Source organism: Paenibacillus sp. UNC451MF (assembly GCF_000686845.1).
Taxonomy (GTDB): domain Bacteria; phylum Bacillota; class Bacilli; order Paenibacillales; family NBRC-103111; genus Paenibacillus_S.
On record NZ_JMLS01000013.1, the window covers coordinates 57,672 to 115,342 of the forward strand.

The following is a 57,671-nucleotide window of genomic DNA, read 5'->3' on the forward strand; positions in this document are numbered from 1 at the left end:
ACGCTTTGTGCTGGCTTGGATCGGTGAACCCCAACATCATCCAAGGCACACGCACCTCGATGACCGACCCGGATACAAACCAGTCCGCCAAATTGTTGAAATCCGGGCTTGCCGGATCCGTCGTACCTTGATGAAGCTGTCCGATTTCCACATCCTCGAAGGGGATCTTTTCCTTCGTTTGCGGTAGGACAAAGCCTTTGTTGACAGGCAGCTTCCACGGTAAAAAGATGCCGTTCTCCGCATGAGCCCAGCTCTCCTGCCATGGCATGAGCTTCTTCTGGGATCCGTACAGCCAACTATGGTAATCGTAGGCACTGCCTACATACAGGGATGAATTATTGGATCCCTGCAGCTTCATGACAAATTCTTGACCACTGCTGAAACCGACACCCGGCGCTTGATCCGCTGTAGTACTTCCTCCATTCAATGTGTCAAAGCCAAGGAATAAGGAGTTGTCCCCGAGCTTCCAATCGCCCTGGGTGTTTTTTAACATCAGATACAAGTACGCTTCATCGTGGGAAACGGATAGACTGTAGCCCGGATATTGCTTGGTCTCCACAGGCTTTCGACGATCCCAATCTTCCGTCTTGCCGTCCAGCACAATCGTATCCTCCGGCGATTTTCCCGGTTCAACGGCCAGCACACCAAAATGCTCTTCATTGGTAAGCATATTTCGCCAATACGGTCGCCTTGCTATAGGCGTATCCAGCTCAAGCGTGTTCCAGGTGATTTTGAACCATTCGTCCTGCCACGAGAACAATACGGCGCCATCGTAATTTTCATTATATATACTTTTGTACAGAGCGGCATCGATCTCACCCTGCTCCTGCTCGGTATGCAGGCCTTGGTTGCGGTTCAGCGGACCGTAATGGGCGAGTCCTCTCGAGCTCGGGATCCCATATTCCGCCACGATCAGCGGAATGCCTTTATGATGCTCTCTTAAATCATGCAAATAGCCCGCATAGGGATTGATTTCTCCAGTACTGTCCTTATAATTCTGGTACTTGTCCTCGTAGCGCAGCAGATCGGGATAATACGGATAAATATGATAGGAAGCAAAATAGCCTGCTTTCCACGTTTCCCGTGGACTAATATGCATCGGATCGACAGATACCATATCTTCGTTCTCCGCCGGTTCATTAGGGTGCGTAAGCGGGTCGGTTGTCACCCAGTTGGTAAATGAAACGGGATGCTGCCAGCCGTATTTCATTTCCTCCTGCGCTACCGTATCAAGCATTTGCGTGAGCCAGCTCTCGAATGGATTAGCCTCTGGGTTCGCCTGAAAATACGTCCCTTGAAACGGCTTCAAACCGGGATGAGCGTCATTGGTTGCCTTTACTACGTAAGGATCCCACTCTGTGCCTACAACCCAACCTAATATATAAGGAGAAATGTCGGCGTCGTATTTGCCAGATGCATGTCCGGGCGTGGCCTTCCGGTTGAGATTGCCGTGAACGGCATGAACGGCGTCTTGAATTTCTTTCTTAAATACAGCTACGGTGTCTTCCTGATAGGCATCCCTCCCTTCTCCGCCGCTCCCGGTCAATTGGTCCTCCGGCGCCCAGATGCCGTGAAGCACGTAGAGCGGGTCTTGGCGTCCGCCATTGAATTCCGCTAACGCTTCGTAGAAATGGGGCGGCAAAATCGTATATACGCGGATGACGTCGGCATGCATCTCTTTGATTTGCCCGAACCATCGCAAATAATCTTCCTTGGTCGGACTCAGCTCTCCGGGCGCATGCCCGGGAGTGGTTGCTCCCAAGTTGACACCAGACCAAAATTGCGGTGTCCAGCCGTTGCCATTGTACACTTCCAGATGGCCTTCCTTCACCGAAGCGGTCTGTTTAATGCCTTGTTCTTCAAATACCGGCATCACTGATTGCGGAGCGGTCTTACCCGAGCCTGCGAACCAGCTTCGTGTCCCATGTGTTAAGGACAGTGCAAGCGCTGCAGCAGCAAGCAGAGCTATGACCGATAGGCCCATAAGGGTGGTGCGTTTGTTAACCCAATTCACTTGCATGATATCCTCCTTTGTAAAAGCTCTGTCCCCTTGTTTTTACCACATAGGAAAAAATCAGTTTGTTAGGGATTAACGTAGACTTTCCTATTGGCGATAAAACCAACCATAGAGCGGGGGCGCTCATCTTTGAAAGGCTTCGATGGAGGTTTTCTCTATTTCAAGCATAAGGAGGTGCCCGACTTCGCGAGCGTCACTTTGTCGGTGCTGCAGCTGAGCTCCCGTTCTTCCTTCACTTCGATTCCGAGAGCTTTCAGACGTTCTTGATTGGACCAGCTGTAGGTAAATTCAGCCGGAATCGGCTGAGTTGCATCACGCAGTTCAGCGAGTTGACCCTTCAGCTCTTGATTCCAGGCGAGCTGTTCCTTCGTATACATGCCGGTGACTATCAGCGCATTGGCTGCAATCAAAACCGCCAAGGTCCAGCCGGTGACTTTGACTATCCTATGGCCGCCTTGCAGACTCAATGCCAGCCAGACGCAGATCAGCGGTACGAACCATAACTGCGGTACATAGCGGGCCCACCATGCCGCCGGATTAACAAATGCCGAGGCGGCCAAAAGCAGGATGACGCCAATGGCCGCTAACGTCAAGCCGGTGCGCTTACGAAAAGCGAGCAGCAGCACCAATAGCGAAATAATTAGCGTCCCGCTGAACAGCGGGCCGAAGCCAGACACGGCTACATCAGGCTCTCCATATACCTGAAGCTCACGGTCTGTGAAGGTGAATGGCCATTTGAATTGGGTTGGCCGTTTCTCCGTGCTGTTGCCTACAGTCGTTGCAAAATAGGATGAAGCAGCTTGCTCGAAACGGTTCATCATTTCGAGGTTGCGCGGAATGAAATTCTTGACGACATCGACCGCTTCTTCACCGGCTAACGGATAAAACGGATGCCCGTCCCGCACCGTATTCGTCACATACGGGTTATAGCCGACCAGCAGGACGCCCGCGAGTCCACCGATGGCGCCGATGCGGAATACCCGCTTCAACAGCCCGAACTGCTCGCTCATATACAAGACGATGAGGAGCCCGACAGTCATCAGGCCTGCATAAGCTATCGCCGTGAATTTGATATTCATGATCAGGATCATGGTCAGCGTATAGCTGATTAGTAAAACCCGGTTCGCCTTCGCATAGATTAGTGCGCCGAGCGCAACCAAGCACAGCAGCAGTGACGCCAGCAAGCCGTCGACATAGTAGCTGAACGCTTGATAGATGCTGACAGGATTCAGAGCAAGCAGCACAGCAACGACCCAAGCTTGAACTCGCTGGTTTGGCCGCAAATGGAGCAGTGCGGACAAGCTCAGCAGTGCTGAGGCAGCGATCGTAAGCAAATTGATGGCTTTGCCGCCTTCCAGCAAGCCCGTCGCTTTATAAATGGTTGCGGCTGCAAGCTCCGCACCCTTGGCATAATGGTTGACCCAAACACTATTCCCTGTCGGCATGGACACAGGCTCATCATAGACCGGATTCCACCCGTTCGAGAGTAAAATAATCGCTTCTTGGTGATACGCTTGTCCGTCGTAGGATAAATCGTAAAAATAGTTGCTGATCAGAAGGCTGCCTGCAAAAAGCAGCGCTGCACACCCGATGGATGCCCCGAACAGCCATCGTGGCAATTCATCGCCTGAAGCTTGGAACACGAGCCAAGCCGTTCCGATCGCCGCTGCTGCAGCTAACCAAAAATGCAGCGGCAGCAGCGGCACCTTGGCCAAGAACAAAAGTGACGGAATGACGAAGCCGGCTATAACAAGCATCAATAATGCCATCCCGGTCATCAAACTAAAGGAAGCAAGTCGGTTCTTCATTGTGTCACTCCTCAATCTATCATCGCTAATTCTAGTAAACTGATTTCTATATACAATGGTTTATCATAGACATCACCCATGTCGAACCCCTTAATTCCGAGAATAACCAGTCACAAACTGGCATATTCCGGTCTTATCCTAAGAGAGCCATTGGGAAGCTGCCCAACCAAGCAGAGTGCCTACAGCAAGTCCGCCGAGCAGCTCCGGGCGGGTATGCCCTTGCCTTTCCCGCAAGCCGGCTTCTACCGTTGCGGCATTTTCACGGGTAAGTCTATTGATCCATTTGGCATTTTCCCCAACGGCGCGCCGAATCCCTACCGCATCAATCATCACAATGTAGGTTAATGCGACGCCTAGCCCAAACATCGGTGTGCCAAAGCCCTGATCGAAACCGATCAGCATCGTGACAGAGGAGACGACGGACGTATGCGTGCTCGGAAACCCTCCGTTCCCGATGAGCCGACGCGCCTCCTGCCCATGCCGGATGCGGTTAACCGCATATTTCAATGTTCCGGATACGAGCCATGCTATAAATGGCAGCGCGGGGTATAAGATGCGGGCGCTAATTTCCATGTACTGACCACCTCAATTCTCTCTGCCGATCTCTTTCATTGCCATGAAACGAAGGGGGACCCTTCGAGATTACATCCGCCTTGGAAACTTATGAAATAATCTGTAAAAGCCCGGTGAGTAAGTAGCGGAGGGGGGAGAGGCATAAGCTTTTGCCTCGCATTCTTTCTGTAAAAAAGAAACTTCAAAAGCTTTCTCTCGCTTATCCCGCCCGAGCAATCACTAATACCCCGGCGGAAATCAAGACGGCGCCGCACCATTTTTGAATGGAAAGTGTCTCTTGAAATAAAAAGAAGCTGAGCACCATGACCAGGATATAGCTCAGACTGACCATCGGATAAGCTGTACTGAGCGGGAATCGCTTCAAAGCAAGCAGCCAGAAGATGGAGCTAAGCCCGTAACTCCCGATACCGGCCACTACAGGCCAATAGGTCTTGAAGCCTGTCCACGTCCATAATGCAGATCCCGCAGGCAGGACAGCGCTGACGCCCCATTTCATTAAAACCTGCCCTGCGGCGCCCAAGAGGACGGAGGCGATTAACCATATGTATTTGATCACACGCTTGGTTCACCCCCTTTTATTTGTTGAAAAACAGCAGGATGCAGCCGACGGAGAAGCCATACAACACGACCGTTAGCAGAATATGCTTGTCCTCGAGCAGCAGCTTCTCCGGGCGTCCACCCTTGTCTTCCATATGAATCAGGTACAAATAACGAAACATCCCGTACAGCACGAAAATCAGTGTCCACATCAGATGGATAGTACGTCCCGATGTAAAAGTAAACAGCGCATAGCTCATGATGGTTGATGTCGTGGCGATAGCCGACATTTGATTCAGCATTTCCATCGAATACGATTCCAGCACTTTGCGGTGCGCTCCTTTGCCGCCTTCGAGCAGCGCCAGCTCGTGACGCCTTTTTCCAATAGCGAGGAACAAAGCCAGCAGCATGGTGCAGATCAGAAACCAAGGCGTGAGAGACACGCCGATCACCAGACCGCCGCCAACCGCCCGCAGAACAAAGCCTGAGGCAATGATCAGCAGATCGAGAATGACGACATGCTTTAGCTTTAAGGAGTAGAGCACATTCAAGAAAAAATACGCGGAAAGGACAAACCCGAACAAAGGCTGAAAACGAAACGCCACCAGAACGCAGCATAACAGCAAAACAAATCCGAACACCAATGCCATCTGCGGCTGAATGGCGCCGGAGGCCAGCGGCCGAAGTTTTTTCTCCGGATGCATCCGGTCTCTTTCCCGATCTACATAATCGTTCAAAATGTACACACAGCTGGAAACGAGACAGAACAAGACAAAGCCGGTCATAGCCCGAATCAGCATATTCAAGTCTGCCTGTTGGATAGAAAAAATAAGTGCGGCGAACACCAGCAAGTTTTTGGTCCATTGTCGCGGGCGCATCAACAGCAAATATTGCATGGGCAGCGCACGGTGTTCGCCTCGCTTTAGCTTGACTTGAGCTTTCGTTTGGTCCATACCCCATTCTCCTTTTCGTTATATTTTTGATACGTGTAGGGCAGATGGGTGTCTGGGAGTCCTTCTGTTCCGACATTCATTATATCGAATTCGTCATTCGATAAAAAGAACGAAACTATGCCGTTTTTTGGAGAATTCTAGAGGAATTTCGACGATATCGTTCTCTAAATCGAAATTTTTCGCGATTTTCGATTTTTATTTTGCTCAAATATGCGATATACTCCAAGGTATCGTTCTGTATATGGAACGATTCATCTGTTCTCCAAATAGAACAATTTTCGGAAGATGCTCGATTGGGCATCAATTACAACAAAGGATCGATGGCACATGTTGGGAAAGCGAGTGAGGAAGCTGCGCTTGGAGAGAGGACTTTCCTTATCTGAGCTGTCACAAGCCTCAGGTGTAGCCAAATCGTACCTGAGCACCCTTGAGCGTAACATTCAGTCGAACCCGTCCATTCAATTGCTGGATAAAATTGCGTCCGCACTGGACATTTCTTTGGAACAACTGGTCCAACCGGAAGCGAAGGAACAAACACATTTATCGATGCAAGCCTGGTATGAGCTATTCGAAGAGGCGACGAATGCCGGCATCAGCCGGGAGGAGCTCAAGCGGTTGATTGAACTGCAAAAACATTAAATCTATCAAAACAACCATAAGGAGGAGTAAATAATGTGCGGTATTGTTGGTTATATCGGCAGCAGAGATTCGCAGCCGATTCTTTTGGAAGGATTGAAAAAACTGGAGTATCGTGGGTATGACTCGGCCGGAGTGGCTATTTATACCGACGCAGGTTTGAAACTGAACAAAGCGAAGGGAAGAATTACCGAACTGGAGAATAGGCTGCAATTCGAGCCTCTGGAAGGCTCCGCAGGCATAGGTCATACACGATGGGCGACGCATGGCAAGCCATCGGACGAAAATTCTCATCCCCATACAGACAAGGATCGAACCATCTCTGTCGTACATAACGGCATTATTGAAAATCATATGCAGCTGAAGGATGAGCTTGAGCAGCTCGGCTATACCTTCGTGTCCGAAACGGATACGGAAGTGCTCTCCCATCTGATAGCTCATTATTATGAAGGCAGCTTGATACAGGCCGTTCGCCAAGCGACTTCGCGAATCCGGGGCGCCTACGCTATTGCCGTATTATCGTCCTATGAACCTGACAAGCTGGTCGCGGTACGGAATGCAAGTCCACTTATTATAGGAGTCGGTCATGGCGAGAATTTCATCGGATCGGATATTCCTGCCATATTGGAATACACGAGGGATGTTTACATCTTGAATGACGGTGAAATGGCCGTATTGACCCGTGAGGGGGTCGATCTGATGACTTTGGAAGGCAATTTTATTGCAACACAGCTGTTTCACATTGACTGGGACCTGTTGATGGCCGAGAAGAACGGCTTCGATACGTTTATGCTGAAGGAAATTCACGAACAGCCGAGGGCTTACCGGGATACGATGCGCGGTAGGATCGATCAGGACCTTCAGAAGGTGGTACTGCCGGGGATACAGCTCTCAGAGGAGCAGGTCCGCTCTGTAAAGCAAATTCATATCGTCGCCTGCGGAACCGCCTATCATGCGGCTTTGGTCGGCAAAACGGTCATCGAACGACTGACCCGCCTTCCCGTGGAAGTCGATCTGGCTTCGGAGTATCGGTACCGGATGCCTGTCATTCCGGAATCTACGCTGGTCATTGCCGTCAGCCAGTCCGGCGAAACCGCCGATACGCTCGCCGCAATGCGCGAAGCTAAGGCGAATGGGGCTCGCATTCTGGCCATCACCAATGTGGTCGGCAGCTCTGTTGCGCGTGAAGCCGACGATGTCCTGTTCACGCTGGCAGGGCCGGAAATTGCTGTCGCCTCGACCAAGGCTTATACGACTCAACTGATTGGTTTTTATTTGCTGGGACTGTACATGGCGGAGGCGCGAGATGCGATCGATAAGGTCACATTGATCGAGATGCTGGCCATGCTCGAACGGCTGCCTGTACAGGTGGAGGATATTTTTCAGCACCTGGAGCCTGTTGAACAGCTCGCCCATCTGATTACCCGCCATGAGCATCTGTTCTTTATCGGTCGGGGACTGGATTACTGCGTCGCGATGGAAGCTTCCCTCAAGCTGAAAGAAATTTCGTACATTCATTCGGAAGCTTATGCTGCAGGAGAGCTGAAGCATGGATCGCTGGCCTTGATCGAAGACGGAACCCCCGTCATTGCCCTGGCCACCGATGACCGGCTGATGGAGAAAACCATCAGCAATATCAAAGAAGTCAAAGCGCGGGGAGCATACGTTATCGGCATTGCGTTGGAAGGCAACATGGAGATTGCCAAGACAGCGGATCACGTCATCTATGTGCCGCGTACCCACTCCCTGCTGACGCCTGCCGTTAGCGTGATCCCGCTGCAGCTATTGTCTTACTACACGGCTTCGATCAGAGGCAACGATGTGGACAAGCCGCGAAATTTAGCCAAAAGCGTTACGGTAGAATAAAAGTACAGCATGCTGCTGGAGGAGAGAAACGTATGGAGATGGAGCCATTACAAGAAACGGCTTCCGTATTGTACGTACTGGGAGCCGTAATAGCCGGCGGCTTCGGCGTCTTGGGGCTGCTGCGATTCCGCAATCAAAGGAACGCAAGGCAACTAAGCCAAAGTCTTGCCAAACATCAGGACTATTTTGCCTATTTGAGCGTCCAGATTGACGAGGCCGAGGCTCTATTGCCTCCACCTGGGTCCTTATCCCAGGTGGAGCTTCGAGCAGTACAATCCAAGCTGCTGGAATGGATCGAAACGATTCACGGCCGACACCGTGACAAGCTAACAGCCCTATGTCGTGATATGGGACTGATCGAAATGGAGCGTCGGCGATTGGACAGTCCTTGGCACTTAGTTCGTGTCGAGGCAGCTTACCACTTAGGCGTAATGCGCGCCGGTGAATGCACCGAAGCGCTGCTGGAGCTGCTGGAGCGCGAGACAACGGAGTCGACCGCGTTCGTGATCGCACGTGCGGCCGCCAAATGCGCGCAGAAGCCGGACGAGCTGCATCGGCTCATGTCGCTGCTCATGAAGCAACATCCTCATGCTCTGCAGCTAACAGCGGATATCCTCTCCGCATCGTCGATGGATCCGGCGCCCCTATACGCTGGGATACTGGACAACGAAACGGACGAAGCCATGCTAAGGCTAGCTTTGGTCGGCTTGTCCGGCGGGAACCGTCCGTACAGCTTAGCGGCATTGGACCGCCTGCTGCTGTCGGATGCCGCGGATGTGCGGATCAGCGCAGCTAAGCTGCTGCTAAAATATCCGCAGCTTCTGCCGCCAGGCCGCGTTGGCGAGCTGCTCGGCCATCCCGATGGGGAGATCCGGGCCGCCGCCGCGCAAGCGGCTGGTGAGCATCAGCTGCTGTTTTATATCGAACCGCTGAAGGCGTCACTCACCGATCCTTATTGGGAGGTACGCTATTTCAGCGCCCAAAGCTTGAGTCGTTTCGGTCTCGAGGGCTTCGAGGCCTTGTGCGAAACGGCACGCGATATGAAAGCGGGGCCGGCTCAGGATACGGTGTGGAACGCCATTCATGAGGCGATGGACCGGTCGGCTGCGGCCGCTGCGCAAGAGGTGCAGCAAATTCCTCAGAATAACGAGTTGTCCCGCTTGTATCGAACGATTTTTCAACAAAACTACACGAGCCTTCCCATCACGGCAGAGTCCCATCGGTTCGTAGAAAGAGGAACCGGATGAGATCATTCTTACTGGATTATGGCATTGCAGCCACTTACTTAATTATCGGGTCCAGCCTGTTATACATGTTCATCCTGGCTGTATCCCATCAGAAAATGCTATCGCTGGTCAAAAGCACCATGTACTCCCGATACAGGGAGCTCGCAGGCTCTGAGCACGTGCCGCCCGTATCGATTCTGGTCCCTTCTCATAATGAGGAGCTGACGATTATCGAGAGTGTACGCTCGTTGATGCTGCTGGAGTTTCCGATCTACGAAGTCATCGTCATCAATGACGGGTCCAGGGATCGTACCCTGCAGGTATTAATTGAGGAGTTCGACTTGAAGCCGAGCCGATTGACTCACTATCAAACTCTCGTCGAATCCAAGCCGATTCGGGGCATGTATCACAACCCCCTGTATCCGAAGCTGATTGTCATTGATAAAGAGAACGGCGGCAAAGCGGACGCATTGAACGCCGGCATCAATGTCGCACAGCATTCTCTTGTTGCGACCATCGACGCCGACAGTTTATTGGAAAAAGATGCGCTCATCCGCTTGGTCAAGGTTTACATGGAAAATCCGGAGGAGCATATTGCTATCGGCGGCAATGTGCGTATCGCCAACGGAAGCACGGTAGAAGACGGTCGAGTTACTTCCATTCGCTTGCCGAACAAATGGCTTCCCGCCCTGCAATATGTGGAATACATGAAGGCTTTCCTCGGCGGGCGGATCGGCTGGAGCTCTGTGAACGGGCTCTTGATCGTATCCGGCGCCTTTGGACTGTTCCGCAAGGACTGCTTGATTGAAGTCGGCGGCTACGAAGAGGATTGTCCCGGCGAGGACATGAATATCGTCATGAAGCTGCACCAGAATAGGCTTGCGCGGAATTTGCCATATAAAATCATTTTCTGCCCCGATGCCGTTTGCTGGACACAGGCGCCCGACACGCTCGGCATCCTGGGTTCGCAGCGCCGCCGCTGGATCCGAGGTACGTTGTGGAACGTGATCCGATTCCGTTCCATGCTTTTTATCCCGAAATATAAGGTCATTGGTTGGCTATCGCTGCCTTATACCATCTTGTACGAAACGATTAGTCCTTATATTCGACTATCGGGACTGGCAGCGCTAGTCGGTTATGTGTTAATGGACATGACGGAGCTTCCGGTACTGCTAGTTTTCCTGCTTGCGAACCTTCTGATTGGGCTCGTCTTCACTCTAGGCTCCCTCATTATCGAGGAAATTGCCATGGGGCGCAGGGTTAGTGGTCCGAGTCTGCTTCGCATTCTAGGCTTGTCTGTCATCATTTCTATTTATTACGACCCAATGAACGCATGGTGGAAATTGCACGGCCATTGGGATTATATGCGGCGAAACAAAGGTTGGGGGAATATGGTCCGTCGCAGCTGGACGGGAGACACGGCGAAGTCAGGTGTTTCCGCTCCTGAGTCCAACGCTTCGAAGGCACAAGCCATCTGATCGCTTGCTTACTACTTATCATCTCAATCAACTCTCGAAACGAAATGGAGTGAACCTATATGAAAACCTCAGTGTTATCTCAATCCGTAGGGTCAGATCGACTTTATCATCAAATCAACCAAGTACTGAAATCCTCAGCAGGATGGAACAGCTGTGGGGTCATTACCGCCCATTCTCGCCTCCTGCGATCCATAGAGCTGCAGGATCTGGAGACACGCTTGAAGATGGAGGATTTGAACTTGACGGTGCTGTCCGCATATGAAGCAGATGAAGAGCTTCTCACCTTACTGCTTCCGGGACAATCACTTTCCTTCACCCATTATTTGGCTATAACGGTAAAAGCATTCCTTCAAGACGCTGGATTTCTGTCCGGCAGTCTTGCGGTTGCAAGCTTCCCTGAGAGCTCTCAGCTTACGCCGGAGGCGCTTGGTGATTTCAAAGCCTTGTTAGGAGAGGCGGACCGTAGCAATCTTGAAATCGCCATCTATTCAGGACAGCCTATAGGGGCTGCAGCCCCTAGCATCGTCATGGTAGAACCGAATGGCGATCTGCAGGATTTTCTCCATATGCGCCTCGGCCACCAAGGGTACGATGTTCATCCTGCGCAGGATGGTCTGGAAGGACTGCGGCTCATTGAGGCCGTAAAGCCTAAGCTGGTTCTTACGGAGCTGATGCTTCCCGCGCTCGACGGATACCAGCTCATTCACCGCGTATCGCAATCGGAGCAAGCTCCAGATTGCCAAGTCGTTGTAATGACCGATCTGGGCGTGGAGCAGGATGTATACAAATGCTTCGAGCTCGGCGTGGCAGACATTATCCGTAAGCCGTTCTCGCCGGTGGAGCTGGAGGCTCGACTGCGAAGATTGCTTGCTTGATCGAAAAGAATAGGGAGTAGATAAGGAGTTCAAAGCCATGAAGGGTACACGCTTCCCCGTCACCTGGCTGCTGCGCCTGATTGCGGTTGTTCTCGTCGGCACCCTCATCTGGCATTACTGGCCTGCAAAGAAGGTCGAGAGCATGAAGAGCGCCGACGGATCGCACATCAAGTTTCGCACCCAGGATGACCACATCGAAATGTACGATAAACAGCAATGGACTCCTTTTTTCGCAAAAGGAGTCAACGTAGGCGCAGCGCTGCCGGGGCATGACCCAGGGGAGCTGCCTATATCCAAGGAAACCTATTTGAAATGGTTCCAGCAAATTAAACAGCTTGGCTCGAACACCATTAGGGTATATACCATTTTATCTCCGGCCTTCTATGAGGCCTTGGTAGAGTACAATCAGAAGCATGCGGACAATCCGCTTTACTTTATCCAGGGAATCTGGACGCCCGAGGAAGAATTAATCGAGAAAAAAGATGCTTTCTTGGACGACATCTACCAGCAATTTGAAAATGAAATTACACTGGCCGTCGGTGCTGTCTATGGGACCGTCGAAATTCCGGAGCGCTTTGGCAAAGCCAGCGGAGCGTATCGCTCTAACGCCGGCCCTTATCTGCTTGCCTGGCATTTGGGCACAGAATGGGAACCGAATATGGTGAAGAACACCAACGATAAGCATAAGGACAAAACCGGATATCAAGGCACCTTTATATCCGCCAAGCCTGAAGCGAGTCCGTTCGAAAATTGGCTGGCGCGACTGCTGGACCATCTGGCTGTACAGGAAGAGCAAAATGGCTGGAAGCATCCGCTCACGTTTACGAACTGGGTGACTACCGATCCATTAAAGCACCCTGGAGAAATTCTGATACAGGAAGACATGTCCAGTGTGGATGCGACACATCTTGATGCCACAGGCTGGCAGGGCGGTTACTTCGCATCGTTTCACGTCTATCCGTATTATCCGGACTTCTTCCGGTTGGATACGACTTTGCAGGATGTCAAGAATTCGGATGGCACCTTCAACACCTATCGAAGCTATCTGCATCAACTAAAAGCATACCATAAGGGGCTTCCCGTCATGATCACGGAGTTTGGTGTTCCATCCTCCCTCGGTATCGGACATCTGGCTAACATGGACCGCAATCAGGGTGGGCATGACGAAGCCGAACAAGGACGGATTAACGCAACGCTGCTGCAGGATATTCATGCCGAAGGAATGGCCGGAGGCATCGTATTTTCATGGCAGGACGAATGGTTCAAACGGACGTGGAACACGATGGAATTCGAAATCCCGCAGGCACGTCGTAAATATTGGCACAATGTGCTTACGAATGAGCAGTATTTTGGTCTTGTTGCGGAAGCGACCGGCAAGGAGGGAGTACTTAACATCGATGGCGACAGCAGCGATTGGAACAAGCTCAAGGCCGAGGACAAGCAAGTGCTTCAAGGGTCCTATCCGGGCTATAAATCGATAACTATGACGCATGATGAAGCCTACGTCTATATCCTGGCGGAGCTCGCCAAGCCGTTCGATCCCGAGCATGAGCTGTTGAATCTGGGAGTGGATACGGTTCCCGGCGGCAACAAGCATGCGCAGGAGCTTGGGGGACGTCAATTAGACGAAGGTCTTGAGACGCTCATCACGTTAGGCAAGGATAACGAAAGCGAAGTGAAAATCGCATCCAATTATGATTTTCACACCCGTTTATATGGTAAGCTGTATGGCATGCTCCAGGTGAAGCCGGAGGAAATGAAGGATGATTCCGGTTTGTTTCACCCGTGGAAGCTGGCGGTCGGAATGGAGATGATCCCTCCCGACTCAACCAAATACAATCCGTTCGAGGATGTGTCTGCAGGCCGCTTAATTAGAGGGACAACAAACCGCACTTCACCGGATTTTAATTCTCTCGCGATGTGGCAGGCCAAAGGAAGCACGGTCGAACTGCGTATCCCTTGGATGCTGTTAGGCTTTACCGATCCGAGCTCCTTGCAGGTAATGAGCTACGAAGAGAAGGACGGAAAGCTGACAGCGACAACGACCCAAGGCATTCGTCTCCTTCCATGGATTGAGCAGCGAAGCGAACAAAACGCTCCGCCTGCGGCTGGGGGAGCAGCTGCCGAAACCGTCTCTGTATCCAAGCTGCCGCTCTACCGCTGGCCTGTCTGGAATAAGGTCGAATATCACGAAACATTGAAGCAAAGCTATGATCTCATGAAAGCTGCGTTCGAACAGATAAAAAGCCCTTCCTGAGGCAGAAAGGACTTTCAGCAATGCCCCTGCTTCAGGGGCTACTCTTGTTTGTTACGCGAATTGCGCCATTTGTTGAATTCCAAAAATTCCGCAAACTGATCCTTGCTGACGCCGGAAGCCTTAGCTTCCCGTAACAGCTCCAACCACTCCTCATCGAGCTGTCCTTGAGGGGTGGTTTCATTATGCAGCAAGGTTTCCACTGAAACCCCCAGTACCTGACTGATTTTTTCCAGAAAATGAACCGAAGGATTCGATCTCAGATCTCTCTCTATTGAACTCAAATACGATTTGGCTACACCGGCCTTCTCGGCCAGCTCAGAGAGAGAAAGCCCTTGCGCCAAACGCAATTCCTTGACTTTTTTGCCAAACATGGTCGTGACCCCTTTATTCTCTTTCGTCAATTATATAATATCATTATATTTAACAAAGAATAAGCCATCTGTGGTTTATTTTATTGTAATCGCTTTCATATCGATTTAAAAAAGAAGAATCCGCGGATTCTATAAAAAAAGAGCTTATTCTTCTTCTTGGTTACGAGCGTTTTTCATCTTTATGTTTGTTTTTTTACATTCATTGAAAAATTGCCGGACTTCCTCAGTAGAAAGTCCCGAATCACGGGCGGCGATCATCAGGTGAAACCAATTCATATCCTGACTTTTTGTATGTAGCGTCGAGGACAATGTCATAATCCAATCCCTCCTGGTTTCGGAAATTTGGCACATTATACTGTTCGGCCACTGTTCCCGATTTTAGTCGTCAGAGCGTAGCCTTTGGGACATTTTTCCTCAAATAGCGACACGAGGATGGACCTTCTGAGGCCCAAGGGAGCGCATATTCAGTGCGAATTATAAACACTTGTGAAGAACAGTCCTCAGCTAGAATTAAAATAAAATAATCAGAATTTTGAAAATGTTCACGTTAACATAGATAAAAATGCTTCATCCTGTTATAATTTTATTAGCAAAACCGAAGTCTAAAAATAAGCTGGAGGTTCAATGATGAAACTTTCCGTATTTACTGTTGTTACACCGGACCTGTCACCCGAAGAATTAGCTGCTGCCGCCAAAGAAGCAGGAATTGAAGGCATCGAATGGCGTTTTAAAGAAGTTCCCGACGAGTTTAAAGAAGAGAAGCCGTCCTTTTGGCGCAACAATCTGTGCTCGATTGATCCTTCTGCATCGGATGAAGAAATTGAACGCTTTGCACGTGTAGCCCGTGAGTATGGTCTGCAAACGATTAGTGTTACACCTTACTTAAAGGCTGGAGATATTGAAGCTACGGAGCGCGTGCTGCAGGTTGCTCAAAAGCTCGGTGCAAAAGTGATCCGTGTTGGCGTACCTAACTATGACCGTTCGACTCATTATAACGAGCTGTTTGATCTTGAAGTTCGTTATTTAGAAGCTGTTGAGCCTTTGGCTAAAAAATACGGCGTGAAATGCCTTGTGGAGACTCACCACAATACGATCATTGCCAGCGCATCCGCGGCACTTCGTTTGGTAAGTCGCTTCGATCCAAATCACATCGGCGTATTGTTTGATCCGGGTAACATGGTTCATGAAGGATACGAAAACTTCCGTATGGGTATGGAGCTGTTAGGACCTTACCTGGCACATGTTCATATTAAAAATACAGGCTGGAAAAAAACGGACGTTCGCGAAGACGGCTCGCAGGGCTGGACTTCCTACTGGGAACCGAACCTGGAGGGTGTCGTGAACTGGAAGCAAGTACTGAGCGACCTGAAAGCAATTGGCTACGACGGTTACCTGGGCGTAGAAGATTTCAGCGGCAAGTACAGCTCCAAGGAATTACTGAAGCAGTACGGCGAAGAAGTTCGCGGTATTTTGGCTTCCATTTAATAAGTTTGCAGCATAGCCCGCAGTCGGTTTATTCCGTCAGCGGGTTTTTGGTTTATTTGGGCAAACGGTGATAATATAGAAACAATATATCGAAAAAAGGAGTCTGGCGAGTGCGATGAATCCTGTTGCCAAAATGCTCATTATCGGTGGTATCGTTATGATCGCTGCAGGCCTGCTATGGACGGTCGGAAGCAAGTATTTGCAAATAGGCAGATTGCCCGGCGACATCGTGGTGGAGAAGGAGAACTTCAAGTTTTATTTCCCGGTCGTAACTTGTATCGTTATTAGTGTCGTATTGTCGCTCGTTATGTATGTGATTCGATGGTTTACGAAGTGAGCTAGCACCGCTTGTGTTAGGATGAGATGGGATGGACGTACCAAGTAGAAGGCCGGGCCCGTTGAGGGTCTCGGCCTTTTTTTGCTGGGGTTCACCGAAAGCGTTATTCTGCTTGGCTGACTTCACACTATTTTTAAACGTGGTGTGGTTTCATCGGTCCGGTTCCCGTTGCGGTTGGCTTGTGACCGTCGTGATGCATTTTGCGGAGCAGGTAGGGAAGGACGTAACGGTCTAGTCCATAACGACCGGCATTAGCTCCAGCGGCAAGCACGAATACCGTAAGCAGAACCATTTGAACGTTCGTGCTGGTCGAGCCCGAGAACAAGAAGGCGAAGTTCATGACAGCTCCCATTAGGGCGGCGAAAGTAGTAAAGAGGCCGAGCAAGAGGGCTATCCCCACTAATATTTCTCCCCACATGACGAGAAAATTAAATAGCTCAACATGAGGCAGCGCTACCTTGTTCAAGAATGCTGCCCACCAAGGCTGAACGACAGGGTGATCGCCGACGGCCTTTTTCACCGCTCCTGCAAGAAAACCTTGAGCATCGAACGGCTTGTCGCCACTTAGCTTTTCAATCCCGGCCGTAAGCCACGACCACCCAAGATAAAGCCGAAATACGAGCCAAAGCACCGAAGAGATTTTATTTTCTCTAAACCATGTCATGAACATGTAGATCATCTCCTTCATTTATTTGTCTTTATCATACTCTTCTTTTATTGGGTTTCATGTGAAAATAATCACAAACTTTAAGAAAATTTTGGATGGCTTGTGAATGGGCTTTTATTTGGGGGAGGGATGGGCATAGCAAATATATCTTCTACTTTTGTGGTTAATAGAATATATAGATTAGTAGATAACGGACAAGTAGAGGTGAAAAGCATAATGATTCGCACACGATGCAATGACGCTGCGAGCAGGCGGCTCCGCACCGGCCTGCTGCTCGCGCTCGCGGCCAGTCTGCTGACGGCATCAGCAGGCTGCGCCGCCAACAAGCACGACGCCGCAAGGCCCGGCGTCGATGCTGGCTCCGCCGCTGCCGTGACACAGCCTCCCGGCAGCGGCGAGCAGAACCAGCCGACTGCGGCGCAGCAGTCGGTGGGGTACCGCTTCCCGCTGACGGGGCTCGTCAGCGGAAAGCCTATCCATGACCGACCGGTGGTGGTCATGGTGGAAAATGCGCCGCAGGCCCGGCCGCAAAGCGGACTCGATCAGGCCGATCTCGTCTACGAGATATTGGCCGAGGGCGAGATCACGCGCTTTGTGGCCGTGTACCAGGCTCAGGCGCCGAAGGTCATTGGGCCGGTGCGCAGCATCCGGCCGTATTTCGTCAAGCTGGGCGAAGCGCTTGACGGCGTCATCGTCCATGCGGGCTGGAGTCAGGATGCAATGGACCTGATCGCCGAGCATAAGCTCGAGCATCTCGACGAGGTGTATGGCGACAGCGCGTATTACTGGCGGTCAAGCGAACGGAAAATGCCGCACAATTTGTACACCAGCATGGAAAAGATACGTCAGGGGACAGCTAACAAAAAATTCCGTATGGAATGGAGCCTTCAGGGAGCCTCATACGCTTTTGCATTGGAAAAATCGCAACTCTCATCGGGCAAGCCGGTTGCGAAGGCGACGATTAACTATATTCGCGGCTATAACGTCTCGTACGAATACGATGCCGAGAGCGGCTTGTACAAAAGGTTCATGGAAGGAAAGCCGCATAACGATAAGGAAACCGGCAAGCAGCTGACCGCAGCCAACATTCTGGTTTGTGAGAGTAAGCATCAAATTCTCGATAATGAGGGGCGTCGCGATGTCGATGTGACTGGGCCGGGCAAAGGCTATTTACTGCAGGGCGGGCTGATGCAGGAAGTTACGTGGGAACAGAAGAATGGGATGATCCGTGCCTTCTCGGACGGTCGTGAGCTGTCGATGCAACCGGGCCAAACTTGGGTACAAGTGATCCCGGAGGGTTGGGGAATCGGCACCCATTGATATGACCGAAAATTTCAGAAATAATGATTGAATCCATCATAAATCTGCGTTATGATTTCCTCGGGAAGATGTTATCCAACGTTGATCAAAGGAGAGGATTCGGTTGGCTAAAGGAGTGTCAGAACCGCTATCCGCGGTTTTAATAGGGGCGGGACAACGATGTATGATCTATGCTTCTTATGCAGAGAAGCATCCTGAAGAGCTTCGCATATTGGGTGTCGTGGAGCCGGACTTAGAACGCAGAAAGCTTGCCGCAGCACGTTTTGGTATTGAGGTTGATCGCTGCTTTGACACCGTGGATCAATTGACAGCGCTTCCTCGATTCGCGGATGCCGCCATTAACGGAACGATGGACGAGCTGCATGTGCAAACTACGATTCCATTGCTTGAAGCCGGTTATGACGTACTGCTGGAAAAACCGATCGGAGTGACCGAAGAAGAAGTGCTGGAGCTGAAGCGTACCGCGGACGCAAAAGGGCGCACCGTGATGATTTGTCATGTGCTTCGCTACGCTCCTTTTTACACGGCCATCCGTGAAAGGATTGCAGCAGGGGAGATTGGTGAAGTCGTAAACATCCAGACCTCCGAGCATGTAAGCTATCATCATATGGCGGTTTCGTTCATTCGCGGTAAATGGGGCTCGCAGGAAAAGTGCAAATCGTCGATGCTGATGGCCAAATGCTGTCATGATCTTGATTTGATCACTTGGCTGAACGGAGATGCCCGTCCGATCAAGGTCAGCAGCTTCGGAAGTCTTTCGCATTTTCGCCCTGATAAAGCGCCGGAAGGAGCAGGAACTCGCTGCTTGACTGATTGCAGTATTGAAGAATCCTGTCCATATTCGGCCAAGAAAAACTATATCGAGCAGGGCCGCTGGGGCTTCTATGTGTGGAACAATCATCATTTGGGGGCTAAGCTGAGCACCGAAGAGAAGCTGGAATCGTTACGCACCGATAATCCGTACGGACGCTGCGTATGGCACTGCGACAATGATGTCGTGGATAGGCAATCCGTCATTATTGAGTTTGATAATGGCAGCACCGCATCTCATAATATGATCGGAGCCACTCCGAAAGCTTGCCGTATCCTCCATATTATTGGAACGAAGGGCGAAATCGAAGGGGTTATGGAGGACGGGCATTTCGTAGTCCGCCATCCGGATCCGAGACAGGGGCATAACTACACGGAAGAGCATGTGAAACTGAGCATTACGGATGACGGTCACGGTGGTGGAGATTTAAGGCTTGTTGAGGATTTTGTCAAAATGCTTCGCGGCGATCAGTCCTCCGTCATGTCTACGACACTGGATCAATCCATTTCCGGTCATCGGATCGGATTTGCCGCTGAACGCTCACGGCTAGAAGGGCAAGTCATCTTATTGTAGCCTTTTGTAATGAAAATGAAATCTATTTTTCATCTTAGATTAATGTTGCAAGCCTATAATAATAAGTGACCCCCCTTTTCATATAAATACATTGGATGAAGATCCGCAGCCCCGTTGGCTTGCGGGTCTCTTTTTGTTCATGGCGTTATTCACCCGGCTGAACCTAGCTACAATAATTTCCATTTTCCAAGTATAATAAGCTCATATAGATGGAAACCGTTGAGGTATCGGGCGGAGTAGCCGCCTAAGCCTAGAAAGGGAGAATTGAATGAAGAGACTAGACGACATACATCTTCGCGATCCTTTTATTTTACCGGTGGAGAGCGAACGCAAATATTATTTATACGGAACCTCGGGTGAAACCGCTTGGACGGGGAAGCCGCAAGGGTTCGACGTTTACATAAGCGATGACTTGGTGAACTGGGAGGGTCCCCACCGGGCTTTTCGTCCGGACGCTTCATTCTGGGCGGACCGCCATTATTGGGCTCCAGAGGTTCATGAGTGGAAGGGCAGCTATTATATGTTCGCCAGCTTTAAATCGGAGGATCGCTGCCGTGCAACGCAAATTCTTGTAGCAGATCGCCCGGAAGGCCCTTTTAAGCCGCATGGTAACGGCCCTGTAACACCTGCTGATTGGGAATGTCTGGACGGCACTTTGTATGTGGATCGCTCAGGAGAGCCTTGGATTGTATTTTGCCACGAATGGCTGCAGGTCAAGGATGGCGAAGTATGTGCATTGCGCTTATCCTCAGATTTGACAGAGACGCAGGGCGATGTGATTACTTTGTTCAAAGCTTCGGATGCGCCATGGGTGAGGCCGGTTCGGGAAGGGGACACGTTCGTGACGGACGGGCCTTTCTTCTACAGCTCCAAAACAGGAGAGCTGCTGCTCCTATGGTCCAGCTTCGGAGAGCAGGGCTACGCAATGGGGATCGCCCGTTCTTTGAACGGAGATATTAGCGGTCCCTGGATTCACGAAGCGGAGCCGGTGTACCGCAAGGATGGAGGCCACGGGATGCTGTTCCATGGGCTATTGGGCGGTTTGATGCTGACGATTCATTTGCCGAACAAGAATCCTAACGAGCGTCCGCATATTTTTCCGGTTGAGGATTGCGGAGGCACCTTAAGTGTTGGGGCACCGATAGTTTAACCGTCCCCCCAACAAAACACAGCCCCCTAATGGCGGGGGCTGTGTTTTGTTGCTGCTTTTCACAAGCTTACTTTTTCTCCTTCAACATGCCCGAATGCAGTAATTGGAGCTGGACATCAATTTGTTCCAATGATTCTTTATCCAAATCAAGCTGCTCTTCGGACAGGTTTTTCCAGTCCTTGTAATGCTGAAGATACAGGGCATATTTTAGCTGTAGTACGTCAGCATGAAGGGGGAGCCCTTTTTCATAAGTGGCTCTGACTTCATTCTGAATTATTTTCTCTGCCGCTGCCAGAAGCTGTTTTTCCGGCGTGTTTGCAAACAACTCGACGACATTGCCTTGTAAGGAAATTTGCAAATCGTATTTGGGATGGCTGGAGGGATTTTTCACATCGATATGGACTAAAGGGTCTTCGAGTGATACGACCCCCAGTAATTTACCATCCTCCTCCACCTTTAGCGGGGATCGGAGCGTTTGGCCGGTTACCCACCGCAGTCCTTTCAAATCCTCTTGGTTTAAAGACCCTTTCATTTTTTTGCCGCTCAAAATAAAAGCGCCGTCCCATTCCAGTTTCTGTTCCGGCTTTCCATTTTTCTCCCACTGATTAGGATTGGTCGATAAAATAGGCAGGAGGACCGTTCTTGCCGGCTCATAATAATCTCCCAGAAATGTCATGTATTGAAGCGGGAGAATCCAAGAATGCTGCTTATAGTTGGCAGCAGGCGAATGCGCTATCGTCTCGCGGGGAGACAGATTGAAGAAAGCAGGCGCATTCATAATTTCCGTAATGGGTTTCTTGGTGGCAAATACCCACGGAGTAAAACGGATTTCCCGGAATCGTGTTATAGCGTCGACATATCCGCCCGGCCATTGCTTCAATGCTCTTTCTCCTATGATGATGGTTGTCACGTGACTCCAAATGATTCTTTTCTGTGCCGTGTTGTAAAGATCGTTCATGGCCAGATTCAGCGATTCGCCTTTTCCTTTGCCTATCCAGGTAGCTGCCTTATTTCTGCCTTGAGGACTTTCCTGTTTGGCTATCGTTGAAAATTCCATCAATTGAGCATAGACGATATAATTCGGTTTTTCATAATCAAGGCCGATGGAGGTGATGTAGTTGATTTTTTCAACGTTCTGAGCATCCCAGCAGCCGCTAATTGACCACATGGCAACAAATAGGCTTACAAGTATTCCTATACGCTTCATTCTGGATCGGTTCTTTCTCTAGTGGAATCGATCGGATCCAGCATCCCTGGTCGATGCTTTTCAGAGCCCCAGGGCATCGCCAACAGAGCGGGGATCAAGCTCCTGAACGTCACTGGGGACAGCGGTGCGAGATAAGGGAGGCCAAAGGAGCGCAGCCCGGACAAATACACGACTATGAAGAACAACGATATGAAAAAACCAAACAAACCTACAACAGAGGAGCATACCAGAACGAAAAGCCTCAAAACACTCACGGTGCCGCTTAATGACTGGTTGACCAAAGTAAATGTGGCGACAGCGGTTACGGAGGATGCAATCAGCATGGTAGGAGAAGCCAATCCGGCGCGAATCGCTGCATCCCCAATAATGAGTCCTCCCACGACAGCGATGGTTTGTCCAACGGCCTTCGGAAGCCGTATGCCGGCTTCTCTGAAGATTTCAAACAAAAACAGCATTAGCAGCGCTTCGAGCGGTGCCGATGTTGGGAGACCTGTACGAGATGTAACGATGGTTGCCAGCAGCGGAAAAGGAAGCTGCTCCATATTGAAAGTGCTTAAGGCAACCCAAAAGCCTGGCGTGAATATGGCTACGAACAATCCGATCAGCCGCAATAATCGTTCAAAGCTGACAAAGTAAAAGGTAAGATGCAGATCCTCCGGCGATTTGAGCTGTTCTGTCAAGTTGGAAGGGGCAATAAGTGCCATGGGTGAACCGTCCACGATAACGGCAAAGCGCCCGCGAAGCAAGCACTCGGCTATAAAATCAGGTCTCCCGATATAATCGATCAGGGGAAATAAAGAAACGGAACGGTCGGACAGCCCTTCTTCCAGCTGAGCGCTGCTCAGTAAGGCATCTACATGGATTCCTCGGAGCCGTTTACGCGCTTCTTGAATCGTGTTGGGGTTGGCGATGTCCCGAATGTACATAAGAGATACCTTGGTCTGGCTTCTTGTCCCTATTTCGAAAGGTTCATTGCATAAGGATGGCGTACGCAGTCGTTTGCGGACCAAGGCAATATTGGTTGAAAGTTCTTCTGTGAAGGCGTCCCGGGGACCCTTAAGCGAAATCTCCGTTGCCGATTCCTCCGGCGTCCTCTGCGGAATTTGCGGTATACAGACTGTGTAGACCAGTGATAAAGCCTCAAAAACGATGATGAGATGACCGCTGAATAAGCATGTAAACATGCTATCGTCGTCTCGAATCGATTCAAGCTGGAGCAAATCAGTCAAATTTTCCGTAATGGACTTCCAATCGGAGTGTTCGTTGATGCTTATAGTTAAGTTAGGAATAACCCACTCCAGCATTTGCTTGGAATCGATCATACCTTCGCAATAAACGAAAACTACTTTGGGACATGCCTCATTGGTATAGTTGTGGCTAACGACACTTACGTCTGCCGAATGAGCGAAATAAGAGCGAAGCATCGCTTCGTTCCATTGAGTCAGTGTTTTGGAAGGCTGACTTCTAGCCAAAGGTGCGGTTGTACGTTCATTATCCAGCGTTTTACGGATCCAATGAAGAAGGTTCATAAGCTTCGTCCTTTCTTCTTGCTTTTTACAACTACGAGTGTAATGAGGATCAGCGAAACAGCAAGTGCTGCATAGAAGGTTATCGCGTAATAGTCGTGAATATAGGCAACGTAAGTCATATCACTGATCGGCAGCAAGCAGAGAAGGAACAGACATATGCTGATCAGATTGATGATGAGTTGACGTCTGCGGGGTTGTCGAATCTGGAACAAATCGATGATCAGAAAGATCGACAAGGAAACTCGGATGAAGCTCCCGGACAGCCATTGATAGATGGAGAAAAAATCGACGTGAGCTACGTAATCTCCAATCGTTACGAGCCTCCATTGTTCATAAGCAGGATAACGCAGAATAGCGGCCTCTTCCGGGCCGAAGGCAGCAATAGATCCCATGAGAGGACCTAGAGTCAATCCACACATCACGGAGAGGAGCGCAAATAAGTGGACCCATTTGACCGGACGGCTCAGTAAATGCTGCATTAGCACGACGATAATCAGCTCAATAAACCCTCCTCCTATGTAAATCATACATTGAGCAATGGAAGAAAGGTCGCTTGTGATCATCGGAAATAGCAGATTATACCGCTTGTATTGGAAATTGGCTCCCATAACGAAATACCCGAGAATCATGACGAAGGGTAGAAGTACCCCTGCGGTAATTGCAATTGATTGGATGCCTTTGCTTGCTGTGTAGCAGCAAAGCATCATTAGGCTGGCAACGATGACAAGAAGCGGAGTTTGGGGTAAATAGGACACCTTGGTCCAAGTTGCGGTTTCTTTCAGCGCGATGAAAGCAATGGAAAACAAATATACGGCGGCGGCACATTGCATCAGTCTCGCAAACCAGACTCCGACATGGCTCTTAAGCCAATCGACGAGATTGGCCTGGTTTGTTTTTCTTGCTATTGCAAATGGAATCCATATCCAGGCAATGAAAAATACAAAGGCAGCCAGGACACTGATCCAGGCATCCCTCTTGGCTGTTTGCAGCAGCAGAGGAATAACGGTGACGTGATTAGCCAGCCCTATGGTCATTGTAAGAAGAATGCACAATTGGAGCACGGAAATTTTATTGGATGAGTTCATGTTCGTCAGGTCAGCTCCCTTATCTCACTCTAGCAGTCATATCCATAAAGGGTGCGTTTTAGACTTGGATTTTGTCGAATGAGGTCAAATTAAAGACCGCCTCGACGTTCAGGCGGCCTTACAAGGTGCTGCTCATTTTAGCGGGAATTATCGGCGCATTCTGCGGATGGTTCCGGCAATCAAAATAACGGCTTGTTCAATATATTCTTCCTTCACATTGGAAATATTTAGCTTGATTAAGCTTTTCTTGGGGAAATCGGACAAATAATGAGCATCGGCTGAATCCAGCTTTACGTGCTGTCTCAACAAACGCTCCTTTAACGCAGGGGTGGAGAAGGGCTTGCCAACTGCGATGTGAGTATGAGCCCCCTTGTACAGACGGGCAAAATCGATGTCGCCCTCACGTTCTAGAGCATTTGTCAAAAGCTCCATACGCCGCATGTAGGCCGCTTGAATTTTTTGCTTATGCCTCTCGAACATGCCGCTTTGGATATAAATTTCAAGAGCAGCCTGGGAGAGCATAGAGCTGTCGATATCCTGCAGCTTCTTATACTTGTTAAAGGTGTCTGCAAGCAGATGCGGAACTACAGCGGCACCGACACGCAATCCCGGAAACAATATTTTCGAATAGCTTTTTAAATAGATGAGATGAGAGGATTGGTCGTAGGCATAGACGGGATCCGACTTGGAATCGTCCTCCAGATCAGCTAAGTAATCATCCTCTACAATATAGACGTCATATTTCCCTGCCAGCTCGGCAAGGGCTTTTTTCTCGCGGGTGGAATAAGAGGTTCCTAGCGGATTGTGGAACCGGGGCATGGTGTAGAACAGCTTGATATTCCCGGTGCGAAACAGCTTCTCCAGCTCATCGAAATCGATCCCCTGCGAGGTCCGTTCAATGCCTATGACTGGAATGCCGTGAGTTTCCAGCAGCTGAATCAATAAATGGTAGCTCGGCTGCTCAATAAGCACGGTCTCCTTTTGATTCGGAAAAGGCATGGTAGTTAAAATAGCCAACGCTTGCTGTACACCGGAGGTAATGCAAATTTGGTGCGGCTCCGCAAACACTTGGTAATTAGCAAGATGCTTCTGAAGCACGCGGATGAGAGAGGGAAGTCCGCTCGGTGTACCGTACTCGAATAAATCGTTCTGGTACATATCGATCGCTTTATTGATACAGTGCTGAAAATCGATATAAGGGAACACGCTCGAGTCCGGTGCCGCGGAGGCCAGATCTATCATCGTCGGCTGCTCCTGCTGCTCGGATCTGTTGTCACGTTTGACTACGTAGTAGCCGCTTTTAGGAATCGAATAAATAAGGTGTCGACGCTCCAGCTCGTTGTAGGCGCTGATAACCGTACTTTTGCTGCAGGCATACTGCTCGGAGAGCATCCGAATAGGAGGGAGCTTGTGTCCGTCTTTGAAGTCTCCGCGCTCAATGCGGGCCTCCATGTCTTGGATAAGCTGAACATACTTTAGCACTGAACGCTCCTTTCTGCATTCTGTATCGGTACAGATGGCGGTTATTTAGGTTGTATGAGGTTTGCTGCTAACTTATAGTAAAGGTGCCGGCCGGCAATATGAGATGAATGGCAGGAGTGATCGTGATGTTCAGAAGTACGCAAGTAAAAGCTTATCTGGCTGCAGCCTTGTACGCCATCATTATAAGTTTGTCGTTTCTATTTGTAAAATTGGCGCTCACCGTATCGGACCCTATGGATGCTATGGCGCATAGATTCACCATTTCCTGGTTGGCTATAAGCATTCCCGTTCTTTTTGGATGGGTTCGACTCCACATAAGCTGGAAAGACATTCTGCGGATCTTGCCTTTGTCTTTGTTGTATCCGGCGATGTTTTTCAGCCTTCAGGTATATGGATTAAGCTACAGCTCCTCATCTGAGGGGGGCATTATTCAGGCCACGGTGCCGATATTTACGATGATACTCGCTGCGATTTTTTTGAAAGAAAGGACGACTTTATGGCAGAAGCTATCCGTTATGGTGTCCGTAGCCGGGGTCGTTTTTATTTTCATCATGCAGGGAGCTGAGCTTGCGGCAGATCATCTGATGGGCATATCCTTGCTGGTGCTGTCCTGCCTGTCGTTTGCCGGATATAACGTGTTGGCGCGGCCTTTAAGTCAAAAGTTCAAAGCGATGGAAATATCCTTTATTATGCTGACCATCGGCTTCGTATGCTTCAATGGAATGGCTCTTGTCAAGCATGGCTTGGATGGCAGTATTCAGACTTTTCTCCAACCGTTAACTTCTCCCACGTTTGTGCTGTCTACGTTGTATCTTGGAGTTCTGTCTTCGTTAGTCACCACCTTGCTGTTGACGTATGCGATTTCACGGCTGGAAGCATCCAAGCTAAGTGTGTTCAGTAACTTGTCCACGTTGATTTCCATGGGAGCTGGGGTCGTGTTCTTAGGTGAAAAGCTGGAATATTATCATGTGATCGGTGCCGTTATGATTGTGGCGGGGGTACTCGGAACGAATTTTTTGGATAAAGTAAGATTGGGTTCGAGGATAGGCTTGAGGGCAAAGAAGCAGTCCATGTAAAAGGTTGTGTTAAGACTTATTTGGGAAAATTTGTTGACTTAAAAGTTAACTTGTGTTAACTTATTTATATAAGTTAACTTTTGTTGTGAAGGGATTTTACTAAAATTGAAGGAAAATGCAATAGCTTTGCGGGAGCTGAAAAAGGCCCGAGCCAAGTTGGCTCTATACGAAGCAAGCTTGGAGCTGATCGGCGAACGATCGTTTAGGGAAGTGTATTTGGAGGATATTTGCCGCAAGGCAGAAGTGTCTAAGGTGACGTTCTTTAAGTTTTTTCGGCAAAAGGAAGATGTACTCGTTTATTACATGCGTGTCTGGCTGACGGATCGGATGATTGAGCTAGAGAAGGAGCCTAAACGGGGGCTTGCCGCACTGCGGCATATTTTCCACGATGTGGCCGAACGTGCTAAGAAATGGCCCGGCTTGATGTTAAGCTTAATCAGCTTTTTGTGTGAAATGAAGATGCACCCGTGCATGCCTGAGCTGAGTGAGGCGGAGGTATATCTGCTGTTCCCCGATCATATGGAGCTGGGGCGACAGGACCCGAATCTGTTTGAGCTGTATCGGCAGTTCATGGAGGAAGCTCATGCCGATGGTGAGCTGAGGGAAGGAATAACGGCTGCGACTGCTGTACAAATGGCCTTCACGATCTTTTACGGCGCCTTTCTCACGGCCCATTTATATCGCTCGGAAGATGTCATGAAGGTGTATGACGAACATTTGAAGCTGTTAATTCGCAGTTAGCAATCTATATACCTATAGAAGGGCGTGAATTGCATAATGTCTAAGGTTATCCCAGGAAGATATACGGCGCAGATGGATGGCTCGTTCGTTGTTTTCATCATCGGGATGCGGATTAACAAGCTGTGGGCGGTACATAAGTGGGTGCCTGTAATGAAGGCAATGCCCAAAATGCTCAAGGAGCTGTATCAAAATCGTGACCTTGGATTTTTGTCAGCCAGCTATTTCCTCACTTGGCGTGGTATTACCGTAGTTCAATATTGGAGAAGCTTCGAGCAGCTGGAGCATTATGCAAGACACGGAGCCATTCATTTGAAAGCATGGCGTGAGTTCAACCAAAAGGTAGGGAAAAGCGGAACCGTAGGTATCTTCCATGAGTCTTATTTAATTGATGAGGGAAAGCATGAATGCTTTTATAGTAACATGCCCGTGTTCGGCTTGGCCCAGGCAGGCTCACACATTCCCGTGACGAATAGAAGGGAAAGTGCTCGTGAACGGCTGGATGCCAGCAGGCACGGCGCAGGCACAGGAGAACATACGGAAGCGTCCGGGTAAGGACGTACGGTGCATAAAAAGGAGCTGTACCCCAATCGCGTTGGGAAACAGCTCCTTTTAACCCTATATACTATCCTAAGCAGGTTTATCGCTTATCAGGCTGAAGGTCTTCGACCCATGATTAACGTGATGACAAACAAGATTAGGAATATGACGAACAATATTTTGGCAATACCGGCTGCTGCGGAAGCAATCCCGAGAAATCCGAAGACTCCGGCAATGATCGCAATGACTAGAAATAAAAGTGCCCAGCTTAACATATGCCTCACCTCCTGAAATTGGCTCAATGAGCGGTTATTATCGGTTATCTAGCAGTTGATCTGCTATCGCAGCGTCCCGTCCGGTCCCATAGTGTCGGATAGATAAAGCCCTGCGGGCGGAACAACCGGCTCCTCACGTTGCAGATTCCGGCGGCGCGCATCCTCGAGGTCATGACGATCGATATCGTCGTACCATACCATAACAAGGATCTTACCTTTGTCCAACTCTGCTTCAAAATGATCGGCTTCATCCTTGGTTAGGCCAAGCGAATGCATTTTAGAACGCAGCTGGTCTCCTCTGGAACGGAACAAGTTTGCGAAGGTATTTGCAATCCCTTCTTCGTATAAACCAACCTTGTTCGTATCCATCAGGTCAGTTAGGCCTTCGGTCGTTTTGTCATCGTGGGCCAGCACGTAGATTTCTTCGAGTGCATAGCCTTCCCTTCGGAAAGAACGAATGGCTTCAATTGCTTGCTCTTCTGTCATGACCAGCTTCACTTTGTTGTCCATGGTAATCCCTCCTTAGAGTTTTCAAGATAGCTTCTGAGTTTTTGAAGAAAACTTGCAGCTTTTCTTACCCAGTCTCTATCGAGTATTTGTGCTTTCTTGAGGTTAACCCAGCTGCCTTGACTGGCATGCCTTTACTTAACCGCTTGTATGCAGAGTGAAACAAAACTTCAATGGTGATTCAATATCGCGCGGAATGGTTACATAATTATAGAGCAATATTTATAATAAGAAGCAAGAAATAGCGTAACGATAGGGGATTGTAACGGATGAATATCGTGATCGTGGACGACAATCCCATCAATTTGATGGTGATTGAGAAAATATTAAGTAATAAGGGATACTCGCATTTTATAAAAATGTCCTCTGCCCTGGAGCTGTTGGACTTATTGAATGTCGGTACGGGAGAAGGGCCTAAAGAACCGGTAGATTTAATCCTGCTTGATATGATGATGCCCGAGATGGATGGGCTTGAGGCCTGTAGACGCATTCAACAGTGCGAAGAGCTTAAGGATATTCCAATTATCATCGTAACAGCGCTCGGTGATTCAAATCTGTTGGCAGAAGTGCTGGAGGCTGGAGCCTCCGATTATGTGGTGAAGCCGATCAACAAAGTGGAGCTGATAGCCCGCATAGGGGTAGCCCTTCGATTGAAGCATGAGAAGGACTGGCATAAGGAAAATGACGCCCGCATTAAGAGTGAGCTGGAGCTGGCCAAGCAGGTTCAAAGCAGCGTATTGAGTCAACCTATCCATACCGACGTACTCGATATTAGCGCTTCGTACCATCCTTCCTACGAGCTTGCAGGGGATTTATATTCTTGGTATCGCATAGATGAGCACCGTTATGGAGTTATTTTGCTAGATATGATGGGACATGGCATTTCATCATCGCTCGTATGCATGTTCATTTCCTCGGTCATGCAGGACACTATTACCCGCTATGTATCGCCGGATCTAGTCATTGCCGAGCTCAACCGTTATATGAATCAATTGAACAAACGTAAAAACGATAGCTTCAGCTACTACTTTACAGCGATCTATTTATTAATTGATACGAAAGCCAAGACCATAGAATATGTGAATGCCGGGCATCCGCCGGGAATGCTGTTCGAAAAAGGACAACCTGTCCGTTTGTTGGATGAGGGAGGCTGTGCTGTCGGCTTCTTCGAACAGATGAACATTCAAAAAAGGGTATTTGAATATGAGCAGCCGATCCAACTTTATTTATATACGGACGGCCTATCAGAGGCCATAGAAGAGGAAGGACAGGATGTAACGGACAAGCTGGTCCGAGAGCTTGCTTCATGCAGCGGTGAGCAAGAGCTGACTTGTATTATAGATCGTCTCATTCCTCCGGAAATCAGAGAGGAGCAGGAGGACGATATTTGCATGGTCATGATTCGAGCGAAGTAACATGTCTGGATTCGGCTAGAAGGAGAAAAAGTATGAAAATTAAATCAAAGCTGTTTCTCGGCTTCGGCACCTTGATGATCCTCATGTTCATGCTAGCAGGAATTGGTATTAACCGATTGACCACCATTGATGAGAGCATGACTGAAATATATAATAATCGCTACATGAAGGTACAGCTTACGGCAGAGCTTCGTAACGCAACGACGGAGCTTGCTAAAGTGATGGCCAATCTTTTGTTGAATGCGGATCTGTCCAAGTCAACTCAAAATATTGAAGCCATTCGTATGGATAGCTCCCTCGTGTCCAAAGCACTCAATCAAATGGACTCGGAGTTCAAAGGGACCATGGAGCAGTCATTAGCGGCTGACATCTTGACGAACGGAAAAAAGTTTTTGCAATACAAAGATGATGTCATTCAGCTGTACAGAGCTGGAAAGCAGGTAGAAGCGAACCAGCTGCGTTCGGCGGTAGGGATTGGCTATCAGGACGACTTTGTCGGCAGCATCAGCGCCATGACGGATTATCAGGAAGAAGCCATGAAGCAGGCTTTGACGACTGCGGAGGACGCCAATAGCCGTGCCTACCTATACACCTTATTACTAACTATTGTAAGTCTGCTGCTTGGAATAGCCATCATGTTCTGGATTGTTCTTAGTGTGACTAGAGGTCTAGGCATGCTTTCAGGCATTATAACTAATTTTGGCGCAGAAAGAGATCAAGGCAAGTGGATGGGATCTTATCGTATCGAGATCAAAACGACGGATGAATTTGCCGATATTGCTCATATTTTTAACGAGATAGCGGAGGATTTGGAGGAAACGACGGCGAATGAGCGCCAATTAAGCCAATTGAATGCCGATCAGGCATGGCTCGAATCCCACATTTCATTCGTCTCTACGGAGCTGCAGGGAGCCCAGCGTTTTGATGAGATGGCGCGGACGTTCATCGGAGAGCTTTGCCGTATTATCGGAGCGCAGAGCGGGGCGATCTATGTTGCAGAGAAGGAAGCTGACGGTAAGTACAGTTCCAATCAGCGCTTTTTGCTGCAAGGGACTTATGCCCGGGCTGATGAGATGGAGCCGATGAGCGAGATTGCTCCTGGACAAGGACTTATAGGCCAATGCGCATTGGATGGAAAGCCTATTGATCTGTCGGAGGTTCCTGCCGATTATGTGAAGATTAGCTCCTCCTTCGGGGAAGTTAGCGCGGTGTCTCTCGCTATTCGTTCGGCCGTTGCATTAGATGAAGTTGTAGCGGTTTTCGAGGTACTTACCCTTCAGCCGCTAACTGAACTGGAGCTCAGGCTGCTGGATCGTCTTAGTGAGATTGCCGCTGTGACGGTACAGCGTATTCGCGGGCAGCTGCGGGTCGAGGAGCTGCTGCGTGTTTCACAAATGTTAACCGATGAATTGCAGAGCCAATCGGAAGAACTGCTGAGCCAGCAGGATGAGCTGAAGTCATCTAATGAGAAGCTGGAAGAACAGACCAAAGCGTTGCAAGTTTCCGAAGAGCTGCTGCAGCGTCAGCAGGAGGAGCTTGAGCAGAGCAATACCGACTTACTGCGCAAAACGAAGCAGCTTGAAGAACAAATTTATGAATCTGAGGAAATGAACCGTCAGATCGAGCATGCTAACGACGCTCTGGAGAAACAGGCAATGGAACTGGCTTTCGCCTCCAAATATAAGTCGGAATTTCTCGCTAACATGTCTCATGAGCTGCGCACGCCTCTTAATAGTCTGCTGATTCTATCTCAATTATTGAAAGAGAATAAAGAAGGGAATTTAAGCGGCAAGCAGGTCGAATATGCAGAGACGATCCATTCTTCAGGCACTGACTTATTGAAGCTGATCGATGATGTGCTTGATTTGGCCAAAGTGGAATCCGGCAGGATGGAGCTGCATACCGAGCATGTCCTTATAAAAGATGTTGCGGATTCCCTATTCAAGGCATTCGCGCCGCTGGCTAGGAAGAAAAAGCTATCGTTCAACATTGCTATCGAAGAAGGGACGCCTAAGGAAATAGTGACGGATACCCTTCGCCTGCAGCAGGTGATGAAAAATTTACTTTCCAATGCGTTTAAATTTACATCCAAAGGAAGCGTCACAATTCAGATTGGTACGTATGCTGAAGACCCGTCTATGGTCCGCTTTACGATTGTGGATACCGGAATAGGTATTCCCGAGGAGAAGCAGAGGATGATATTCGAGGCATTCCAGCAGGCTGATGGCACGACCAGCCGCAATTATGGCGGTACAGGGCTGGGCCTCTCGATCAGTCGTCAGATGGCGGGTCTTCTAGGGGGATGTATTGAATTGGAGAGCGTGGAAGGTGAAGGAAGCCAATTCACGTTGTATATACCTCAAAATCATGAATCCTTGTATTATGACAGCATACAAGAAGCCGCTGCAGCATCAGATACCGGGCAGGAAGTGGCGGTACCGCTTCTAAAGCTTCAGGAAAGCTATAGCTCGGCTTTACCCGCTGAGAAGCCTCAAACCAGTGAGATCCCCATACTGTCTGATGATCGCAGCTCCTTGGAGCAAGGTGACCGGGTGCTGCTGATCGTAGAGGATGATGTGCATTTTGCGCAAATTTGTATTGATACTGCACGTGAACGCGGTTTTAAGACCATTGCGGCACTCCAAGGAGACACCGGACTGCAGCTGGCTAAGGAATACAAGCCTGATGCCATACTGCTTGATATTCAGCTTCCTGTTATCGATGGCTGGTCCATACTGGTCCACTTGAAAAATGATCCAAGCACGAGGCATATTCCGGTGCACATTGTATCTGTCGTGGATGAAATTCAACAAGGCTTGGCCATGGGAGCCATGGCTTACTTGCAGAAACCGTCCAGTAAGGAAAGTCTGGAGCAGGCGTTCGTTCAAATTGAGGCTTTTTTAGACAGCGGTATGAGAAGGCTTCTGCTTGTAGGAAACGATGAGGACCAGCGCAACAGCTTGTCTGAGCTCATTGAGCACGACGATGTGAACATTGTCAGTGTGCCCGGTGGTTCGGAGGCATGGAAGGAGCTGCAAAGTCGATCGTTCGATTGCATGGTCATCGATATGGGCCCAACCGATTTGGCGGAATTCGAGCTGCTGGACCGGATCAAATCGGAAGAAAGCTTGCGCCGTCTGCCTATCGTTATATACACGGAGCATAAATGGGATAGCAAGGAGCGGCTGCGGCTCAAGAAATATGCCGAGTCCATCATTATTAAGGATGTTAAATCACCGGAGAGACTCCTGGACGAAACCGCTATGTTCCTTCATCGGGTAGAGGAGAATCTGCCTGAATCGAAACGTCACATACTTCAGAAGCTTCACAGTAAAGAAGAGGTATTCTCTGGGAAAAAAGTGCTGCTTGTGGACGATGACATTCGCAATGTGTTTGCCCTCTCGAATCTATTGGAGGGCTATGATATGAAAACTTCCTTCGCGGAAACAGGCAAGCAAGCGCTGGAACGTCTGGCGGAAAACCCGGACTTCGATCTGGTTCTTATGGACATTATGATGCCGGAAATGGACGGCTACGAGGCCATGCGCGCTATTCGCAGCCAACCCGAGTTCGAAAGGCTACCGATCATTGCGCTAACGGCAAAAGCGATGAAGGATGACCGCGAGAAGTGCGTGCAGGCAGGGGCGTCGGATTATATAACAAAGCCGGTTCATACGGAGCAGCTGCTTTCTCTTATCCGAGTGTGGCTCTGTAAATAAATCACTGAACGAGAGTGGAAGACAAGGAAGGAGGATAGGTGTGAGAGGAAACGTTTGGACACCAAGAACCACAGAGCGGGAAGAGGACCCTGTGGATGAGGAAGCAGAGCGTGAGCGAATAGAGATCGGACTTCTGCTTGAAGGCCTGTTCCGGCTGTATGGGTACGATTTTCGCCACTATGCTTACCCTACATTGCGTCGGCGCATTTGGCACCGGCTTTATGGTGAACGACTGCAGACGGTGTCCGAGCTGCAGGCCAGAGTGATGCATGACAGAAATTGCATGGAGCGTCTCGTATCCGATTTGGTTATCCATGTGACGGAAATGTTTCGTGACCCAAGCTTGTTTGCAGCCTTCCGACAAAAGGTCGTTCCGCTTCTGCGAAATTTACCTTCTATCCGTATCTGGCATGCCGGTTGTTCGACTGGCGAGGAAGTGTATTCCATGGCTATTTTATTATACGAGGAGGGCCTGTACGATCGAACCACGCTGTATGCGACCGACATGAACGAGGGTGTGCTGCAGCGTGCCGAGCAGGGCGTTTATCCTCTGAAAAAAATGCGGGAATATACGAAGAATTATATTCATGCCGGCGGTAAGGATGAATTTTCGCGTTATTATAAGGCAGCAGAGGATTCGGCTTCCTTTCAATCGTTTTTAAGAAAAAACATTGTATTTGCTCAGCATAATTTGGTCACTGACCGTTCGTTTAACGAATTTCATGTTATTTTTTGTCGCAATGTGCTTATTTACTTTGATTCCGAGCTGCAGGCCAAGGTACATGATCTTATGTATGAGAGCTTGTGCCGAGCGGGTGTGTTTGTATTAGGTGACAAAGAGACGATCACATTTACAAAGCATGCAGCTTACTATGAAATACTCGATCCGCAGGAAAAAATGTATTGTAAGATTAAATAATGCGATTCAAGAGCAATAACAGAAAGGAATGGAAAGCTTCAATGAACGAACCGATTCATATATTGCTAGTTGACGATCAACCGGAAAACCTGTTGGCATTGGAGGCTATGCTTGGCGATCAACCGTACCGTCTAATCAAGGCTCATTCCGGAGAAGAGGCTCTACGCTGTCTGCTGACCTATGATTTCGCTGTTATTGTTTTGGATGTGCAAATGCCTGGAATGGATGGCTTTGAGACGGCCAAATGGATTAAATCGCGCGACAAATCGAAGGCTGTGCCGATCATTTTCGTTACCGCGGCATATCACGAGCAGGATCAATCCTGCACGGCTTATTCCGTAGGGGCTATCGACTATATGGTGAAACCTGTCATGCCGCATGTCCTTCGATCCAAAATCGAAGGCTTTGTTCATATTTATGTGACCCAGCAAGAGCTCCAGAGACAAACGGCATTGCTGCAAGAGAGGACGAAAGAACTGCAGTTGGCGAAGGAGGAAGCGGAACAAGCCGCACGAGCAAAGTCTGAATTTTTAGCGGTAATGAGCCATGAAATTCGGACTCCGCTTAATGGGGTATTGGCCATGGCAGATCTGCTTCTCGATACGAAACTGTCCGTGGAGCAAAGGGAGTATGTTGATACGATTCGCAAGAGCGGAGCTTCACTGTTAACTATATTGAATGATGTTCTCGATTTGTCCAAAATTGAATCGGGTAAAATGAAGATTACAGAAGAGCTCTTTCACCTTCATTCCTGCTTGCAGGAATCGGTGGGTCTGTTTCTGCTGGAAAGCCGGCGCAAGTCGCTGGAAATTACCTATGAGATTGATCCGCGGCTGCCTGAGCTGCTTGCCGGAGATGAATCGAGGGTAAGGCAAATTCTCGTTAATTTGCTCGGCAATGCCGTGAAGTTCACGGAACGTGGCGGTATTCATGTGACCGTAAGCGAGCTGTGTCGTAATAATAGCGAAGTGGATGTCCAATTCACTGTGCAAGATACCGGCATCGGAATTCCGGAGATGAAGCGCGATATATTGTTCAAGCCTTTTTCCCAGCTTGATTCCTCTACAACCCGCAAATATGGAGGGACAGGTCTGGGTCTTGCTATTTGTAAAAACTTTTCTGAGCTGCTCGGCGGTTCCATTCGACTTGACACAACCTATACGGATGGAGCCAAATTCGTGTTTACGATTCGTGCGAGAATTGGCGTTTTGGAGTAATAAGGCGCAGCTTTATAGAGCATATTATAGTTCCCTTTAAAAAAAGCCGTTAGGCTATTTTTTTTGCCTTTTTTCGTGGTCTCATGCGGGCTAGGATTAAAATAAGCGAAGTGATGAAGAGTGAAAAGTCTAATATCGACCATACTAATCGGGACTGCCCATATCCTAAAGCGATTGTTTCAACGATATCCCCTTCGTTTAATCAATAGTATGAGGATCATGAAACTACATAAATTGAAAGGTTTGGTGATGACGGGATGAAACAAAAGCAATGTGTAGCTATGCTGCTTGCCGGAGGGGAAGGAAAGAGATTGGGCATACTGACAAGTCAAAAGGCGAAGCCTGCTGTTCACTTTGGCGGTTCAGCCCGTATGATTGATTTTGCGCTTAGTAACTGCCGACATTCCTGCCTTGATACGGTTGGTGTAGTGACACAATATCGTCCTGAGTCTCTGCATCATCATATCGGTTTGGGTTCCGCCTGGTTAGAACAACCAGAGCGGGGAGAGATTGCATTGCTTTCGTCTCGTCAGGCCCATATCGGGGGTGCGGAATACCTCGGGACTGCCGATGCGATCTATCGCAATTGGCCGTTTATTGAGAAATATAATCCGGATACGGTTCTCGTTCTTTCGGGAGACCATATTTACCATATGGATTATCGCAAGCTGTTGGAACAGCATTTGGCAACAGGGGCAGATGCAACCATTGCCGTAACGCCTGTACCTTTGTCAGAAGCAAGCCGGTTCGGCATTATGAAGACAGATTCCAACGGACGTATCACCGAGTTCTCGGAGAAACCTAAAGTGCCGACAAGCAACCTTGCCTCCATGGGCATCTATATATTCAATACCTCATTTCTTCGTAATTATTTGAAACGGGATGCCGAAGATGCCAGTTCAAGCCATGATTTTGGCAAAAATGTGATTCCAGCGATGTTGAAGGAACAGGCCAAGCTTCATGCTCATGAATTTAAGGACTACTGGAGAGACGTGGGTACAATCGATAGCTTGTGGGAAGCTCATATGGATTTGCTGGGCGCAAGTCCACGCTTTACAGCTAGCATGGATTCTAGGCCGCTATATAGCGCCAAAGGGGTAACGGCCTCTCGGTTTATAGAGTCTCTCGGACATGTGAAGCAATCGCTAGTCTGCTCGGACTGCACGATCCATGGTCAGGTGGAAAATTCGGTTATTTCAACCGAAGTCGTTATAGGACAGGGCAGTCGGATCTGTGATAGTGTGATCATGCCTGGAGCGCAGATAGGAAACGGAGTGACGATCTATAGATCCATCATCGGAGAGGGAGCGGTCATTCGGGACGGAGCCACCTGCGGTTCTCTGAATGGGGATTCGATTATGGTCATCGGGGATCGGGAAATTGTAAATCCACAAGGCCAAAAGCTGCCTAAAATATTTGTTTCGGCTAATCAATTGCAGGCTGAGCTCATAGGCTAATAATAGGTTTATTGTTTTCAAGCAGCATGTTTTTGGATCCTAACACCATCTTAGGGAGGGGAAGGAACATGAACAGGATGTCTTGGATCGTAACCATAACCATGACTATGTTATTGACGGGAATAGGGGTATTTCAAGCAGCTCCTGATGAAGCTGCCTTGGCTATGACGCAGGCACCGCTAACTGAAACGTCTGCATATACCGAAGCCGATGGGAATCAGGCAACAGGACAGCCTCATTTTCAAACGATTAATGGATTGTCGTTAACAGATGATTTGAAGACGGTATTTGAGATGAAAGGACAGCCCTTATCTATTAAACAAGATGAAATATTACCATCGTTAAAGACATATACCTTTGAAGACTGCAGCATCATTATGACCGACGGAAGCATCGAGTATGTCGTTGTGCCCGCCTCAGTAGGAAAGCTGGATATAGATGGTCAGCTGCTTCCAATGGATATCGTAAAGCTGAAGGAAAAGCTGGGCAAGCCTTACTTTGTCAGTGAGGACGGCATTGTTTATAAAGATGGAGTCAACGTATTGAAAATCTATACCGACACCGTTAGCGGTAAGGTTACCTCGGTTCATTATTTCCATGAGGCAGCGCAGTAGAGCGAAAGTTAATAATACAATGAGGAGACCTGTTTCCATTAAGGAGACGGGTTTTTTGTTATTAAAGGGATAAGTCATCCTAGAGTCACCAGTGTCCATATCGTTGAATATGTCTATAGTAGAATTAGGTTAACGATACCCTGATCAAACGGCCTTGGAGCGAAGGGGACTTCTGTATGGAACTATGGAAAGCGATGGAGCGGGATCATGCGGAGCAGCTTGTTTTGTGCCAGGATCAATTTAGCGGATTGAAGGCGGTAATAGCGATTCACAGCACCAGGCTAGGACCTGCGCTAGGAGGCTGCCGAATGTGGGACTACGGTTCAGAGGAGGAGGCTATCCGAGATGCCCTTCGATTGGCTAGGGGAATGAGCTATAAATGCGCCGCGGCAGGTCTTGCCTACGGAGGTGGTAAGGCGGTCATAATGGGCCGGCCTGATAGCACTCAACGAGAAGCTATATTCCGATCACTGGGGCGCTTTATTCATACACTGCAGGGCAGGTATATTACCGGCATCGATTTGGGAACTACGGTCAATGATATGGATGCGGTTCGACAAGAAACCGGTTATGTGACCGATACGACGGGCTCGCTGTGCGCCACGGGAGATTTTACGGCACAGATGACGGCCTATGGGGTGTTCTTAGGTATAGTCGAGTCCCTAAAGCAAGTCTACGGTTCACCTATTATGAAGAATCTGACGGTTGCTGTGCAGGGCTTGGGGAAGGTAGGCACTTTTCTATGCCGCTATCTACATGATGCGGCAGCACGGTTGATCGTTACCGACGTGGACGACCAACGTGTCCGAAGCGCGGTTCAACAATTTGGAGCCACGGCGGTTCAGCCCGATCTTATTTATGCATGCTCATGCGATATCTTTGCGCCTTGCGCTCTAGGAGGAATACTGAATGATACTACTATTGGGCAGCTCCAATGTAGCATCGTGGCCGGGGCGGCTAACAACCAGCTGGCTGAAGAGAAGCATGGGCTCATGTTGTACGATGCAGGCATACTCTACGCTCCCGATTATGTTATCAATGCCGGGGGAATCATCGTAACGGCTGCCGAGTTAAGCGATTGCGATAGGGCTGAGGCCAAACGCCAGGTGGAATGCATAGCAGCCACGGTTTCCACGGTATACCAAGCCTCCAAGCTAGAAGGCATTGCTGCATCTACTGCAGCCGATCGGCTGGCGGAAAAACAGCTGTCTCGACCTCAACCTTAATGCTTTACAGGTCAGTGCCGTTCTCTTGGTTCGTCTGATGAAGACGCAGCCAAAGACGGCGTTTTTATTTCAATTAGGAAGGAAACGGCAGGCTTGGTTTAAAAAGCGCTGATTCCATGCCATAAAGGCCGCGAGAGTCCTTAAAATCGCTGAATTTGTTCTCAGAATGTTCACATTTGTCGAAAATTGCTTTTTTCTATTTTGCGAACTAGGAGTATAATAGGAACTACATAGGATTCCGTTCGCACCTGTTCTATCGCAAGGATAAAAAATTAATGATGGACTTCGCTCTTACTTGTGAAAAAAGTTACATTTAGAATGAAATCCAATTTTTCATAAATCTCCTTGAGACGGAAAAGCTATAGAAATGAACAGGGATGCAGACACTGACGGTTTTCTATCTCAAAGCAAAGGAGGACGTTACTTATGTCAGAAGCAACACAAACGATTTCGCGCGAATCTGCGGATGTTCTTGACCAATTGATGAAGCCTGAGGTGCAGCAATCTCTTACTGTCCTGGTTGAAAACCTGCCCAAATTGGCAGAGTTGGTTACCATCCTGACAAAAACCTACGATGTGGTACAAAACGTAGTGACGGACCAAGTACTGATCGAGGATATCAAGGGCGGTATGGAAGAATTCGTAAAACCGATTCAAGAGGGTGCAAAAGGTATTGCATCGGCTGCAATTGAAGCTAACGACCGTGTAGCAACAGCACAAACATCTTCGATCGGTCTGTTCGGCATGCTTAGAATGCTGAAAGATCCACAAGTGCAAAAAATGCTTCAACTTTCTCAAGCTTTCCTTGATGTTATGGCTGAGCGCCGTGAACAGAAGGAACAGCATTAATCCATTGGATCGATCATAGAACGGAGGATAAGTATGTCGAAGCAAATATTAATTTTAGGCGGCGGTTACGGCGGTTTGTTGACTGCATTGACAGCTCGCAAATATATGACAGCAGAAGAAGCAACCATTACGGTTGTTAATCGTTTTCCAACTCACCAAATCATTACCGAGCTTCACAGATTAGCTGCAGGTAATTTGTCCGAGCAAGCTGTAGCACTTCCTTTGGAAAAGCTGCTTCGCGGTAAAGATGTGAATCTGCGCATTGATACTGTAGAAAAAATCAGCCCAGACGAGAAAAAGGTTCTTTTGGCAAGCGGCAAAACTTATGAGTATGATGTTCTTGTCATTGCTTTGGGTAGTGAAACGGCATTCTTCGGAATTCCAGGTCTGCAAGAAAACAGCTTCATCCTGAAATCGGCAGCTGACGCTAACCGTTTGCGTGCACACGTTGAAGAGCGCATCGATGCTTATGTCAAAACAAAAGACAAAGCAGACGCAACTTTCGTTATCGGTGGCGGCGGTCTTACAGGCGTTGAGCTCGTTGGCGAATTTGCGGATATGCTTCCAGGCTTGTGCCGTAAAAAAGGTATCGACTACAGCGAGATTTCCTTGTACTGCGTAGAAGCAGGTCCTTCCATTCTGGCAGGCTTTGCACCTGAATTGGTTGAACGTGCGCAAACGAGCTTGGAAAAACGCGGCGTTCAGTTCTTGACTGGCGTACCTATTACGGAAATGACTTCAACTACCGTTTCGTTGAAAGACGGACGTGCTATCGATACGAACACATTGGTATGGACAGGCGGCGTTCAAGGTAACTCGGTTGTTGCTAACTGTGGAATCGAAGTTAACCGTGGTCGTGCTACAGTAACAGAAAATCTGCAATCGACTTCCCACCCAGATGTATTCTTGGCTGGTGACAGCGCGGTTGTTATGGGAAATGAAGGACGTCCTTATCCTCCTACAGCTCAATTAGCATGGCAAATGGGCGAAACGATTGGCTACAATATTTTCGCTTACTTCAACAACGGACCTCAACAACAGTTCAGCCCTGTATTCTCCGGTACGCTTGCGAGCCTTGGCCGCAAAGATGGTATCGGTACGATCGGTGCGAACCAAACACGCTTGAAAGGCTTGCCTGCTACATTGATGAAAGAAGCAAGTAACATGCGTTACTTGACTCATATCAACGGTCTTTTCACGCTTGCATACTAATTTATAATCAAAAAAGCCTTGCTTCGGGGTCGGTCCCGCAGCAAGGCTTTTTTGCAATTATGCATTATATTACCGGAACATCGGGAATATATAGCGCACAATGAAGTATAAAAATCCGAAGAAAATAACGATGTAGGCAGCATATTTAATGAAGGTTGACGCGACAAGCCCTTTATCATACTTTTGTTCAACCTTTTGTTCGATGTTCTTCTTTTCGATATCTACGCTTTTTAAATGTTCCATAACGCATCGCTCCTTTGCATTCGCATTTGAATTTGGTGAAGCGTTTGTGAAAAGTATTACCCTGCGTACCTTTGGGTGAATCAAGTTTCACATTGGCTGGCTGGGGGTAATAGCCGAATAAGGGTAGAACAGGAAGCCGCAAAGGAAGCTTATAGGAGGGGATCCCATGATCATTCAAATTAGTGTAGCCGTTATCGCCATCGCGTTCGTTGTACTAGTTGTATTTCTAATTAAAACGCTGAGTTCCGTGACCGACTTGTTAGGTCAGACGAATACGACCATTCGCGAGCTCCAAAGTGAAATGAAGACAGTGACTATGGAGGCGTCCGAAGTGCTCCAGCACACAAGTGAGGTTACCATGGATGTATTGCAAAAGCTGCAATCCTTAGAGCCGACATTTGATTCTGTTAAGCAGGTCGGTGAAGCGGTAGAGGAGATAACGTCGTCGGTGAAGCAGGCATCTACCACGGTAGCACGCACAATTAAAGACAAGGTGACAGAGGAAGCTTGTCAGCCGATGTCGGACAAAATAGCGAAAGCGTTGCAGCTGGCTCCGCTGGTGGTTAACGCCTGGCAGCAAATTAAACGGCATCAATCGCTAGCGAAGTAGGAACCTTGGTTCCAAGGCCGACTGCATCAAGAGTCTGGAGTAGATAAGGAGAAATGAGCTAAATTATTCTGCAACCTGTTTCATTGGCTCCCGATCCGGGTAATGATAAGATAATTGATAATATGTATGGATGTCAGAGAGGAGCCAGTTAAGAATGAATCGTAAGCACACGTTCCAAATTGAAAAGAAAGTCACTCCAGATAGCAATTTGTTTTATTTAACAGGAGAGCTCGACTTGTCCAAAGCGGCTGAATTTCGTGCGGCAGTCGATTCTTATGTGGCGGACACGGACCGTTTGATGGTATTGAATCTAAGTAACTTAGGGTACATTGACAGTACGGGTATCGGGGTTATTTTATCGCTTCTTAAAGCAAGGCACGTTTTAAAAGCTCCGATCGTTGTGGAGGAAATACCTCCTAAAATTAAGAGATTATTCGATATGACCGGGCTAACCCCTTTTATCCAAGAAACCAAGAATAACGCTATATAAGAAGGGAAAGAAGAGCAGATATGAACTGGGAGAATCGTACGGTTAGTATGTCGTTACCTGCCGAAGCGGAGTTTATAGACCTGGTACGTTTGACTTTGTATGGGATATGCACCAAGCTTGGTTTCTCTTACGAAGAAATCGAGGATATGAAAGTGGCTGTAGCCGAAGCATGCAACAATGTTGTTGTCCATGCGTATGAGCCGGGCAGTTCAGGGACTATGGATATCCAATTCGAAATGCTTGAGAGCGGGATACGTATATCGGTTAAGGACCAAGGGAACAGCTTTGATTTCGAAGAGAAAGCTCAGCAGGCCACTTCGCTTCATCATAAATCGTTAGAAGAAGCCAACATTGGCGGTTTGGGTATTTATTTGATGCAGGCGCTGATGGATGAAGTGGAAGTGATGAGTGGGAGGGGGACCGAGGTCATATTGACCAAACGTCTGAGTAAAAGCGAGGAAATGGTATGAAACTAAATTCAGAGAGACCGGCATTTAACGTCCACGATCTGATTGCACAATATCAGCAAACGGGTTGCAATGAGGTAGCCACCTCTTTGCTGATTCAGTTTGAACCGATGGTCAAGATGGCTGCTGGCAAAATGTCGCGCAATCGTCCGGACCTCTATGAAGATTTATACCAAGTGGGACAAATGTCGATGCTCCGTCTGTTTAAGCAGTTTGATACGGAGCAAGGAGTCCAATTCGAAGCTTATATGATGAAGAGCATTATAGGACATATGAAAAATTACTTACGCGATAAGTCATGGTACATTCAGGTTCCTAGACGCGTGAAGGAAAAAAGCGGCCGACTTCAAGCAGCTATCGATATGCTGACGGTTCAGTTGGAGCGGTCGCCTAATGTAGAGGAAATTGCCCAAGAGGTAGAGCTTTCCGTAGAGGAGACCATAGAAATATTGGCCGGTCGCGAGTATTACCATTATGTTTCTTTGGACACGCCTCTCTCTACGGAAGACAGTGGGGCGACCATTGGCGATTTACTAAGCGAGGATAAAGATGACTTTCAGCAGATCGAGCGCAAGCTGGATTTGGAGGATGCGATGGCGCGGCTGAAAACGCAGGAGCAGCAGGTGCTCCATTTGGCTTATGTCGAAGGCCAGTCTCAACGAACGATAGCCGAGCAGTTGAACGTTTCGCAAATGAGTGTATCAAGAATCCAGAAGCGGGCGATTGATAAGCTGAAGCAGTTCTTCACAGAATCCCGTGAAATATCGGATGCCTGAAAGAATGGATTGGACACGCCCTTATGGGCGTGTCCGATTGACGAGAAACTCATAAAACTTGAAATATTGCTAGTATACTCCGGTGGAGTATGCCCCTTCAGCCGCTGTTGTTCTTGGGAAATTTTCAATCTATTCGCTTCACAGCGGGGATTTCCCAAGAACAAAGGCGGACGCTTTCGCTCCTCCGAGGCATACTCCACCTCCCATATAGCAAATTTCTCGAAGAAACAAGTTTCTCGACGCTCTTACACGCCCTTATGGGCGTGTTTTTACGTTAGCATGGGATTCCGTTCAGAAGGAAGTGAGAAGATGGCGATTCGACAAATCCATATGCCAGAAGGATGGACATGGCACGTAGGAAACGATTGGGTTTCCAAGCAAAATGAAGAGATAAACACAGGGCTTCCGCATTCCAGGCACGGTTCGGCATGGAAAAACCATTTTGGGGACATCTGCATTCAAACTCCGCGTATGTTTGAGCGAGACAACGGTTTGAAAGCCATATATGGATCGTTGCTGTACGGAAGCCTCATGAATCAGCGGGAAGATGGGGATCGACACTTATTGTATTGTGTGGATGAGCAAGATTTGTTCACCTCTGAGCTGTATTACTCCAGCATGAGCGATCTGGACGAGGATGAGCTCGTTCAACGTATGCAGGGGTGCCGTACGGCGGCAGAAGGCTTCTTTGTTCTGCTTGGCGAAATGGCCTTAGTGTGCTTGCACGGGCTCGATGTGTTGACTGCAGATCTAACCAAGCTGGAACGAAGCATGCGCAAATTTAATAACTCAGTGCTGCTGGATCACCTCATAGAACGGCAGTATGATCTGCTGTATTGGCGACACCGGATCGTTCCTCTTGAGGAGCTGTTAGTTGCAGTGAAGGAAGCCTACACGTCGGATCAGCTGGATCACAATGAAGCCTATCGATTGACATCGCTTCGGGTGGAGCGGCTTATGCTCCGAATGGAACGGTTTCATGATGAAGTGCGCACACTTCTCGCTATGGATGAAAATATAGCCTCCTACAGGGGGAATGAGATTATGAAAACACTGACGGTTTTCACGGTTGTCTGCACCCCGGCTACCCTATTTGCCGGCTTATGGGGCATGAACTTTAAAGCGATGCCCGAGCTTGAGTATGAGTGGGGATACCCCATGTCGATTGCGATTATTGTATTTCTCACAATTCTCGTATATGCATGGCTTAAGTGGAAGGGCTGGACAGGCGATTTAATCCGCGGCAAAAGGAAGGATTCCAACATATTCTAGTTGATTTCGCGTTCGTTTCAAGCCGCTGTGTATAGGGTAATGATGATTAGTAACACATTAACTTATGACAAAAAGGCGGTGGTTGCCATGACAGTCAAACACAGTATCCCTTGCGGGGGAAATGAGGTTACCGTACGTCAGTTGGACATGGATAAGTATCAGGTTACCATTCAATCGCAGGTTAATCCACTAGGCACAGGCAATGTGTTGGAAACGTTCTCTGGCTTGGATGAAGCGATTCAAGCTGCGGATCTGTTCTGTAAGCTGCACGCCGCGGCCAAGGAGATGGGCTATCATCTGGAAGATGGGCATTTTGTTAAACCGGATCGGCCCAAACTGCATGTAGGGATGCTCCTTCAAGAACAAACGATGCCGGATGAACTGATCGTGCTGCTCGAAAAATAACGAAATCACATACATGATAGCTTGGACAAGAACCAAAAAAAGCGGCTGACATGAGTTAGCCGCTTTTTTTGGTTCTTTTTTTGCTGTCCAAGTCCGGGGATTACGAAAAACAACGATGCCTAGGAGTAGCCTAAGCATCGTTTCATATTAGAGGGTAAGTCTAGTGAGAATAAGGCTTCACCTTATCCAGTGCATCATGTGTCGCGTCTTCCGCTTTGTCCGTAGCTTTATGTGCGGAGTCGCTTGCCTTATCAGCAAGACGATGCGCTGTATCAGCAGTACTATCTGCGACCTTTCTCACCTTATCGGCAGCTTCATCGGTTGCCTTTTGCGCTGAATCTAATGCTTGGTTCGCCGCTTGCTTTGTTTTTTCCAGCAGCTCGGAGCCTTGTGCGCTTACGGTTTCTACCGTATCGGCTGTTTTGGTTTTGACCATGTCCATCCAGTCCTGGCTTTTGGCTTGCAGCGACTGAACCTTGCCCATCAAGTCCTCTCGAAGCTCGCGTCCTGTTTTGGGTGCCAACAGAAGAGCGATCAGCGCTCCGGCAGCACCTCCAATAATGGTTCCCAATACTACGTCATTTCGTTTGCTTTCCGTTGCTGTCATCTCATCCACTCTCCTCAGCATTTATTTGGTTTAAGACTGTTTGCCGTTCAAAGTTCTGGACAATAGGGTGAGCAAGAAAACGAATAAAGCTGCTCCCACGATGGCTGGTACGACGGCGAAGCCTCCGATGATAGGTCCCCAAGTCCCGAGCAGCAGCGCACCGAGCCATGCACCGACGAACCCCGCAATCATCGATCCGATTATACCCCCGGACATACCGCCAGGCGCAATTGCCGAACCGATAGCCCCGATGACTATAGCCATGATGATCGTTATCAGCAAGCTGATCATTCTCATCACGCTCCCTTCCATTGGGTTGTCTTGCATGATAATTAGTACCCGTTATAAAGAACAATGAAACAAAAAAACGGCCCAACGCGTCCCATGAGGAAGCGAAAGGCCTTATACTTTAATCGTTTCTGGCTATATTTTCATAGAGGGTTAACCGGTTGCCCGCCGGATCGATAACACCGATTTCCTTAGTTCCCCATGGTGCTGTCTCAAGCCCAGGCTTCATATATTTGTACTGCTTGGAGACCAGCTTCGCATGGAGAGCTTCAATGTGCTCGGCTTGGATTCGAAGGGCAGCGCCCGGACAGCAATCCCCGTGATGCTCAGACAGATGAATCACGCAGTCACCATGTGAGACCTGCATGTACAATGGAAAATTATCTTCATATTGATGCTCCCAATCAAGCTTGAATTCCAAATAATTCAAATAAAAATCTTTGGTCTTCTCGACATCGAACATCCGCAATATCGGCACGATCGTTTGAAGCTTGTACGGTAAAGTATCCATTTCGAGTCCTCCCTTATTTCGTTTTGGTGCAAACCCTGGCGAAAGCAGATCATATTTGTATATGAGTACAAGCATATATCAACCTATTGATGTATGACAAATCCTTGGTTTATTTAATCATAGATAAGCGGAAGCTCGTATGATAAAATAGAACCAAAAATGAAAGCGTATACAATGAGGGGCCAATGAAAATAAAACGAAAATGGGTTACCATGAACATTTTCAATAAAATATGGATGTCTTATTTGATAACCATCTTCATTCCTACCGTGTTGATCAGTTCATTCTATTTCTATAATTATTCTGTGGAAACGAAGGATGAATACAAGCGTGCCGCCTCCGTAGAGCTGTTGGGTTTATCCTCGCAAGTAAGCGCAATGTTCAGCAATTTCAATAATCTGACCCTGCAGCTATCCCTGCTGTCCAATCTGAATGAGCTGCTGGCCAATCCCTATAATGCAAGCATGTACGACTTCAATGTGCTCAAGAACAACCTTATTGATCAGATTACGGCAAGCCGTATGGTGCAGTCAGCGTACGTTTATTTTAAACTGTCCGATAAAGTGCTGACAAGCAACGAAGGCTTTTATCCGAGGGGAGAGTTTTACGATAAAGAGTGGATTGATCAGGCAGGCAAAGACGATGGGGAATTGAGCTATAAGGTGCGTAAGGTGCTGGCGCGATTCGATCTGCCACAGAATGAGGTCATTTCGTTTAAACAGAAAATTCCGCTAACCGGCAAATACGAGCTCGGCTATATGTTCATTAATGTCAGCAAAGATCAGTTTTTTGAAGCGCTGCAGCACATGCTTCCGACAAGCTCATCCTACTTATTTATCATCGACGGCGACAACCAGGGAGAAGTGCTATTCTCAAGCAGAGGCGCTCCCTTGTCTCAGTACGTATCCAGGTACATAGCCGACAACGGAATAAAGGAGAAGGAAGAGCCCCTTATTGCTAGCCTAGGTGGGGAGAAATATTTTCTTAGCAGCAAGAAATCCCCGATGAGCTCATGGACTCTCGTTCAAGCTACCCCTTACCGGATCTATCAAGAAACGATGAATCAAAAATTTACTGCAATAGGCAAGATGTCACTCATTGTCATGCTCCTCGGCTTCTTACTGTCGTATTTGCTAGCCCTCATGTTCTATAGTCCATGGAAAAAAATATGGAAAAGCTACGCTTCCAGTCTTATCCCCCCTATGCTGTCAACGAAGGAAGACGAGTATACGCTGATTCGAAGAGGGATTGATCATTTGATTAATGAGAATCAAAAGGTCAAGGCGACGATGGAGCAGCACGAATCGCTTATCCGGCACCGGCTGATTTATGAAATACTGAGCAATAACGTAACCGACGCCGATTTTATATCCAGCCAGCTCCAGCAAGTAGGTATCGATCTGATTTATCCGAATTTTGGTGTTTGTATCGTAGACCCCGACCTTCATGACTATGTCCAAACCGAGGAGGATACGAAGATCAAGCTCTATATGTTCGGGCTTATTGAGAATATGTTTCCAAAGGACTGCCGGGTCTATGGAACAATTCTTGAGGAAGGACGGTTCGGGTTCATTCTTAATTTTCCTTGGACTTCGATAGAGCAAGAGTGGAAGGAAGTGTTGATTCAAGCTTGCAAAGCCATTAGCGATTCGCTGTACGTGCAATTTCAAATTCATTTGCAGTTTGCGTTCGGGGAAGTTTGCGCGTCGCTGGATGATCTGCATGAATCCTATGCTCAGGCTAGGAAAGCAATGAGATACAAAGCGCTGTTCAATAAATCGGATGTAGTCTTCATTGGAGACACAGCCCCGGAGCCAAGGTTTGATTATCCTCTTGCGATTCAGAAGATGCTTGTCCATGGGATCAAAACGATGGATGATAAGAAAACGAATGAAGCGGTAACCGCCTTATTCGAGCAGTACGTCTATAATGACAAAGGCGTACATGAACATACACAGGAGACGATAGTCATCTTGTTAAGCACAGTCATTAACGAGCTGCTGCAGGAAGGCTGTGACCCGGAATCGTTGCGTGTGATTCAGGTGATGAGAGTCCACGATTGCCGCAACAAACAGCAGCTGGAGCAGCTAATCCGCCAGTGGCTGAAGGAATTGATGGAACGGCTGGAGCAAAAGCAGGACAAGAAAAACGATAACCTGTATATCCGTAAGGCGATCACATATATGGAGCAGCGTTACGGTGAGCCGATTTCGATCAGTGATATTGCCGATCATGTAGGTCTTAGCAGCAGCTATTTGAGCCGCATTTTCAAAGCCGAGACCCAGCATTCGCCGCTGGATTACTTGACGAAGCATCGGATTACCCGCAGCAAGGAGCTGCTAATGAACGACAAAAAGTATTCTTTGCAGGAAATCAGCGGAATGATCGGCTATGCAGATGTTCACAGCTTCATCCGCTTTTTCAAAAAATACGAAGCCATGACACCGGGAGAGTTTCGTAAATCATTGCCGGACAAAAGATAACCATCACATCAGAGATACGCTCCTTAAGCTAAAAGGAGGTGTCTCTTTTTATTTTAACGAATGTATAAAATGGATTCCTGATGTAGAATTTTTGACCCACGGCAGCCAAATAATCGTTTTTATACACAATAGCAAGGATTGCACCTTGTTGGTTACCGTCCGTTCCCTACATAATGAAAACGCATTCAAATAGTTCGACCTAAATCACAGTTGGGAGGGGGTGATTATGTGTACGGTAAACAGCCTATGGGGAGTTATGTATTTCAGATCCTGAATGGGGGGATTTTGCTTCTTCTATCCATGCTGACGCTTTATCCGCTGTGGCATGAGCTTGCCCTATCGTTTAGTTCGATGGAGGGAGCGATGCGGGGAGGATTCTTCTTCTGGCCCAGGGAGTTCACATCTGCTACCTATCAAGTGGTACTATCATCCAGTTATTTATGGACCGCTTACGCCAACACGCTGTTCGTAACCGCAGTAGGAACAGTACTCAGCACCTTGCTTACGGCATCTACGGCTTATCCTTTGATCAAGCAAGGTCTGCCGGGTAAAAACATGGTGACGTTCCTCATCTTGTTCACCATGCTGTTCGGGGGCGGATTGATTCCTACTTATTTGCTCGTAAAAGGACTAGGTCTTGTAAATTCGCTATGGTCCTTAATTCTGCCAGGAGCTATATCGGCATTCAATGTAATCATCATGCGCAGCTTTTTTGTTAATTTGCCGGCAGAGTTAGAAGAGTCGGCGATGATCGATGGGGCTAATCCGCTTCTCATTTTTTTCAAAATTATTTTACCTTTATCCATGCCAGTGCTCTCTACCGTTGCTTTATGGGAGGCGGTCAGTCGGTGGAACAACTTTTTCTCGGCACTCATTTATTTGAATGACAAAAGCAAATATACGCTTCCGGTTATGCTCAAAGACGTAATTAACGGGCAGGAGCTTGCAAAAATGACCGGGGAATTGACGAATGCATCCACCGACTCTGTCATTGCGGCAACCATTGTCATATCCATTTTGCCGATCATTTGTGTATATCCGTTTTTGCAAAAATATTTTGTAAAGGGCGTCATGATTGGTGCTGTTAAATCTTAAGCGAGAGGATGAGTGTTATGAAAAAGCTTAACAAGGTTACAGCCGCATTTACGGCAGTGACGCTAACCGCCGGGCTTGCAGCATGCCAATCCAATACGGCAACAGACGGCAAACCAACAGATACAAGTGATAAGCCAGGGCAGACCATTACTTATAAAATATTACGGAGCAACGGCGTTGCGGAATATCCGGCAGACGGGGGTAGAGGCAGGAAGGAAATCGTCAAAGCCCTAGATAAAGCAGGTATCAAAGGGATTGATTTCACAGTAAATATGCCGGGAACTGGACCCGATTATACGACCAAGCTGAATCTGCTGGCCACCTCGGGCGATCTGCCGGATTACTTCAACCTCGACCTGCCGACGATGGCGAAGATGGCTGATGATGGCCTGCTGCTGCCGCTTGACGACTATATTAAGAAAATGCCGCATGCGAGCAAGCTCTTCAAGGAATCGGACTTGGAGGCACTGCGGTATAAGGGCAAGCTCTACGCATTACCTGTCGGCTACCGTCCGGAGCCGTTTAATGGTCCTAATACGAATGGATTTATTGTACGGAAGGATTGGCTTGACACGTTGGGGCTGAAGGAACCGACTACGCTTGATGAGCTCCATGACGTGCTCAAAGCGTTTACGACTGGAGATCCTGACAAGAATGGCAAGAACGATAGTTACGGGCTTGGCGGCACCAAGACCTCGAACTTTTCTGGTATATTCGGAGCCTTCGGGATTGCCCCGACATTCTGGTTCGAACGGGACGGAAGGCTGAAGCAGGGCATGGTGCTGCCGGAGACAAAGGACGTACTCAAGCTGATGAATCAATGGTATAAGGAAGGACTCATCGATCCCGAATTTTTGCTGATGGAATCCAAGCAGCGTGACGAGAAGGTCATTAACTCCAAGCTGGGTGTGTTCGAAGGAACGGCGTTTGATATAGATCCGAAGCAGCCACTGATCAATTCGTTGAAAAAAGTAACCCCGAATGCTTCGTTTGCGCTCCTCTTGCCTCCGAAGGGGCCTAAAGGCTTAATGGGCTGGCCGGAAGCAGGTCCGGCTTATGGAGATATCAAGGCGGTCTCGGCCAAGGTGAAAAATCCCGATCTATTGATCAAAATGATCGACTGGTCGACGTCTGACGAACCGGACGGCGGATTTTATCTTATTACATATGGCATGGAAGGAGAGCATTATACATTCGATAAACAGAAAAACAGGGTTACTCAGCTTGTCAGCTCTTATTCCGACTTATATAAGGAAGGCTTCTCCAACCCGGTTCGTTTCACTCAGGTGGTGGATCGGCGCTGGATGGCTGACGATTCGTTGAAGGCAATGGAGGTTACGAATAAATACGTCATAACGAATCCATTCTGGAAAACCGTCCCGGCCCAGCTGGAGTATCCGGATATTATCAAGCTTTGGACCGAATATTTTGCAAAAATCGTTCTTGGCGAGATGCCCCTCGATAAGTTCGATGAATTCGTACAGAAGTATTACCAGCAGGGTGGTAAGAAAATTGAGGACCAGGTGAATGAAGAGTGGAAGAAGACGAAGAAATAGGCTCGGGTCCCTTAGCGGTCGCCTAGCTAACAGGCGGCCGCTCCAATAACGACATGTCAGGAGAGACGGCCATGAGCATAAAGTTATTTCACAAATACAAGTATTATTATTTGCTGCTGCTTCCGGGGCTGCTTTACTTCCTTTTGTTTCACTATGTTCCGATGGGCGGTATTATCGTTGCGTTCAAGGACTTCAAGCTGGCCAAAGGAATCTTTGGCAGTGAATGGGCAGGCTTGAAATGGTTTGAGCTGCTGTTCGAATCGGAAGACTTCTGGGTAGCCTTGAGGAATACGATCTTGATCAGCTTTTATAAGCTTATCTTTGGCTTTCCATTTCCGATTCTGCTTGCGCTTATGCTGAATGAGCTGCTGGGCAGCGCATTTAAACGGATTTTACAGACCATTCTGTATTTTCCGCACTTTTTGTCCTGGGTCGTTCTGGGTGGCATAATGTTTACCTTGTTCTCGTCAAGTACCGGGATTTTGTCTGTTATAGGATTCAAATCGTCGCCGCTTCTGGATCCTGGGAACTTCCGCGGGCTGCTGGTCATCTCGGAAATATGGAAGGAAGCGGGATGGGGGACGATCATTTATTTGGCTGCCATTGCCGGAATTAATCCAGAGCTGTATGAGGCGGCGAGAATCGACGGGGCGAAGAGGTTTCAGATGATTCGCTACATTACGCTGCCATCGATCAGCAATACCATTATTATTCTGCTGATCCTTCGCACCGGACATATTTTATCAGCAGGCTTCGATCAAGTATTTATCCTCTACAATCCGATGGTATACAACATCGCCGATATTCTCGATACCTATGTGTATCGGGTAGGCCTCTCTATGGGCAGATATTCTCTGGCGGCAGCCGCAGGCTTGTTCAAATCCGTAGTGGGTCTGCTCATGCTGCTGTTCACGAACTGGCTTGTGCGAAGGATGGGTGGACAAGGATTGTGGTGAGAGAGACCTTGCAGGAAAGGGAGAGATGCGCCTATGAAGCCGAACATTCTGTTAATTACAGTCGATCAAATGCGTTGGGACTGCCTTAGCGTACTTGGTCATACCGTGGTGGAGACGCCGAATCTGGATCGTCTCGCACGCTCGGGCGTGCTGTTTCGCAGTGCATATTCCGCTACGCCGTCATGTATCCCGGCTCGAGCAGCGATTTTTACCGGAATGGGCCAACGCTCACATGGACGTGTAGGCTATAAAGATTGTGTACCGTGGACGTATGAGCATACACTGCCGAGAGAGCTGGCGCAAGCAGGGTATCATACCCAATGCGTCGGTAAGATGCACGTGTACCCCGCACGCAATTTATGCGGCTTCCATAACGTTGTGCTTCATGACGGTTATCTTCACCATAACCGTGATAAGTATAAAACGACGACGGATGCCCATTTCGACCAATGCGATGATTATCTTCAGTGGCTGAGGCAAACCGCAGGTGCAGGATTTGACATCACCGATCACGGGCTCGACTGCAATGCTTCAACTGTGGCTCGACCGTGGCACTTGCCAGAGTCAATGCACCCGACGAACTGGACGGTGACCCAGTCCATTGATTTTATGCGGAGGAGAGATCCAAGCAAGCCTTTTTTCTTGTGGACTTCGTTCGTACGCCCGCATTCACCGCTCGACCCCCCGCAAGCTTATTTCGACATGTACAAGGATATGGAGATGCCGGATCCGCCGATAGGTGACTGGGTAAATGTCGCCTCTGCGGAGCGGGGAGGAAATGACCCAACCGCCATCTTCGGCAAATTTCCAAAACGCCGTTTGAACCGTGCTCGCGCCGCCTATTACGCTCTAATAACGCATATCGACGATCAAATCGGGCGTCTCTTGAACGCGCTTCAGGAATACGGCGTTTACAACAATACGGTTATACTGTTCACGTCGGATCATGGAGAATTGATCGGGGATCATCATTATTTCCGAAAAGGTTTGCCTTATGAAGGAAGTGCCAAAATCCCGTTTATCATAAGCGATCCGAGCGGTAAGCTGGGGCTTCGTGCAGGAAGCGAAGTAGAACAAGTGATCGAGCTGCGAGATATTATGCCTACGGTTCTATCCACAGCCAGCGTCACCATTCCCCAAACAGTAGAGGGTGTTAGCCTGCTGCCACTCTGTAGAGGAGAATCGGTCAACTGGCGGGAATATATTCACGGCGAGCATACTTACGGGAGCTTATCCAACCACTATGCAACGGATGGACAGGAGAAATACCTCTGGTTTTCTCAGACTGGAGAAGAACAGCTTTTTGATCTTGGAACCGATCCGCAGGAGCTGACCAACTTGTCCCATGATCCTGCGTGGGCTCCTCGTCTTGCCTTTTGGCGTCAAAGGGTAATTGCAGAGCTGGAGGGAAGGGAAGAGGGCTACGTCGAGGACGGACGGCTAGTCACAGGCCGAACGCCCCTTGCATGCCTGAGTCATGTTTAAGACATAGATTATAGCTAAGGAAACCCGGCTGCTAGCCGGGTTTTGAGTCTGTCGAGGAAGCTATTAGTAGCGAAAAATGCAAAAGATGGTAAGCGGGGCACTGGGAACGACAAGAAAAAGGTGGAATCTTCCTTCAATGAAATGTATAATAATACATTATTATTAATTATTATGCATAACGAAAGAGGCTGAGTTACCCATGGAGACCAAGATTCGACCGATGCAATGGAGTGATCTGGACGCAGTAGGCCAACTGAGACCGGAAGGCTGGGGAGACATCTTGCCGCCTATCATTTTTTATTTGAATGATCCGGCCTGCATGACTTTTGTGGCCGAACGAGCGGATCGGATTATCGGTGTCGCTAATGGAACGGATTGGGGACAAACGGGATGGGTCGGACCTATCATCGTGGATGCCTCATCACGGGGGCAAGGTTTGGGCTCGCTGCTAACGAAAACGATTATGGAGGGACTCCAGGCGAAAGGCTGCCGCACGCTGCTGCTGATAGCTACGGAATTCGGTAAGCCGGTCTACGAGAAGCTCGGCTTCATCGGCGATTCCCGTTACTGCTTTCTGAAGGCGGAGCAGCAGGCTGACTTCGAGGCATATAGCGGATCGATTCCGCTCAGAGCCGCTCATCCTTCTGATCTTCCCATGCTTTCGGAGTTGGATCAGCGTGCAGCAGGGGAGAGAAGAATCTCGGTGCTGGAGAAGCTTCTCCAAAATAACGGGGGCTGGGTCGTTCCAAGGGAGGATGGCAGCGGAATTCGCGGTTACTACCTGCACGGAGCCCCGTGGGGCTCAGGTCCAATAGTTGCCGAGGATGAAGAAGCGGGCTGCAGGCTGCTTCAGCAGGCATTTGTCGTAGAGAAGCATCTTTCGGCCGGAGTGAGCGAGCACAACCACAAGGCGATTGAATACCTCCAAAGAATAGGTTTTACTATTGTCACCTATGCGGATCGTATGGTATTAGGTGAGCATCCGGTTTGGCATCCCGACATGATCTACTCCCGAATTAGCGGCTCTCTCGGTTAAACGGGCTTATTTCGACAGCATGTTCACCCTCCTAGGTCTGTGATATAATGGAAATTGTCAGTATGTATCCTTATAAATTCGACTTGTGACAATTTCTGAGGAGGGGTCTTTATTCCGTATTTCATTGCTGGACTGGTTTCGTTTGTGATTGTGCTGTTATTCATACCACCGCTGCGCAAGCTGGCTTACAAAATTGATTTTGTGGACAAGCCTAGGCCTGACAACGAAAGGAAGATTCATCGCGAACCGATTCCGCTTACGGCGGGGATCGCTATTTTCGCAGGATTCGTCATTACATACTTTCTTTTTATAAGAGACAATATGAGTCAAACCTTGGCTATCATGGCAGGGGGATTGCTCGTGCTAATGATCGGACTTGTGGATGATTGGTATAAAACGCACGGCAAAGAGCTGTCCGCGCTGCCTAAGCTTATTGTGCAGCTGCTAGCAGCCGTTATCGTATATAAATCCGGGATTGTATTTCACGGATTTACGAATCCGTTTACAGGGGAAGAAGTTCTTCTCTGGAGCTGGGCGCAGTTCTTATTGACTATCACCTGGATATTTGGCGTGACGACGGTCATTAACTTCTCTGACGGTATGGACGGATTGGCAGGAAGCTTATCAACGATTTCAGCATTGACGCTGTTTATCGTAGCTTTGGCCAAGAACCAGCCCGATTCAGCTATGATGGCCATTATTTTGGTTGGAGTCGGACTGGGTTATCTTCGCTATAATAAGCCACCGGCTAAAGTGTTTATGGGAGATGCGGGAGCGTCATTTATCGGCTTCATGCTGGCGGTTATCGCATTGAACGGGGCGTTCAAGCAGGCAACGGTTTTATCGCTGTTTATTCCAATTCTTGCTCTCGGTGTACCGATATTCGACAATTTATTCGTTGTTGCCAAACGTTTCTTGAACGGCAAACCGATATATCAGGCGGATACGAGCCAAGCTCATTACCGACTGCTTGCCAGCGGATTGAATCCGAAGCAGGTGCTTATGTTTTTATGCTTGATCAATGTGTGTTTCGGATTGACCTCCATCATTATTTTGATGCTGAAGGTATAACGATTAAGTGCAGCCTGCCGCCATGCTTTGTGCGGACGGGCTTTTTTTGTTAGCGCAGGCAGGTTGGAGATCAATTATTGTAGGAACTGAAGGGTACAGACAGGAAATACTCGAATACTTATATCATTAGCAGGCATTTTGCTGCTTGTCGAGTAGCATGCTGAGAGGAGCCGGGACATGCAAAAAACAACTTTGGCTAACGGACTTACCATTGTTAGTAAACACAACGAGCAAGCCGTATCGACCCTGCTGTGCTTCTGGGTTAGGGCGGGAGGGCATTATGAAAAGCAGCATCCTTACGGAATCGCACACT

55 protein-coding genes (2 of these 55 cut by a window edge) are annotated in these 57,671 nt (G+C 48.5%); 37 read left to right on the forward strand and 18 right to left on the reverse strand.

The annotated features are described in order from the left end of the window. The 5 genes from BP97_RS36420 to BP97_RS0115485 all read right to left on the reverse strand — a co-directional run. Positions 1–2,020: the 5' portion of a hypothetical protein gene (locus tag BP97_RS36420; protein ID WP_051620621.1), read on the reverse strand. The gene continues 248 nt to the left of window position 1, outside the view; 2,020 of the gene's 2,268 nt are visible here — the first part of the coding sequence; it begins with the start codon at positions 2,018–2,020; the stop codon falls past the left edge of the window. Between the two features lie 152 nt (positions 2,021–2,172). After that, positions 2,173–3,825, reverse strand: coding sequence for a hypothetical protein (locus tag BP97_RS0115470; protein ID WP_028549913.1), 1,653 nt, complete (start codon positions 3,823–3,825; stop codon positions 2,173–2,175). Between the two features lie 138 nt (positions 3,826–3,963). Next, positions 3,964–4,398, reverse strand: coding sequence for a divergent PAP2 family protein (locus BP97_RS0115475; protein ID WP_036745962.1), 435 nt, complete (start codon positions 4,396–4,398; stop codon positions 3,964–3,966). 199 nt (positions 4,399–4,597) lie between these two features. After that, positions 4,598–4,954 carry an EamA family transporter gene (locus tag BP97_RS0115480; protein ID WP_028549915.1) on the reverse strand — a complete coding sequence of 119 codons (357 nt, stop codon included), beginning with the start codon at positions 4,952–4,954 and terminating at the stop codon, positions 4,598–4,600. A 19-nt stretch (positions 4,955–4,973) separates the two neighbouring features. Further along, a complete protein-coding gene (locus BP97_RS0115485; protein ID WP_051620622.1) occupies positions 4,974–5,888 on the reverse strand; it encodes a decaprenyl-phosphate phosphoribosyltransferase in 915 nt (304 codons plus the stop codon). A gap of 327 nt (positions 5,889–6,215) precedes the next feature. Between BP97_RS0115485 and BP97_RS0115490 the strand changes: the two genes are divergently transcribed. The 6 genes from BP97_RS0115490 to BP97_RS0115515 are packed head-to-tail and all read left to right on the forward strand — an operon-like array spanning position 6,216 to position 14,226. After that, positions 6,216–6,527, forward strand: coding sequence for a helix-turn-helix domain-containing protein (locus BP97_RS0115490; RefSeq protein WP_028549917.1), 312 nt, complete (start codon positions 6,216–6,218; stop codon positions 6,525–6,527). A 33-nt stretch (positions 6,528–6,560) separates the two neighbouring features. After that, positions 6,561–8,390, forward strand: coding sequence for a glutamine--fructose-6-phosphate transaminase (isomerizing) (gene glmS / locus BP97_RS0115495; RefSeq protein ID WP_028549918.1), 1,830 nt, complete (start codon positions 6,561–6,563; stop codon positions 8,388–8,390). 32 nt (positions 8,391–8,422) lie between these two features. Continuing rightward, complete coding sequence (locus tag BP97_RS0115500) at positions 8,423–9,637, forward strand: HEAT repeat domain-containing protein (protein ID WP_028549919.1); 1,215 nt, start codon at positions 8,423–8,425, stop codon at positions 9,635–9,637. Next, positions 9,634–11,094, forward strand: a complete 1,461-nt coding sequence (locus BP97_RS0115505) for a glycosyltransferase family 2 protein (RefSeq protein ID WP_028549920.1) — start codon at positions 9,634–9,636, stop codon at positions 11,092–11,094. The genes BP97_RS0115500 and BP97_RS0115505 overlap by 4 nt, the downstream gene beginning before the upstream one ends. Before the next feature lie 59 nt (positions 11,095–11,153). Then, on the forward strand, positions 11,154–11,969 hold the full coding sequence (locus BP97_RS0115510; protein WP_028549921.1) for a response regulator transcription factor: 816 nt from the start codon (positions 11,154–11,156) through the stop codon (positions 11,967–11,969). 37 nt (positions 11,970–12,006) lie between these two features. Then, positions 12,007–14,226, forward strand: a complete 2,220-nt coding sequence (locus BP97_RS0115515; protein WP_028549922.1) for a hypothetical protein — start codon at positions 12,007–12,009, stop codon at positions 14,224–14,226. Between the two features lie 38 nt (positions 14,227–14,264). Here the strand turns inward: BP97_RS0115515 and BP97_RS0115520 are convergent, their stop codons facing one another. Both BP97_RS0115520 and BP97_RS40225 read right to left on the reverse strand, forming a co-directional pair. Then, the gene (locus tag BP97_RS0115520; RefSeq protein WP_028549923.1) at positions 14,265–14,597 is read right to left on the reverse strand and encodes a helix-turn-helix domain-containing protein; all 333 of its coding nucleotides are present in this window, start codon (positions 14,595–14,597) and stop codon (positions 14,265–14,267) included. 144 nt (positions 14,598–14,741) lie between these two features. Continuing rightward, the gene (locus BP97_RS40225; protein ID WP_231506313.1) at positions 14,742–14,912 is read right to left on the reverse strand and encodes an anti-repressor SinI family protein; all 171 of its coding nucleotides are present in this window, start codon (positions 14,910–14,912) and stop codon (positions 14,742–14,744) included. Between the two features lie 312 nt (positions 14,913–15,224). Here BP97_RS40225 and BP97_RS0115530 point away from each other — a divergent pair, with 312 nt between their 5' ends. Both BP97_RS0115530 and BP97_RS0115535 read left to right on the forward strand, forming a co-directional pair. Next, positions 15,225–16,082, forward strand: coding sequence for a sugar phosphate isomerase/epimerase family protein (locus BP97_RS0115530; protein ID WP_028549924.1), 858 nt, complete (start codon positions 15,225–15,227; stop codon positions 16,080–16,082). Positions 16,083–16,197: 115 nt separating this feature from the next. Continuing rightward, entirely contained in the window at positions 16,198–16,419 is a 222-nt protein-coding gene (locus BP97_RS0115535; protein ID WP_028549925.1) for a DUF2905 domain-containing protein, read from the forward strand. 133 nt (positions 16,420–16,552) lie between these two features. Here BP97_RS0115535 and BP97_RS0115540 read toward each other — a convergent pair whose 3' ends face one another. Then, entirely contained in the window at positions 16,553–17,089 is a 537-nt protein-coding gene (locus BP97_RS0115540; protein WP_028549926.1) for a TQO small subunit DoxD, read from the reverse strand. A gap of 213 nt (positions 17,090–17,302) precedes the next feature. On the opposite strand from BP97_RS0115540, the gene BP97_RS0115545 reads away from it, so the two are divergent. From BP97_RS0115545 to BP97_RS0115555, 3 genes are all read left to right on the forward strand, one after another. After that, positions 17,303–18,406: a DUF3048 domain-containing protein gene (locus tag BP97_RS0115545; protein WP_051620623.1), complete on the forward strand. Its 1,104-nt coding sequence runs from the start codon at positions 17,303–17,305 to the stop codon at positions 18,404–18,406. 103 nt (positions 18,407–18,509) lie between these two features. Beyond that, positions 18,510–19,790, forward strand: coding sequence for a Gfo/Idh/MocA family protein (locus tag BP97_RS0115550; RefSeq protein WP_028549928.1), 1,281 nt, complete (start codon positions 18,510–18,512; stop codon positions 19,788–19,790). A gap of 268 nt (positions 19,791–20,058) precedes the next feature. Next, on the forward strand, positions 20,059–20,940 hold the full coding sequence (locus BP97_RS0115555) for a glycoside hydrolase family 43 protein (RefSeq protein WP_028549929.1): 882 nt from the start codon (positions 20,059–20,061) through the stop codon (positions 20,938–20,940). Between the two features lie 67 nt (positions 20,941–21,007). On the opposite strand, the gene BP97_RS0115560 is transcribed toward BP97_RS0115555, so the two are convergent. From BP97_RS0115560 to BP97_RS0115575, 4 genes are all read right to left on the reverse strand, one after another. Then, the gene (locus BP97_RS0115560) at positions 21,008–22,147 is read right to left on the reverse strand and encodes a Ger(x)C family spore germination protein (protein WP_028549930.1); all 1,140 of its coding nucleotides are present in this window, start codon (positions 22,145–22,147) and stop codon (positions 21,008–21,010) included. Then, on the reverse strand, positions 22,144–23,676 hold the full coding sequence (locus BP97_RS0115565) for a spore germination protein (RefSeq protein ID WP_036745964.1): 1,533 nt from the start codon (positions 23,674–23,676) through the stop codon (positions 22,144–22,146). Before BP97_RS0115565 ends, BP97_RS0115560 begins: the two co-directional genes overlap by 4 nt. After that, positions 23,673–24,761 (reverse strand): GerAB/ArcD/ProY family transporter, encoded by a 1,089-nt coding sequence (locus BP97_RS0115570; RefSeq protein WP_028549932.1) that lies wholly within the window; start codon positions 24,759–24,761, stop codon positions 23,673–23,675. The genes BP97_RS0115565 and BP97_RS0115570 overlap by 4 nt, the downstream gene beginning before the upstream one ends. Before the next feature lie 147 nt (positions 24,762–24,908). Further along, complete coding sequence (locus BP97_RS0115575; RefSeq protein WP_028549933.1) at positions 24,909–26,243, reverse strand: aminotransferase-like domain-containing protein; 1,335 nt, start codon at positions 26,241–26,243, stop codon at positions 24,909–24,911. Positions 26,244–26,368: 125 nt separating this feature from the next. Between BP97_RS0115575 and BP97_RS0115580 the strand changes: the two genes are divergently transcribed. The 3 genes from BP97_RS0115580 to BP97_RS36425 all read left to right on the forward strand — a co-directional run bounded on the left by BP97_RS0115580 (position 26,369) and on the right by BP97_RS36425 (position 28,612). Then, positions 26,369–27,319, forward strand: coding sequence for a DMT family transporter (locus BP97_RS0115580; protein ID WP_028549934.1), 951 nt, complete (start codon positions 26,369–26,371; stop codon positions 27,317–27,319). Between the two features lie 105 nt (positions 27,320–27,424). After that, positions 27,425–28,060, forward strand: coding sequence for a TetR/AcrR family transcriptional regulator (locus BP97_RS0115585; RefSeq protein ID WP_028549935.1), 636 nt, complete (start codon positions 27,425–27,427; stop codon positions 28,058–28,060). Positions 28,061–28,096: 36 nt separating this feature from the next. Then, positions 28,097–28,612 carry a DUF4188 domain-containing protein gene (locus tag BP97_RS36425; RefSeq protein ID WP_051620624.1) on the forward strand — a complete coding sequence of 172 codons (516 nt, stop codon included), beginning with the start codon at positions 28,097–28,099 and terminating at the stop codon, positions 28,610–28,612. Between the two features lie 95 nt (positions 28,613–28,707). Here BP97_RS36425 and BP97_RS39720 read toward each other — a convergent pair whose 3' ends face one another. After that, entirely contained in the window at positions 28,708–28,872 is a 165-nt protein-coding gene (locus tag BP97_RS39720) for a DUF1328 domain-containing protein (protein ID WP_028549936.1), read from the reverse strand. A gap of 63 nt (positions 28,873–28,935) precedes the next feature. After that, positions 28,936–29,382, reverse strand: coding sequence for a YflT domain-containing protein (locus BP97_RS0115600; RefSeq protein WP_028549937.1), 447 nt, complete (start codon positions 29,380–29,382; stop codon positions 28,936–28,938). Between the two features lie 266 nt (positions 29,383–29,648). Between BP97_RS0115600 and BP97_RS0115605 the strand changes: the two genes are divergently transcribed. From BP97_RS0115605 to BP97_RS0115645, 9 genes are all read left to right on the forward strand, one after another. Then, positions 29,649–30,794, forward strand: coding sequence for a SpoIIE family protein phosphatase (locus BP97_RS0115605; RefSeq protein WP_028549938.1), 1,146 nt, complete (start codon positions 29,649–29,651; stop codon positions 30,792–30,794). A 32-nt stretch (positions 30,795–30,826) separates the two neighbouring features. Beyond that, positions 30,827–34,513, forward strand: coding sequence for a response regulator (locus BP97_RS0115610; RefSeq protein ID WP_028549939.1), 3,687 nt, complete (start codon positions 30,827–30,829; stop codon positions 34,511–34,513). 40 nt (positions 34,514–34,553) lie between these two features. Then, entirely contained in the window at positions 34,554–35,432 is an 879-nt protein-coding gene (locus tag BP97_RS0115615; RefSeq protein ID WP_051620625.1) for a CheR family methyltransferase, read from the forward strand. Positions 35,433–35,473: 41 nt separating this feature from the next. Next, complete coding sequence (locus BP97_RS0115620) at positions 35,474–36,649, forward strand: ATP-binding protein (RefSeq protein WP_028549941.1); 1,176 nt, start codon at positions 35,474–35,476, stop codon at positions 36,647–36,649. A 257-nt stretch (positions 36,650–36,906) separates the two neighbouring features. Then, positions 36,907–38,106 (forward strand): glucose-1-phosphate adenylyltransferase, encoded by a 1,200-nt coding sequence (locus BP97_RS0115625; RefSeq protein ID WP_028549942.1) that lies wholly within the window; start codon positions 36,907–36,909, stop codon positions 38,104–38,106. Positions 38,107–38,174: 68 nt separating this feature from the next. Continuing rightward, positions 38,175–38,720: a hypothetical protein gene (locus BP97_RS36430; RefSeq protein ID WP_051620626.1), complete on the forward strand. Its 546-nt coding sequence runs from the start codon at positions 38,175–38,177 to the stop codon at positions 38,718–38,720. Between the two features lie 176 nt (positions 38,721–38,896). Beyond that, entirely contained in the window at positions 38,897–39,946 is a 1,050-nt protein-coding gene (locus tag BP97_RS0115635) for a Glu/Leu/Phe/Val dehydrogenase family protein (RefSeq protein ID WP_028549943.1), read from the forward strand. A gap of 426 nt (positions 39,947–40,372) precedes the next feature. Further along, positions 40,373–40,795 (forward strand): helical membrane plugin domain-containing protein, encoded by a 423-nt coding sequence (locus tag BP97_RS0115640; RefSeq protein ID WP_028549944.1) that lies wholly within the window; start codon positions 40,373–40,375, stop codon positions 40,793–40,795. Positions 40,796–40,828: 33 nt separating this feature from the next. Continuing rightward, entirely contained in the window at positions 40,829–42,007 is a 1,179-nt protein-coding gene (locus tag BP97_RS0115645) for an NAD(P)/FAD-dependent oxidoreductase (RefSeq protein WP_028549945.1), read from the forward strand. Positions 42,008–42,076: 69 nt separating this feature from the next. Here the strand turns inward: BP97_RS0115645 and BP97_RS40695 are convergent, their stop codons facing one another. Then, positions 42,077–42,250, reverse strand: coding sequence for a hypothetical protein (locus tag BP97_RS40695; protein ID WP_197035474.1), 174 nt, complete (start codon positions 42,248–42,250; stop codon positions 42,077–42,079). 166 nt (positions 42,251–42,416) lie between these two features. On the opposite strand from BP97_RS40695, the gene BP97_RS0115655 reads away from it, so the two are divergent. The 6 genes from BP97_RS0115655 to BP97_RS0115680 all read left to right on the forward strand — a co-directional run bounded on the left by BP97_RS0115655 (position 42,417) and on the right by BP97_RS0115680 (position 46,270). Continuing rightward, entirely contained in the window at positions 42,417–42,860 is a 444-nt protein-coding gene (locus BP97_RS0115655; RefSeq protein WP_028549946.1) for a DUF948 domain-containing protein, read from the forward strand. A 154-nt stretch (positions 42,861–43,014) separates the two neighbouring features. Next, the gene (locus BP97_RS0115660) at positions 43,015–43,350 is read left to right on the forward strand and encodes an STAS domain-containing protein (RefSeq protein WP_036745967.1); all 336 of its coding nucleotides are present in this window, start codon (positions 43,015–43,017) and stop codon (positions 43,348–43,350) included. A 20-nt stretch (positions 43,351–43,370) separates the two neighbouring features. After that, positions 43,371–43,820: an anti-sigma B factor RsbW gene (gene rsbW / locus BP97_RS0115665; protein ID WP_028549948.1), complete on the forward strand. Its 450-nt coding sequence runs from the start codon at positions 43,371–43,373 to the stop codon at positions 43,818–43,820. Further along, positions 43,817–44,593 (forward strand): sigma-70 family RNA polymerase sigma factor, encoded by a 777-nt coding sequence (locus tag BP97_RS0115670; protein WP_028549949.1) that lies wholly within the window; start codon positions 43,817–43,819, stop codon positions 44,591–44,593. Before rsbW ends, BP97_RS0115670 begins: the two co-directional genes overlap by 4 nt. Before the next feature lie 309 nt (positions 44,594–44,902). Further along, the gene (locus BP97_RS36435) at positions 44,903–45,865 is read left to right on the forward strand and encodes a magnesium transporter CorA family protein (RefSeq protein ID WP_051620627.1); all 963 of its coding nucleotides are present in this window, start codon (positions 44,903–44,905) and stop codon (positions 45,863–45,865) included. Positions 45,866–45,952: 87 nt separating this feature from the next. Continuing rightward, positions 45,953–46,270: a hypothetical protein gene (locus BP97_RS0115680; RefSeq protein WP_028549950.1), complete on the forward strand. Its 318-nt coding sequence runs from the start codon at positions 45,953–45,955 to the stop codon at positions 46,268–46,270. 160 nt (positions 46,271–46,430) lie between these two features. Here BP97_RS0115680 and BP97_RS36440 read toward each other — a convergent pair whose 3' ends face one another. From BP97_RS36440 to BP97_RS0115695, 3 genes are all read right to left on the reverse strand, one after another. Continuing rightward, the gene (locus tag BP97_RS36440) at positions 46,431–46,877 is read right to left on the reverse strand and encodes a YtxH domain-containing protein (RefSeq protein ID WP_051620628.1); all 447 of its coding nucleotides are present in this window, start codon (positions 46,875–46,877) and stop codon (positions 46,431–46,433) included. A gap of 30 nt (positions 46,878–46,907) precedes the next feature. Further along, entirely contained in the window at positions 46,908–47,168 is a 261-nt protein-coding gene (locus BP97_RS0115690; protein WP_028549951.1) for a GlsB/YeaQ/YmgE family stress response membrane protein, read from the reverse strand. 118 nt (positions 47,169–47,286) lie between these two features. Further along, on the reverse strand, positions 47,287–47,676 hold the full coding sequence (locus BP97_RS0115695) for a glyoxalase superfamily protein (RefSeq protein ID WP_028549952.1): 390 nt from the start codon (positions 47,674–47,676) through the stop codon (positions 47,287–47,289). 185 nt (positions 47,677–47,861) lie between these two features. On the opposite strand from BP97_RS0115695, the gene BP97_RS0115700 reads away from it, so the two are divergent. The 8 genes from BP97_RS0115700 to BP97_RS0115735 form a co-directional block, all read left to right on the forward strand. After that, positions 47,862–50,159: a helix-turn-helix domain-containing protein gene (locus tag BP97_RS0115700; RefSeq protein ID WP_028549953.1), complete on the forward strand. Its 2,298-nt coding sequence runs from the start codon at positions 47,862–47,864 to the stop codon at positions 50,157–50,159. Positions 50,160–50,387: 228 nt separating this feature from the next. Beyond that, positions 50,388–51,254, forward strand: a complete 867-nt coding sequence (locus tag BP97_RS0115705; RefSeq protein WP_028549954.1) for a carbohydrate ABC transporter permease — start codon at positions 50,388–50,390, stop codon at positions 51,252–51,254. A gap of 17 nt (positions 51,255–51,271) precedes the next feature. Further along, positions 51,272–52,810, forward strand: coding sequence for an extracellular solute-binding protein (locus tag BP97_RS0115710; protein WP_028549955.1), 1,539 nt, complete (start codon positions 51,272–51,274; stop codon positions 52,808–52,810). Between the two features lie 71 nt (positions 52,811–52,881). Then, the gene (locus BP97_RS36445; RefSeq protein ID WP_036745968.1) at positions 52,882–53,766 is read left to right on the forward strand and encodes an ABC transporter permease; all 885 of its coding nucleotides are present in this window, start codon (positions 52,882–52,884) and stop codon (positions 53,764–53,766) included. 33 nt (positions 53,767–53,799) lie between these two features. After that, on the forward strand, positions 53,800–55,251 hold the full coding sequence (locus BP97_RS0115720) for an arylsulfatase (protein ID WP_028549956.1): 1,452 nt from the start codon (positions 53,800–53,802) through the stop codon (positions 55,249–55,251). A 199-nt stretch (positions 55,252–55,450) separates the two neighbouring features. Next, positions 55,451–56,287 carry a GNAT family N-acetyltransferase gene (locus tag BP97_RS0115725; RefSeq protein WP_028549957.1) on the forward strand — a complete coding sequence of 279 codons (837 nt, stop codon included), beginning with the start codon at positions 55,451–55,453 and terminating at the stop codon, positions 56,285–56,287. A gap of 144 nt (positions 56,288–56,431) precedes the next feature. Beyond that, positions 56,432–57,358 carry an MraY family glycosyltransferase gene (locus tag BP97_RS0115730; RefSeq protein WP_442952368.1) on the forward strand — a complete coding sequence of 309 codons (927 nt, stop codon included), beginning with the start codon at positions 56,432–56,434 and terminating at the stop codon, positions 57,356–57,358. A gap of 177 nt (positions 57,359–57,535) precedes the next feature. Continuing rightward, positions 57,536–57,671, forward strand: partial view of a M16 family metallopeptidase gene (locus tag BP97_RS0115735; RefSeq protein WP_028549959.1) — the start only. It continues 1,121 nt past the right edge of the window; only the first 136 of its 1,257 coding nucleotides appear in the window; the start codon lies at positions 57,536–57,538; its stop codon lies beyond the right edge, outside the window.

Bases quoted from the DNA above. Each gene is read 5' to 3' on its own strand.
- BP97_RS0115470 (WP_028549913.1), bottom strand. From the start codon at position 3,825: ATGAAGAACCGACTTGCTTCCTTTAGTTTGATGACCGGGATGGCATTA.
- BP97_RS0115475 (WP_036745962.1), bottom strand. From the start codon at position 4,398: ATGGAAATTAGCGCCCGCATCTTATACCCCGCGCTGCCATTTATAGCA.
- BP97_RS0115485 (WP_051620622.1), bottom strand. From the start codon at position 5,888: ATGGACCAAACGAAAGCTCAAGTCAAGCTAAAGCGAGGCGAACACCGT.
- BP97_RS0115490 (WP_028549917.1), top strand. From the start codon at position 6,216: ATGTTGGGAAAGCGAGTGAGGAAGCTGCGCTTGGAGAGAGGACTTTCC.
- glmS (WP_028549918.1), top strand. From the start codon at position 6,561: ATGTGCGGTATTGTTGGTTATATCGGCAGCAGAGATTCGCAGCCGATT.
- BP97_RS0115500 (WP_028549919.1), top strand. From the start codon at position 8,423: ATGGAGATGGAGCCATTACAAGAAACGGCTTCCGTATTGTACGTACTG.
- BP97_RS0115505 (WP_028549920.1), top strand. From the start codon at position 9,634: ATGAGATCATTCTTACTGGATTATGGCATTGCAGCCACTTACTTAATT.
- BP97_RS0115510 (WP_028549921.1), top strand. From the start codon at position 11,154: ATGAAAACCTCAGTGTTATCTCAATCCGTAGGGTCAGATCGACTTTAT.
- BP97_RS0115515 (WP_028549922.1), top strand. From the start codon at position 12,007: ATGAAGGGTACACGCTTCCCCGTCACCTGGCTGCTGCGCCTGATTGCG.
- BP97_RS0115520 (WP_028549923.1), bottom strand. From the start codon at position 14,597: ATGTTTGGCAAAAAAGTCAAGGAATTGCGTTTGGCGCAAGGGCTTTCT.
- BP97_RS40225 (WP_231506313.1), bottom strand. From the start codon at position 14,912: ATGACATTGTCCTCGACGCTACATACAAAAAGTCAGGATATGAATTGG.
- BP97_RS0115530 (WP_028549924.1), top strand. From the start codon at position 15,225: ATGAAACTTTCCGTATTTACTGTTGTTACACCGGACCTGTCACCCGAA.
- BP97_RS0115535 (WP_028549925.1), top strand. From the start codon at position 16,198: ATGAATCCTGTTGCCAAAATGCTCATTATCGGTGGTATCGTTATGATC.
- BP97_RS0115540 (WP_028549926.1), bottom strand. From the start codon at position 17,089: ATGTTCATGACATGGTTTAGAGAAAATAAAATCTCTTCGGTGCTTTGG.
- BP97_RS0115545 (WP_051620623.1), top strand. From the start codon at position 17,303: ATGATTCGCACACGATGCAATGACGCTGCGAGCAGGCGGCTCCGCACC.
- BP97_RS0115555 (WP_028549929.1), top strand. From the start codon at position 20,059: ATGAAGAGACTAGACGACATACATCTTCGCGATCCTTTTATTTTACCG.
- BP97_RS0115560 (WP_028549930.1), bottom strand. From the start codon at position 22,147: ATGAAGCGTATAGGAATACTTGTAAGCCTATTTGTTGCCATGTGGTCA.
- BP97_RS0115565 (WP_036745964.1), bottom strand. From the start codon at position 23,676: ATGAACCTTCTTCATTGGATCCGTAAAACGCTGGATAATGAACGTACA.
- BP97_RS0115570 (WP_028549932.1), bottom strand. From the start codon at position 24,761: ATGAACTCATCCAATAAAATTTCCGTGCTCCAATTGTGCATTCTTCTT.
- BP97_RS0115580 (WP_028549934.1), top strand. From the start codon at position 26,369: ATGTTCAGAAGTACGCAAGTAAAAGCTTATCTGGCTGCAGCCTTGTAC.
- BP97_RS36425 (WP_051620624.1), top strand. From the start codon at position 28,097: ATGTCTAAGGTTATCCCAGGAAGATATACGGCGCAGATGGATGGCTCG.
- BP97_RS39720 (WP_028549936.1), bottom strand. From the start codon at position 28,872: ATGTTAAGCTGGGCACTTTTATTTCTAGTCATTGCGATCATTGCCGGA.
- BP97_RS0115600 (WP_028549937.1), bottom strand. From the start codon at position 29,382: ATGGACAACAAAGTGAAGCTGGTCATGACAGAAGAGCAAGCAATTGAA.
- BP97_RS0115605 (WP_028549938.1), top strand. From the start codon at position 29,649: ATGAATATCGTGATCGTGGACGACAATCCCATCAATTTGATGGTGATT.
- BP97_RS0115610 (WP_028549939.1), top strand. From the start codon at position 30,827: ATGAAAATTAAATCAAAGCTGTTTCTCGGCTTCGGCACCTTGATGATC.
- BP97_RS0115620 (WP_028549941.1), top strand. From the start codon at position 35,474: ATGAACGAACCGATTCATATATTGCTAGTTGACGATCAACCGGAAAAC.
- BP97_RS0115625 (WP_028549942.1), top strand. From the start codon at position 36,907: ATGAAACAAAAGCAATGTGTAGCTATGCTGCTTGCCGGAGGGGAAGGA.
- BP97_RS36430 (WP_051620626.1), top strand. From the start codon at position 38,175: ATGAACAGGATGTCTTGGATCGTAACCATAACCATGACTATGTTATTG.
- BP97_RS0115635 (WP_028549943.1), top strand. From the start codon at position 38,897: ATGGAACTATGGAAAGCGATGGAGCGGGATCATGCGGAGCAGCTTGTT.
- BP97_RS0115640 (WP_028549944.1), top strand. From the start codon at position 40,373: ATGTCAGAAGCAACACAAACGATTTCGCGCGAATCTGCGGATGTTCTT.
- BP97_RS0115645 (WP_028549945.1), top strand. From the start codon at position 40,829: ATGTCGAAGCAAATATTAATTTTAGGCGGCGGTTACGGCGGTTTGTTG.
- BP97_RS40695 (WP_197035474.1), bottom strand. From the start codon at position 42,250: ATGGAACATTTAAAAAGCGTAGATATCGAAAAGAAGAACATCGAACAA.
- BP97_RS0115655 (WP_028549946.1), top strand. From the start codon at position 42,417: ATGATCATTCAAATTAGTGTAGCCGTTATCGCCATCGCGTTCGTTGTA.
- BP97_RS0115660 (WP_036745967.1), top strand. From the start codon at position 43,015: ATGAATCGTAAGCACACGTTCCAAATTGAAAAGAAAGTCACTCCAGAT.
- rsbW (WP_028549948.1), top strand. From the start codon at position 43,371: ATGAACTGGGAGAATCGTACGGTTAGTATGTCGTTACCTGCCGAAGCG.
- BP97_RS0115670 (WP_028549949.1), top strand. From the start codon at position 43,817: ATGAAACTAAATTCAGAGAGACCGGCATTTAACGTCCACGATCTGATT.
- BP97_RS36435 (WP_051620627.1), top strand. From the start codon at position 44,903: ATGGCGATTCGACAAATCCATATGCCAGAAGGATGGACATGGCACGTA.
- BP97_RS0115680 (WP_028549950.1), top strand. From the start codon at position 45,953: ATGACAGTCAAACACAGTATCCCTTGCGGGGGAAATGAGGTTACCGTA.
- BP97_RS36440 (WP_051620628.1), bottom strand. From the start codon at position 46,877: ATGACAGCAACGGAAAGCAAACGAAATGACGTAGTATTGGGAACCATT.
- BP97_RS0115690 (WP_028549951.1), bottom strand. From the start codon at position 47,168: ATGATCAGCTTGCTGATAACGATCATCATGGCTATAGTCATCGGGGCT.
- BP97_RS0115695 (WP_028549952.1), bottom strand. From the start codon at position 47,676: ATGGATACTTTACCGTACAAGCTTCAAACGATCGTGCCGATATTGCGG.
- BP97_RS0115700 (WP_028549953.1), top strand. From the start codon at position 47,862: ATGAAAATAAAACGAAAATGGGTTACCATGAACATTTTCAATAAAATA.
- BP97_RS0115710 (WP_028549955.1), top strand. From the start codon at position 51,272: ATGAAAAAGCTTAACAAGGTTACAGCCGCATTTACGGCAGTGACGCTA.
- BP97_RS36445 (WP_036745968.1), top strand. From the start codon at position 52,882: ATGAGCATAAAGTTATTTCACAAATACAAGTATTATTATTTGCTGCTG.
- BP97_RS0115720 (WP_028549956.1), top strand. From the start codon at position 53,800: ATGAAGCCGAACATTCTGTTAATTACAGTCGATCAAATGCGTTGGGAC.
- BP97_RS0115725 (WP_028549957.1), top strand. From the start codon at position 55,451: ATGGAGACCAAGATTCGACCGATGCAATGGAGTGATCTGGACGCAGTA.